56 protein-coding genes, 1 other RNA gene and 1 pseudogene (1 of these 58 running past the window's edge) are annotated in these 56,013 nt (G+C 65.7%); 30 read left to right on the top strand and 28 right to left on the bottom strand.

Annotation, left to right across the window (positions count from 1 at the left end; all coding sequences use genetic code 11):
* Positions 1–7: 7 nt before the first annotated feature.
* Positions 8–385 carry a glyoxalase superfamily protein gene (locus AC1DIO_RS07600; protein WP_441505008.1) on the bottom strand — a complete coding sequence of 126 codons (378 nt, stop codon included), beginning with the start codon at positions 383–385 and terminating at the stop codon, positions 8–10.
* 199 nt (positions 386–584) lie between these two features.
* Here AC1DIO_RS07600 and AC1DIO_RS07595 point away from each other — a divergent pair, with 199 nt between their 5' ends.
* Complete coding sequence (locus AC1DIO_RS07595) at positions 585–1,844, top strand: allantoate amidohydrolase (protein WP_476853288.1); 1,260 nt, start codon at positions 585–587, stop codon at positions 1,842–1,844.
* A 68-nt stretch (positions 1,845–1,912) separates the two neighbouring features.
* On the opposite strand, the gene AC1DIO_RS07590 is transcribed toward AC1DIO_RS07595, so the two are convergent.
* A complete protein-coding gene (locus AC1DIO_RS07590; protein WP_441505006.1) occupies positions 1,913–3,544 on the bottom strand; it encodes an HAL/PAL/TAL family ammonia-lyase in 1,632 nt (543 codons plus the stop codon).
* Between the two features lie 307 nt (positions 3,545–3,851).
* On the opposite strand from AC1DIO_RS07590, the gene AC1DIO_RS07585 reads away from it, so the two are divergent.
* From AC1DIO_RS07585 to hemA, 3 genes and pseudogenes are all read left to right on the top strand, one after another.
* Positions 3,852–4,475, top strand: coding sequence for a 2-hydroxychromene-2-carboxylate isomerase (locus AC1DIO_RS07585; RefSeq protein ID WP_441505005.1), 624 nt, complete (start codon positions 3,852–3,854; stop codon positions 4,473–4,475).
* Positions 4,476–4,620: 145 nt separating this feature from the next.
* Positions 4,621–5,420 (top strand): annotated as a pseudogene (locus AC1DIO_RS07580) (SDR family NAD(P)-dependent oxidoreductase).
* A gap of 90 nt (positions 5,421–5,510) precedes the next feature.
* Positions 5,511–6,722, top strand: a complete 1,212-nt coding sequence (hemA, locus tag AC1DIO_RS07575) for a 5-aminolevulinate synthase (protein WP_441505004.1) — start codon at positions 5,511–5,513, stop codon at positions 6,720–6,722.
* 86 nt (positions 6,723–6,808) lie between these two features.
* Here hemA and AC1DIO_RS07570 read toward each other — a convergent pair whose 3' ends face one another.
* The 10 genes from AC1DIO_RS07570 to rpmH form a co-directional block, all read right to left on the bottom strand.
* Positions 6,809–8,005: an O-succinylhomoserine sulfhydrylase gene (locus AC1DIO_RS07570; RefSeq protein WP_441505003.1), complete on the bottom strand. Its 1,197-nt coding sequence runs from the start codon at positions 8,003–8,005 to the stop codon at positions 6,809–6,811.
* A 209-nt stretch (positions 8,006–8,214) separates the two neighbouring features.
* Positions 8,215–8,958 (bottom strand): pyrimidine 5'-nucleotidase, encoded by a 744-nt coding sequence (locus tag AC1DIO_RS07565; RefSeq protein ID WP_441505002.1) that lies wholly within the window; start codon positions 8,956–8,958, stop codon positions 8,215–8,217.
* A gap of 187 nt (positions 8,959–9,145) precedes the next feature.
* A complete protein-coding gene (locus AC1DIO_RS07560) occupies positions 9,146–9,292 on the bottom strand; it encodes a hypothetical protein (protein ID WP_441505001.1) in 147 nt (48 codons plus the stop codon).
* Between the two features lie 76 nt (positions 9,293–9,368).
* A complete protein-coding gene (gene argB / locus AC1DIO_RS07555; protein WP_043234901.1) occupies positions 9,369–10,268 on the bottom strand; it encodes an acetylglutamate kinase in 900 nt (299 codons plus the stop codon).
* Positions 10,269–10,350: 82 nt separating this feature from the next.
* The gene (locus AC1DIO_RS07550) at positions 10,351–10,719 is read right to left on the bottom strand and encodes a DUF423 domain-containing protein (protein ID WP_441490527.1); all 369 of its coding nucleotides are present in this window, start codon (positions 10,717–10,719) and stop codon (positions 10,351–10,353) included.
* Between the two features lie 108 nt (positions 10,720–10,827).
* Positions 10,828–11,493 carry a ribosome biogenesis GTP-binding protein YihA/YsxC gene (yihA, locus tag AC1DIO_RS07545; protein ID WP_441505000.1) on the bottom strand — a complete coding sequence of 222 codons (666 nt, stop codon included), beginning with the start codon at positions 11,491–11,493 and terminating at the stop codon, positions 10,828–10,830.
* 9 nt (positions 11,494–11,502) lie between these two features.
* Complete coding sequence (locus tag AC1DIO_RS07540; RefSeq protein WP_476853287.1) at positions 11,503–12,135, bottom strand: CatB-related O-acetyltransferase; 633 nt, start codon at positions 12,133–12,135, stop codon at positions 11,503–11,505.
* 95 nt (positions 12,136–12,230) lie between these two features.
* Positions 12,231–14,123 carry a membrane protein insertase YidC gene (gene yidC, locus AC1DIO_RS07535; protein ID WP_441505118.1) on the bottom strand — a complete coding sequence of 631 codons (1,893 nt, stop codon included), beginning with the start codon at positions 14,121–14,123 and terminating at the stop codon, positions 12,231–12,233.
* Positions 14,124–14,169: 46 nt separating this feature from the next.
* Positions 14,170–14,613, bottom strand: coding sequence for a ribonuclease P protein component (gene rnpA, locus AC1DIO_RS07530; protein WP_441490530.1), 444 nt, complete (start codon positions 14,611–14,613; stop codon positions 14,170–14,172).
* Between the two features lie 11 nt (positions 14,614–14,624).
* The gene (gene rpmH / locus AC1DIO_RS07525; protein WP_038364779.1) at positions 14,625–14,759 is read right to left on the bottom strand and encodes a 50S ribosomal protein L34; all 135 of its coding nucleotides are present in this window, start codon (positions 14,757–14,759) and stop codon (positions 14,625–14,627) included.
* Positions 14,760–14,975: 216 nt separating this feature from the next.
* Here rpmH and AC1DIO_RS07520 point away from each other — a divergent pair, with 216 nt between their 5' ends.
* The 5 genes from AC1DIO_RS07520 (at position 14,976) to recR (ending at position 18,386) form a co-directional block, all read left to right on the top strand.
* Entirely contained in the window at positions 14,976–15,251 is a 276-nt protein-coding gene (locus AC1DIO_RS07520; RefSeq protein ID WP_441504998.1) for a hypothetical protein, read from the top strand.
* A gap of 81 nt (positions 15,252–15,332) precedes the next feature.
* Positions 15,333–15,429, top strand: an RNA gene (ffs, locus tag AC1DIO_RS07515) — signal recognition particle sRNA small type.
* Positions 15,430–15,568: 139 nt separating this feature from the next.
* Positions 15,569–17,422 carry a DNA polymerase III subunit gamma/tau gene (locus AC1DIO_RS07510; protein WP_476853286.1) on the top strand — a complete coding sequence of 618 codons (1,854 nt, stop codon included), beginning with the start codon at positions 15,569–15,571 and terminating at the stop codon, positions 17,420–17,422.
* A gap of 24 nt (positions 17,423–17,446) precedes the next feature.
* Complete coding sequence (locus AC1DIO_RS07505; RefSeq protein ID WP_113516833.1) at positions 17,447–17,767, top strand: YbaB/EbfC family nucleoid-associated protein; 321 nt, start codon at positions 17,447–17,449, stop codon at positions 17,765–17,767.
* Between the two features lie 13 nt (positions 17,768–17,780).
* Complete coding sequence (gene recR, locus AC1DIO_RS07500) at positions 17,781–18,386, top strand: recombination mediator RecR (protein WP_441490534.1); 606 nt, start codon at positions 17,781–17,783, stop codon at positions 18,384–18,386.
* Positions 18,387–18,402: 16 nt separating this feature from the next.
* Here the strand turns inward: recR and AC1DIO_RS07495 are convergent, their stop codons facing one another.
* Positions 18,403–19,107 (bottom strand): outer membrane protein, encoded by a 705-nt coding sequence (locus tag AC1DIO_RS07495; RefSeq protein WP_441490535.1) that lies wholly within the window; start codon positions 19,105–19,107, stop codon positions 18,403–18,405.
* A gap of 259 nt (positions 19,108–19,366) precedes the next feature.
* On the opposite strand from AC1DIO_RS07495, the gene AC1DIO_RS07490 reads away from it, so the two are divergent.
* The 3 genes from AC1DIO_RS07490 to AC1DIO_RS07480 all read left to right on the top strand — a co-directional run bounded on the left by AC1DIO_RS07490 (position 19,367) and on the right by AC1DIO_RS07480 (position 22,654).
* Positions 19,367–20,422, top strand: a complete 1,056-nt coding sequence (locus tag AC1DIO_RS07490) for a YihY/virulence factor BrkB family protein (protein WP_441504997.1) — start codon at positions 19,367–19,369, stop codon at positions 20,420–20,422.
* Between the two features lie 3 nt (positions 20,423–20,425).
* A complete protein-coding gene (locus tag AC1DIO_RS07485) occupies positions 20,426–21,661 on the top strand; it encodes an NAD(P)/FAD-dependent oxidoreductase (RefSeq protein ID WP_441504996.1) in 1,236 nt (411 codons plus the stop codon).
* Between the two features lie 123 nt (positions 21,662–21,784).
* Positions 21,785–22,654, top strand: a complete 870-nt coding sequence (locus AC1DIO_RS07480) for a VOC family protein (protein WP_441504995.1) — start codon at positions 21,785–21,787, stop codon at positions 22,652–22,654.
* Between the two features lie 111 nt (positions 22,655–22,765).
* Here AC1DIO_RS07480 and AC1DIO_RS07475 read toward each other — a convergent pair whose 3' ends face one another.
* The 6 genes from AC1DIO_RS07475 to AC1DIO_RS07450 form a co-directional block, all read right to left on the bottom strand.
* Positions 22,766–23,218, bottom strand: a complete 453-nt coding sequence (locus AC1DIO_RS07475) for a GNAT family N-acetyltransferase (protein ID WP_441504994.1) — start codon at positions 23,216–23,218, stop codon at positions 22,766–22,768.
* A complete protein-coding gene (cysK, locus tag AC1DIO_RS07470) occupies positions 23,215–24,201 on the bottom strand; it encodes a cysteine synthase A (RefSeq protein ID WP_441504993.1) in 987 nt (328 codons plus the stop codon). Before cysK ends, AC1DIO_RS07475 begins: the two co-directional genes overlap by 4 nt.
* 85 nt (positions 24,202–24,286) lie before the next feature.
* The gene (locus AC1DIO_RS07465) at positions 24,287–24,736 is read right to left on the bottom strand and encodes an RrF2 family transcriptional regulator (protein ID WP_113516840.1); all 450 of its coding nucleotides are present in this window, start codon (positions 24,734–24,736) and stop codon (positions 24,287–24,289) included.
* A complete protein-coding gene (dut, locus tag AC1DIO_RS07460; RefSeq protein ID WP_441504992.1) occupies positions 24,733–25,218 on the bottom strand; it encodes a dUTP diphosphatase in 486 nt (161 codons plus the stop codon). Before dut ends, AC1DIO_RS07465 begins: the two co-directional genes overlap by 4 nt.
* Positions 25,219–25,223: 5 nt before the next feature.
* On the bottom strand, positions 25,224–26,510 hold the full coding sequence (locus tag AC1DIO_RS07455; RefSeq protein ID WP_441504991.1) for a phosphopantothenoylcysteine decarboxylase domain-containing protein: 1,287 nt from the start codon (positions 26,508–26,510) through the stop codon (positions 25,224–25,226).
* Positions 26,511–26,589: 79 nt separating this feature from the next.
* Entirely contained in the window at positions 26,590–28,044 is a 1,455-nt protein-coding gene (locus AC1DIO_RS07450) for an AMP nucleosidase (RefSeq protein WP_441504990.1), read from the bottom strand.
* A 160-nt stretch (positions 28,045–28,204) separates the two neighbouring features.
* On the opposite strand from AC1DIO_RS07450, the gene AC1DIO_RS07445 reads away from it, so the two are divergent.
* The 6 genes from AC1DIO_RS07445 (at position 28,205) to AC1DIO_RS07420 (ending at position 31,884) form a co-directional block, all read left to right on the top strand.
* Positions 28,205–28,585 carry an ArsR/SmtB family transcription factor gene (locus AC1DIO_RS07445; RefSeq protein WP_441504989.1) on the top strand — a complete coding sequence of 127 codons (381 nt, stop codon included), beginning with the start codon at positions 28,205–28,207 and terminating at the stop codon, positions 28,583–28,585.
* A 110-nt stretch (positions 28,586–28,695) separates the two neighbouring features.
* Positions 28,696–29,118 (top strand): DoxX family protein, encoded by a 423-nt coding sequence (locus AC1DIO_RS07440; protein WP_113517055.1) that lies wholly within the window; start codon positions 28,696–28,698, stop codon positions 29,116–29,118.
* Positions 29,119–29,160: 42 nt separating this feature from the next.
* Complete coding sequence (locus AC1DIO_RS07435; RefSeq protein ID WP_441504988.1) at positions 29,161–29,700, top strand: SRPBCC family protein; 540 nt, start codon at positions 29,161–29,163, stop codon at positions 29,698–29,700.
* Positions 29,701–29,745: 45 nt separating this feature from the next.
* On the top strand, positions 29,746–30,222 hold the full coding sequence (locus AC1DIO_RS07430) for a DUF1579 domain-containing protein (protein WP_476767502.1): 477 nt from the start codon (positions 29,746–29,748) through the stop codon (positions 30,220–30,222).
* A gap of 55 nt (positions 30,223–30,277) precedes the next feature.
* Entirely contained in the window at positions 30,278–30,694 is a 417-nt protein-coding gene (locus AC1DIO_RS07425) for a VOC family protein (RefSeq protein WP_441504986.1), read from the top strand.
* Positions 30,691–31,884, top strand: coding sequence for a serine hydrolase domain-containing protein (locus AC1DIO_RS07420; RefSeq protein ID WP_441504985.1), 1,194 nt, complete (start codon positions 30,691–30,693; stop codon positions 31,882–31,884). Before AC1DIO_RS07425 ends, AC1DIO_RS07420 begins: the two co-directional genes overlap by 4 nt.
* Positions 31,885–31,890: 6 nt before the next feature.
* On the opposite strand, the gene ubiB is transcribed toward AC1DIO_RS07420, so the two are convergent.
* Together ubiB and ubiE are read right to left on the bottom strand one after the other, a co-directional pair.
* Positions 31,891–33,447, bottom strand: coding sequence for a 2-polyprenylphenol 6-hydroxylase (gene ubiB, locus AC1DIO_RS07415; protein ID WP_441490550.1), 1,557 nt, complete (start codon positions 33,445–33,447; stop codon positions 31,891–31,893).
* Positions 33,448–33,463: 16 nt separating this feature from the next.
* On the bottom strand, positions 33,464–34,225 hold the full coding sequence (ubiE, locus tag AC1DIO_RS07410) for a bifunctional demethylmenaquinone methyltransferase/2-methoxy-6-polyprenyl-1,4-benzoquinol methylase UbiE (RefSeq protein ID WP_441504984.1): 762 nt from the start codon (positions 34,223–34,225) through the stop codon (positions 33,464–33,466).
* Between the two features lie 112 nt (positions 34,226–34,337).
* On the opposite strand from ubiE, the gene mutM reads away from it, so the two are divergent.
* The 11 genes from mutM to gyrB all read left to right on the top strand — a co-directional run bounded on the left by mutM (position 34,338) and on the right by gyrB (position 47,989).
* Positions 34,338–35,228: a bifunctional DNA-formamidopyrimidine glycosylase/DNA-(apurinic or apyrimidinic site) lyase gene (mutM, locus tag AC1DIO_RS07405; protein ID WP_441504983.1), complete on the top strand. Its 891-nt coding sequence runs from the start codon at positions 34,338–34,340 to the stop codon at positions 35,226–35,228.
* Positions 35,229–35,366: 138 nt separating this feature from the next.
* Entirely contained in the window at positions 35,367–36,140 is a 774-nt protein-coding gene (locus tag AC1DIO_RS07400) for an enoyl-CoA hydratase (protein ID WP_069878406.1), read from the top strand.
* A 106-nt stretch (positions 36,141–36,246) separates the two neighbouring features.
* Positions 36,247–37,245, top strand: a complete 999-nt coding sequence (locus AC1DIO_RS07395) for a threo-3-hydroxy-L-aspartate ammonia-lyase (RefSeq protein ID WP_441504982.1) — start codon at positions 36,247–36,249, stop codon at positions 37,243–37,245.
* Positions 37,242–37,631 (top strand): RidA family protein, encoded by a 390-nt coding sequence (locus AC1DIO_RS07390; RefSeq protein ID WP_441504981.1) that lies wholly within the window; start codon positions 37,242–37,244, stop codon positions 37,629–37,631. The genes AC1DIO_RS07395 and AC1DIO_RS07390 overlap by 4 nt, the downstream gene beginning before the upstream one ends.
* 188 nt (positions 37,632–37,819) lie before the next feature.
* The gene (gene rpsT / locus AC1DIO_RS07385; RefSeq protein WP_069878404.1) at positions 37,820–38,086 is read left to right on the top strand and encodes a 30S ribosomal protein S20; all 267 of its coding nucleotides are present in this window, start codon (positions 37,820–37,822) and stop codon (positions 38,084–38,086) included.
* Positions 38,087–38,886: 800 nt separating this feature from the next.
* Positions 38,887–40,389, top strand: coding sequence for a chromosomal replication initiator protein DnaA (gene dnaA / locus AC1DIO_RS07380; protein ID WP_441504980.1), 1,503 nt, complete (start codon positions 38,887–38,889; stop codon positions 40,387–40,389).
* Between the two features lie 157 nt (positions 40,390–40,546).
* Positions 40,547–41,662, top strand: a complete 1,116-nt coding sequence (gene dnaN, locus AC1DIO_RS07375) for a DNA polymerase III subunit beta (RefSeq protein ID WP_069878403.1) — start codon at positions 40,547–40,549, stop codon at positions 41,660–41,662.
* Between the two features lie 14 nt (positions 41,663–41,676).
* Positions 41,677–42,801: a DNA replication/repair protein RecF gene (gene recF, locus AC1DIO_RS07370; protein ID WP_441504979.1), complete on the top strand. Its 1,125-nt coding sequence runs from the start codon at positions 41,677–41,679 to the stop codon at positions 42,799–42,801.
* 98 nt (positions 42,802–42,899) lie between these two features.
* On the top strand, positions 42,900–43,514 hold the full coding sequence (locus tag AC1DIO_RS07365) for a LysE family translocator (RefSeq protein WP_441504978.1): 615 nt from the start codon (positions 42,900–42,902) through the stop codon (positions 43,512–43,514).
* A 77-nt stretch (positions 43,515–43,591) separates the two neighbouring features.
* Entirely contained in the window at positions 43,592–45,424 is a 1,833-nt protein-coding gene (gene recQ, locus AC1DIO_RS07360) for a DNA helicase RecQ (RefSeq protein WP_441504977.1), read from the top strand.
* Between the two features lie 144 nt (positions 45,425–45,568).
* On the top strand, positions 45,569–47,989 hold the full coding sequence (gyrB, locus tag AC1DIO_RS07355) for a DNA topoisomerase (ATP-hydrolyzing) subunit B (RefSeq protein WP_441504976.1): 2,421 nt from the start codon (positions 45,569–45,571) through the stop codon (positions 47,987–47,989).
* A gap of 273 nt (positions 47,990–48,262) precedes the next feature.
* Here the strand turns inward: gyrB and AC1DIO_RS07350 are convergent, their stop codons facing one another.
* Positions 48,263–48,544 carry a hypothetical protein gene (locus tag AC1DIO_RS07350; protein ID WP_441504975.1) on the bottom strand — a complete coding sequence of 94 codons (282 nt, stop codon included), beginning with the start codon at positions 48,542–48,544 and terminating at the stop codon, positions 48,263–48,265.
* A gap of 193 nt (positions 48,545–48,737) precedes the next feature.
* Positions 48,738–49,325, bottom strand: a complete 588-nt coding sequence (locus AC1DIO_RS07345; RefSeq protein ID WP_441504974.1) for a phosphatase PAP2 family protein — start codon at positions 49,323–49,325, stop codon at positions 48,738–48,740.
* 555 nt (positions 49,326–49,880) lie between these two features.
* On the opposite strand from AC1DIO_RS07345, the gene AC1DIO_RS07340 reads away from it, so the two are divergent.
* Positions 49,881–50,882 (top strand): LacI family DNA-binding transcriptional regulator, encoded by a 1,002-nt coding sequence (locus tag AC1DIO_RS07340; protein ID WP_441504973.1) that lies wholly within the window; start codon positions 49,881–49,883, stop codon positions 50,880–50,882.
* On the opposite strand, the gene AC1DIO_RS07335 is transcribed toward AC1DIO_RS07340, so the two are convergent.
* From AC1DIO_RS07335 to AC1DIO_RS07315, 5 genes are all read right to left on the bottom strand, one after another.
* The gene (locus tag AC1DIO_RS07335) at positions 50,849–52,510 is read right to left on the bottom strand and encodes a metallophosphoesterase family protein (RefSeq protein WP_441504972.1); all 1,662 of its coding nucleotides are present in this window, start codon (positions 52,508–52,510) and stop codon (positions 50,849–50,851) included. The genes AC1DIO_RS07340 and AC1DIO_RS07335 overlap by 34 nt on opposite strands.
* Positions 52,507–53,148: a dual specificity protein phosphatase family protein gene (locus AC1DIO_RS07330; RefSeq protein ID WP_441504971.1), complete on the bottom strand. Its 642-nt coding sequence runs from the start codon at positions 53,146–53,148 to the stop codon at positions 52,507–52,509. Before AC1DIO_RS07330 ends, AC1DIO_RS07335 begins: the two co-directional genes overlap by 4 nt.
* A 166-nt stretch (positions 53,149–53,314) precedes the next feature.
* Positions 53,315–54,145, bottom strand: coding sequence for an inositol monophosphatase family protein (locus AC1DIO_RS07325; protein ID WP_441504970.1), 831 nt, complete (start codon positions 54,143–54,145; stop codon positions 53,315–53,317).
* A gap of 33 nt (positions 54,146–54,178) precedes the next feature.
* Entirely contained in the window at positions 54,179–55,294 is a 1,116-nt protein-coding gene (locus tag AC1DIO_RS07320) for an ABC transporter substrate-binding protein (RefSeq protein WP_441504969.1), read from the bottom strand.
* 77 nt (positions 55,295–55,371) lie between these two features.
* Positions 55,372–56,013, bottom strand: partial view of an ABC transporter substrate-binding protein gene (locus AC1DIO_RS07315; protein ID WP_441504968.1) — the 3' portion only. 468 nt of this gene lie beyond the right edge of the window; only the last 642 of its 1,110 coding nucleotides appear in the window; the start codon falls outside the window, past its right edge; its stop codon occupies positions 55,372–55,374.

Genomic DNA, 56,013 nt, shown 5'->3' with positions numbered 1-56,013 from the left:
TTTTCGGTCAGAGGCGCTGGCCGACATCGATCCGGTTGCCGTCCGGATCGGCGAAGACGAAGGACCGCAGCCCGTATTCCTGGTCCCGCAGCCCCTTGATGATACGCAGCCCTTCGCGCTGGCAAATCGCGTGCAGGGCCTCGGCATCGCCGACCATCAGATGGGCGACGTTGAATGGCGCGGCGAGATGCGTCTTCTGCAGGGTGAGATGCAGTTCGGCTTCATCGCGCTTCAGGATCATGAAGCCGACGGGGACACCGTTCTCGAAGGTTTTTCGGAAGCCGAGCACCCGTGTGTAGAAGTCGTGGGCCTTGTCCATGTCGCGTACTGGCAACATGGCGGCAATCCGTCCGAAGCGGATTCCGTGGTCGATTGGGTCGGTCATGGCAACGTCTCGCGATGGGGAGCCGCTTCACCCGGTACCGGCGGTGCGGCGCGGACGAGTGCTTTCCAGGGGGTGAAGAGAGACGGTGCTCCGGCTGGATGATTAGCAGGCGGATGGGCTGTCGCGCCAGTCATGGAAATTCGACCTGGGGACGCCTCTGGCTGCTTCCCCCGCAGGGCCGATGCGCTATGGTTTCGCCATGACCGCCTCACTTCCCTCCGCCGCCGTCCTTGGTGCCCGTGCCTTTGCCGCACTCGATGGACTGAACCGCTTCACCGACGAGCCGGGCAAGATCACCCGTCTCTACCTCTCCCCTTCGCATCGGCAGGCTGCCGAGTGGACGAAGGGCGCGATGGAAGTGGCGGGGCTCGACGCCTTCATCGATGCCGCCGGATCGGTCCAGGGCCGTCGCGAGGGCGCAAAGCCTGGTCTTCCCGCCGTGCTGATCGGCTCGCATATCGATACGGTGAAGGATGGCGGCCGGTTTGACGGCAATCTCGGCGTCGTCGCCGGTATCCTTGCAGCGCAGGCGCTTCGCGATGCCGGCATCGTCCTGCCCTTCGCACTGGAGGTGGTCGGTTTCGGGGACGAGGAGACGGTGCGTTTTCCGACCTCCCTTTCGACCTCGTCGGCTTTGATCGGGCACTATGATACGGCTTGGCTCGACTCCCGGGATGCGGATGGCGTGGTGCTGCGTGATGCGCTCGTCGCCTTCGGCGGGGACCCATCGGGAATTGCTGCGCTGAAGCGCAAGCCCGGCTCCGTAAAGGCTTATCTCGAAGTCCATATCGAGCAGGGTCCGGTGCTGGAGAGCGAGAACGAAGCCGTCGGCATCGTCACGGCCATCAACGCCCAGAAGCGGGCCCGGGTCCGCGTCACCGGCGAGGCCGGCCATGCCGGGACGGTTCCGATGAAGCTGCGCAAGGATGCACTTGCGGCTGCCGCGGAGATGGCGCTGGCGCTCGAGGATATTGCGGCTGCGCATGAGCAGGCGGTCGGCACGGTAGGGGTGTTCAGGCCTGATCCGGGCGCCACCAATGTCGTGCCCGGCGCGGTCGACTTCACCGTCGATTTCCGCTCGCCGCGCAACGAGACGCTGGCGAGCATGGACAAGGCCATTGCCGAGCGCTTCGCCGCGATCGCGGCTCGGCGCGGTGTCGGGTTGGAGATCACGCCCTATTCGCAGGAAGATGCGACGCCGATGGCGGAGCGGCTGCAGGAGGCCTTTGCGACGGGCATCGCCCGTACGGGCTCGAACCTCAGTGCTCGCCGTCTCCCGTCCGGCGCCGGCCATGACGCCATGGCGATGGCACGGCTCTGTCCCTCAGCCATGCTCTTCGTCCGCTGCGAGAGGGGCATCAGCCATTCCCCGCTGGAGAACATKACCGAACTCGACGCCGGCATCGCGATCCGGGTGCTGCTCGAGACCGTCCTGGAGCTGGCGCGGCAGGAGGGGTAACCCCTCGTCCTGCTCGGCTGTACGCGCCGAGCAGCTATTTTCGTGCAAAAACCGCGTGACGGCTGGCCTTACTCGAGCGTCCCGACCACCGCCTCGACCGCCTCGACGATCGCGCCCGAGCGCACCAGCGCCGTCGCCTGATTCATCTCGGCAGCGTACCAGCGGTCGCCGTCGAGCGCGGGCGGGATCGTCTCGCGCAACGCGTCGAGCGCCGCCTGCGTGCCCCGGCCGAGCGGATGGCCCTTGGCGGTCTCCGCGATCAGGGTCAGCGCCTGGCAGGCCATCAGGATTTCCATGGCAATGATCATCTCGACATTTTCGACCACGGTGCGGGCCTTTCGGCCGCACCAGGTCGAATTCGAGACATGGTCCTCGGCATTCGACTTGCCGGGGATCGAATCGACGGATCCCGGCGACGACAGCGTCCGGTTCTCCATCACCAGCGCCGACATCGAGCACTGCACCGTGGCGAAGCCGGTATTCAGGCCGCGCTTGCCGGCGAGCAGGTTGCGCGGCAGGCCGTAGCTGAGCGTCGGGTCGATCAGCCGGGCGAGGCGACGCTCGCAGATCGAGCCGAGATCGGTCATGGCCATGGCGAGTAGGTCCATCGCCTGCGCGACGTATTGGCCGTGGAAATGACCGCCGGAGATCACGGTGTAGCTGCCGCTTTCCTCGAAGATCAGCGGGTTGTCCGTGGCCGAGTTGGTCTCGGTGCCGATGACGCGCAGCACGTAGTCGAGCGCCTCGCGTGCCGGGCCATGCACCTGCGGGCCGCAGCGCAGCGAATAGACATCCTGCACGCGTGGTGACGGCGGCTTGCCGGGCGTGCGGCCGATCTCGTCGGGGTAGATCGTCTCGCGGGCCGAAGCCGAGCAGCGCTTCGAGCCCTGCGTCAGTTTCAGGATATTGCGGGCCACCAGCCCCTGGCCCGGATGGGGACGCGCGGCGTGGACGCGCGGATCGAAGGCTGCAAGCTCGCCCCGCATCGCCTCCAGCGAAAGCGCGAGCCCGATATCGGCCGCCTTGACCAGACGTTTGGCATCCTCGCTCGCCAGCACGCCGAGCGCGAGCGAAACCGTCGAGCCGTTGATCAGGGCAGAGGCATCCTTGGCGCCGAGCGGGAAATCCGGCGTGAGGCCAGCCTTCGCCAGCGCAGCGCGCGCCGGCATGCGCTTGCCCTTGTAGATCGCTTCGGCTTCGGCGAAGCCGCAGACAGCCGCCGACATATGGGCGAGCGGGGCGAGATCGCCGGAGGCGCCGACCGAGCCCTTCTGCGGGATCACCGGGTGCACGCCGGCATTGAGGCAGGCGAGCAGGCGCTCGACGAGCTCGACCTGGGGGCCGGAATAATTCGAGGCGAAGGCATTGGCGCGCAGCAGCATGGTGGCGCGCGTCACGTCTTCAGGGAAAGGCTCTCCGATGCCGGTCGCGTGCGCGTAGACGCTCTTGCGCTGATATTCGGTCATCTCCGACATCAGCACGCGCTGGTCCTTGAACAGGCCGACACCCGTGTTGAAGGAATACATGAACGGCGCATCGTCGGTCATGAAATGCGCATCGATATGGGCGCGTGTCGCCGCAATGCGCTCGCGTGCCGCCTTGGCGAGGCCGGCCTTCTCGTAGCGACCGGAAGGGCCCGGCCTTGCGACCTTGAGAACCTGCTTGCCCTTGAGCGTGCGCCCGTCGATCGAAACCGCCATGCTCGTCCCTTCCGCGTGGTCCGTTCTGTTTCCTCTGGTCTAGAGCATGGCATCCGAAAGGGGAAACCGGCTTTCCGGCGGTTTTTGCGCCCTAACTCCTTGATCCAAGACGGATTCAGGTTTCAAACCAAGCAGCTTTGCCGTTTCGTGAATAATCGGCCGGTCCTTGTGGCGTGGCTGCAGCAATGAAAAAGGCCGTGCACTGATGGGCGAGGTCAAGATTTGGAATTGGTGGCTCAGCCCCCGGCAGCGCATTGTGCACCGAACGCCTCATCTTGAGCGCTCCTGACAACGGATTCGCCTGCCAATGCCTCGCATGATCGACTATTTCCTCACGCTGTCCTCGCCCTGGGCCTATCTCGGCCATGCGGCTTTCCTTGAGACCGCCAAGCGCCATGGCGCGACGGTGACCTACCGGCCGATGCCGGTGCGGGCGGTTTTCGACGAGACGGGCGGACTGCCGCTGCCGAAGCGCCACCCCTCGCGCCAGCGCTATCGTCTCGTTGAGCTGCAGCGCTGGCGCGAACGGCGTGGCCTGCCGCTGGTGTTGCAGCCGAAGCATGTGCCGTTCGATCCTTCCCTGGCGGATCGCTTCGTCACCGCCGTGGTGGCGGCTGGCCATGATCCCGATGCGTTCCTGCGCCGCGCCTTCCACACCATCTGGTCGGACGAGCGGGACATGGGCGATCGCTCGGTGATCGCCGGGCTGGCCACCGCGGAGGGGCTTCCGGCCGAGGCCCTGCTGACGGCCGCCGAGAGCGCGGCGAGTTCTGAGCGCTATGAAGCCAATCGCGTTGACGCGATCGCCGCCGGTGTCTTCGGGGCGCCCTCCTATGTGCTCGATGGCGAGGTCTTCTGGGGCCAGGACCGTATCGAACTCCTCGACTCCGCTCTGGCGAGCGGGCGGGCTGCCTATCTCCCGCAAGCCTGATCAGGCTCTCGCAGGCCTGATCTGACGCGACGCCTCGGGTGCCCTGCGACCGAGGCGCTGGCATGCCGTGCCCCAGGCGATATGGTTCAGGAACGCCTCCTAGGCGTGCTCAAGAATTCAATCGATTAAGGGAGAGCCGAGCGCGATGACACAGGATCATTCGACACCGAACTGGCCGCAATTGGCTGATCTCAGGGGCAAGAGAGTACTGATCACCGGTGCCAGCACCGGCATTGGCGCGGCGGCTGCGCGGGCCTTCGGTGCCAATGGCGCTCGCGTCGGCGTTCACTACAATGCCAGCCGTGACAAGGCGGAAGCGGTGGCCCGCGAGATCGAGGCGGCCGGTGGCAAGGCTGTGCTGATTGGCGGCGACGTCACGGAGAGCGGCGAGATTCCGCGCATCATGGCCGAGGCGCTTTCGGGCCTCGGCGGACTCGATGTGCTGATCAACAATGCCGGCGGGTTGGTGAAGCGCGTGCCGGTCACCGATTATGACGATGGCATCATCGACGACATCATCGATCTCAACATCCGCCAGGTCGCGCATTTCATGCGCGAGGCGGCCAGGACCCTGATCGCGCAGGCACGGGCGGCAGCATCGTTAATGTCAGCTCGGTCGCGGCGCGCATTGGTGGCGGCCCAGGCTCCGTGCTCTACGCCGCCTCAAAGGGGTTCATCTCGACGGCGACCCGCGGCTGGGCTCCCGAACTGGTCAAACACAGGATCCGGGTCAACGCCGTTTCGCCCGGGGTGATCATGACACCGTTCCACGAGCGCTACTCGACCCCCGAGCAACTCGCCGCGATGCAGGCCGGCATCCCGATGGACCGGCTCGGCAAGGCGGATGAATGCGTCGGCGCGTTCCTCTATCTCGCCTCCGAGACACTCGGCAGCTTCGTCACCGGCCAGATTCTCGAGGTCAATGGCGGCCAGTACATGCCGTAACCGTCGTTCCGTAACGGCCCCCGCGACACCGCGCACCATTTCGCGTTAGGCTCCTCTCTCGTAGGAGAGGCCCGTCGCAGGAGGCCACCCATGGACTACGAACACTTCTTCCGCACGGAGCTCGACGCGCTTCGCAAGGAGGGACGCTACCGGGTCTTCGCCGATCTGGAGCGCATCGTCGGGCGCTTTCCGCGTGCGCGCTACCATGGCGCGGACGGGCCCCGCGAGATCACGGTCTGGTGTTCCAACGACTATCTCGGCATGGGCCAGCATCCCGACGTGCTGGCCGCGATGCAGGAGGCCCTTGCCGGTTGCGGCGCTGGTGCCGGCGGCACCCGCAATATCAGCGGCACCAACCACTACCATGTGCTGCTTGAGCGGGAACTGGCCGACCTGCACGGCAAGGAGGCAGCGCTTCTCTTCAACTCCGGTTACATGTCGAACTGGGCCTCGCTCTCGACACTGGCCTCCCGGCTCCCGGGCTGCGTCGTCCTGACCGATGCGCTGAACCATGCCTCGATGATCGAGGGCATCCGGCATTCGCGCGCGGAGAAGCTGATCTTCGCCCATAATGATCCCGACGATCTGCGCCGCAAGCTGCAGAGCATCGATCCGGCCCGGCCCAAGCTGATCGCCTTCGAGTCGGTTTATTCGATGGACGGCGATATAGCCCCGGTCGCCGCCTTCTGCGACATTGCCGACGAGTTCGGTGCCATGACCTATATCGACGAGGTCCACGCTGTTGGCCTCTACGGGCCGCGTGGCGGCGGCATCAGCGAGCGCGACGGCCTCAGCGATCGCCTGACCCTGATCGAGGGCACGCTGGCCAAATCCTTCGGCGTGATGGGCGGCTATATCGCTGGCTCGGCCGCGCTCTGCGACTATGTCCGCAGCTTTGCCTCGGGCTTCATCTTCTCGAGCTCCCTGCCGCCGAACCTTGCGGCGGGGGCGCTCGCCGCGATCCGTCATCTCAAGACGAGCTCAGTCGAGCGCGAGCGCCAGAACGACAGGGTCATGGCGTTGAGGAGCCGGCTCGACGCGGTCGGCATCGCGCATCTCGCCAATCCCAGTCATATCGTCCCGGTGATGGTCGGCGACGCGGGGCTGTGCAAGGCGATCAGCGACGAGCTGCTGGCGCGCTTCGACATCTATGTCCAGCCCATCAACTATCCGACGGTGCCGCGCGGCACCGAGCGGCTGCGCATCACGCCGTCGCCGCTGCACAGCGATGCGGATATCGATCAGCTCGTGGTGGCGCTGACCGAGATCTGGAGCAGGGTGGGACTGAAGCGCGCGGCATAGCCGCGCCGACCTCTCCCGAACGGGAGCTCCGGAACCCATTCCGGAATGCTCTGGGTCCCGGCTCTGCACTTGGCTGAGGGCGGCCCTCAGACCGCCGCCAACGCACGCTCGAAATCGGCGATCAGGTCGTCGGGATGTTCGAGCCCGACCGAGAAGCGCACCAGCCCGTCGGTGACGCCCATGCTGGCGCGAATCTCCGGCGTGAAGCGCTGATGGGTCGTCGTGGCGGGGTGCACGATCAGGCTCTTGGCGTCGCCGAGATTGTTGGAGATGCGGATCAGCTTGAGCGCATTGAGCAGGCGGTAGACGGCCTCCTTGCCGCCACTGACCTCGAAGGCGATCAGGGTCGAGGGACCGCTCATCTGGCGCGCAATGATCTCGGCTTGCGGATGATTGGGGTCGCCCGGAAAGATCACTTTCGGCAGCTTGGGCTGCTTGGCCAGCCAGGCGGCAAGGATCGCGGCGCTCTGCGCCTGCCGGTTGACGCGCAGCGGCAGCGTCTCCAGGGCCTTCAGCATCACCCAGGCGTTGAAGGGCGACATCGCCGGCCCGGTCTGGCGCAGAAAGATCTGGATCTCGCTCTGGATCAAGTCCTCCGAGGCGAGGACCAGTCCGCCGAGGCAGCGGCCTTGCCCGTCGATATGTTTCGTTGCCGAATAGACGACGCAGTCGGCACCGAGTTCGAGCGGACGTTGGAAGAGCGGGGTCGCGAAGACATTGTCGACCACGAGCTTGGCGCCGACCTCCTTCGCCAGCGCGGCGACGGCCGCGATGTCGATGACCTCGAGTGTCGGGTTCGCGGGGCTTTCCAGGAAGAAGACCTTGGTGTTGGGCCGCACGGCCTTCCGCCAGGCCTCGAGATCCGGGCCGTTCACCAGCGTCGATTCCACGCCGTAGCGCGGCAGATGATCCTCGACGACATAGCGACAGGAGCCGAACAGGGCCTGCGCCGCGACGACGTGGTCGCCAGCACGCACCAGGCTCATCACTGCTGCCGTCACGGCGGCCATGCCGGTCGCCGTAGCGCGGCAGGCTTCGGCCCCCTCGAAGGCGGCCATGCGCTGTTCCAGCATGGTCACGGTCGGGTTCGAGAAGCGGGCATATTGGAAGCCCGGATCCTTGTTCAGGAAGCGCGCCTCGCATTGCTCGGCGCTGTCATAGACATGGCCCTGCGTCAGGAAGAGCGCTTCCGACGTCTCGCCGAACTGCGAGCGCAGGGTGCCGGCATGAACCAGCCGCGTTTCGGGATGCAGCGCCTTTGCGCCAGCGTCTGGACCTGACATGAACTGAACTCCGGCCGTTCGTTATAACGGACAAAGGGAATAACAGCTCAGCCATCGTTCGTAAAGACGGACAAAAATTCTCCGGAAGGAACGCCCGAGATCTGCGCCTTAGATCATCGGGCCGGATATAGTAACCGGTCCGATGATCTAACTATCTGTGATTGCATCGGCTTCCCCGAAAACCGCAATCCACTTTTCGGGCCGATGTCTTAGCGTGACGGTTTCGGCGGGCGCCCGAGCGGGGTGAGGAAGCCGGTGAGGTCGGTCGTGACGTGGTGGACATGGCCGGCTTCAATCGCGGCCTGCTCCCAGGCTTCGCGGAACGGGTCCGGCGTCTGCGGCAGGATCAGCACGGTCTTCATGCCGAGCGCGTTGGGGACAAGCAGGTTCCTCTCGATGTCCTCGAACATGGCCGCGCGGCTGGGATCGACCGCATGTTTCGTCAGGAAATGCTCATAGGTCGCGCGCTCGGGTTTGGGCAGGAAGCCAGCCTCGACGATGTCGAAGATGTCCTCGAAATGGTGGAGGATACCGAGCTTGCCCGCGACATTCTCGGCATGTCCGCGCGAGCCGTTGGTGAGGATGAGCTTGCGCCCCGGCAGGGCGGCGATGGCGTCGCCAAGCGCGGGGTTGGGATCGAGCAGGGAGAGGTCGATCTGGTGCGCGAAATCGAGGAAATCGTCGGGATCGACGCCGTGTTCCTCCATCAATCCCTTCAGGGTCGTGCCGTAGCGCTGGTAATAGTATTTCTGCAGCGCCCGCGACGACAGCCCGTCGAGCCCGAACAGCTCGCCGAGGAACAGCGTGATGCGCTCATCGACCTGCGGCCAGACTTTTGCCTCGTGCGAATAGAGCGTGTTGTCGAGATCGAAAACCCAGTGCTCGACATGCGCAAAGGCTTCCGCATTCGGCAGGAGCGGCGTAACGGCGGATATGATCGGTTTCTGATTCATGGGCTATGTCATGTGGCGACGTCAGCGTCGCATGCAAGTCTTCCGCAAAGGTTTACCGACGTGCGACGACACTGGCCGATCGGCGGTCAGGCTGCTGACCCGCGATCAGAGCAATGATCAGGCCGTTCTCTCAAGCGCCGCATGTGGCGTGAACGGGTCGCGCATGAGACACATGCGGCCCGTCTCCCTACCTTTCGTCCCGAAACGACCTGGCGCTTCGCGCCGGGACACGCGCGATATCCTCTCGCCGTCGCGACATGGTGCGGACGAGTGCAAGACCGACCATGGCCAGCGAGAGGCCGAGGCCGAGCGCGATGGTGATCGAGTAATCCATGATCGCTCCTCCCGAGACGCCCCCCGGGAGGATGATGAACCTGTCGCTGCCGGCACGCATCACCGGCAAAGGTGGATCACCTTCTGATGATGGTGCCCGAGCCGGTATCGGTGAAAAGCTCGATCAGCGCCGCGTGCGGGATCTTTCCGTCAAGGATGACKACCGCCTCGACGCCCTTTTCGAGCGCGTAGATGCAGGTCTCGATCTTCGGGATCATGCCGCCGGAGATGGTGCCGTCCGCGATCAGGCGGCGGCATTGCTCCACCGTGAGCTCCGGAATCAGGTTCTTGTCCTTGTCGAGCACGCCGGGCACATCGGTCAGCAGCAGCAGGCGCTTGGCGTTGAGTGCACCGGCTATCGCGCCCGCAAAGGTATCGGCATTGACGTTGTAGGTCTGGCCGTCGGCGGCGGCACAGACTGGTGCCAGCACGGGGATCAGCTCCGCCTTCAGCACGGCCTCCAGCACGCTGATGTTCACCGCTTCAGGCTCGCCTACAAAGCCAAGATCGAGCACCTGCTCGATCTTGGAATCGGGATCGACGACGGTGCGGGTCACCTTGCGGGCGGTCACCATATTGCCGTCCTTGCCGCAGAGCCCGATCGCCTTGCCACCCTCGCGCGAGATGTAGCCGACGATCTCCTTGTTGACCGAGCCGGCCAGAACCATCTCGACGACATCGACGGTTGCGCGGTCGGTGACCCGCAGGCCCTGCTTGAACTCTGACTTGATGCCGAGCTTGTCGAGCATGCGGGCGATCTGCGGGCCGCCGCCATGGCAGACGACCGGCTTCAGGCCGGACTGCTCGAGCAGGACGATATCCTCGGCAAAATCCTCGGCGGTCGCGGCATCGCCCATGGCGTTGCCGCCATATTTGATCACGATGATTTCCTGATCGTAGCGCTGCATATGCGGCAGCGCCTGAACCAGCAGTTCTGCCGATTGCGACGGCGTCAGGTGGACGGCGGGATTGATCATCGGCAGGCTCCGCGGGACGCGAGGATCGCGCGCCGGGCCTTCTAGCCGAAGAATGGCCGGGGCGGAAGCCGGCGGGCGCGGTTCAGCTACGCCGCGCGAACAGGGCGGAGAAGGCCAGAGCGAGCCAGCCGGCCAGCATCAGGAAGCCGCCAGCAGGTGCGGCGCCCGCAAAGAGCCGCTCGTCATAGAAGCCACGCCGGGTGAGATCGGCGGCAAAGAGCGCGACGCCGAGGATGATGACGGAGAGCGCGACACGCGCCAGCAGATCGGAGAGCAACCCGGCCTTGCGTGCGGCCGTTGCGCCCAGGATCACGGGAGCGTGGGTCAGCAGCATCTGGCCGGCGGTCTGGAGGCCGCTCGTGCCTGGCCCATGCGCTGCCGCAGCCAGGAGCGTCACGCCCGCAAGGCCCATCAGCGCGGCCAGCGTGAGATGAATCTTTGCGGCGCTCATGGCAGGATCACTTTCTCTGGACCGGACCGAAATGCTGGCGTGCGGGGCCTCGCGAGGAGGACTGGCCGGATTGCCTCGCCTCCCTCGCCATCACGGCAGCCGCGAGGCTTATGCCCGCTCTGCCAATACGCGCGCGATCGCTGCGCGCAGCTCCGGAATGCCGAGGCCCTTTTCGCTCGAGGTGAGCAGCACCTCGGGGAAGGCGGCCGGCCGGCGCTTGATCTCGTCGAAGGTCGCTTCCTGCATGAACTGCTGGTCGGCCTTCTTGATCGCGTCGCCCTTGGTCAGCACGACCTGATAGGAGACGGCGGCCTTGTCGAGCGTCTCCAGCACCGCGCCGTCGACATCCTTGATGCCATGGCGGGCGTCGATCAGCACATAGACCCGCATCAGGTTGGAGCGGCCGCGCAGGTATTCGTGGATCAGATTGGTCCAGGCCGCGACCTTGTCGCGCCCGACGGCGGCGTAGCCGTAGCCGGGCATGTCGACGATGGTCAGGCGCTCATCATGCCCGACCTGGCGGAAGAAATTGAGCTGCTGGGTACGGCCCGGCGTATGCGAGGTCCGCGCCAGCGCATTGCGCCGCGTCAGGGCATTGATCAGGCTCGACTTGCCGACATTGGAGCGCCCGGCAAAGGCGATCTCCTGGCCGACCATGGGGGGCAGGTCGTCGATCTTGGTCGAGGCCCAGACGAAATCCCAGGGACCTTCGAAGAGCTTGCGAGCGCTCTCGATCTCGTCCGGAGTGAAGGGGGTTGTCGTGCTTGTTGTCATGGGTCCTGCCTACACGGCGGCGCGCAAGGCGTCGATGTTGGCGCCGGCGATTGCACCGAGATTGCGGGAGATTGTCTCTGCATCCCAATCCCACCAACGAATGGCGAGGAGTTCCGCGATCGTCTCGGCCGGGAAGCGCATCTTTACGATCTGGCCGGGATTGCCGACAACCACCGCATAGGGTGGCACATCGCGCGAGACCTGGGCCCGCGTCCCGATGATGGCGCCGTCGCCAATCGTCACGCCGGGCATGATCACCGCCTCGCGACCGATCCAGACATCATTGCCGATCACCGTGTCGCCACGCAGGCCAAGCCTGTCCGGCGTCATCTCGGGAGCGCCCTCGAATCCGAACATCTGGAATGGATAGGTCGAGAAGCCGCCCATCGGGTGGTTCGCGCCATTCATGATGAACTGTGCCGCCTGGGCGATGGCGACGAATTTTCCGATGATCAGCCGGTCGCCGATGAAGTCGAAGTGATAGCGCACGCAGCGGCCGACGAAATGCTCCGGCCCGCGCGAGTCGTMATAATAGCTGTAGTCGCCGACCTCGATCAGCGGGTGGTCGACGACGGCCTTCAGGAAGGCCGTGCCCTTCCAGCCCGGGATCGGGTGAAGGGTCCGCGGATCGGGAAGCGGCATGGAAGGCTCCCTTTCGAAAGCAGCGGGAACAAGGTCCGAAAAAAGCAAAAGCCCCCCTCCCGAGGGAGAGGGGCGCCGCGTCGCAGCCCGGAGGCTTACTTCGCCTTGTTGCTGTTCGCCGGCTTTCCGGGCGCCGGCGTGGCCGTTGCTGCCGCCGCAGCCGGCTTCTTGCCGAACATGCTCTTCAGATTGTCGAACAGTTCGATCTTCACACCGTGCTTGCGCATGATGAAGCCCTGCTGGACGATCGAGAGCAGGTTGTTCCAGCTCCAGTAGATCACCAGACCGGCGGGGAACGAGCCGAGCAGGAAGGTGAAGAACACCGGCATCCAGGTGAACATCATCTTCTGCACCGGATCGGGCGGCTCCGGGTTCATCTTCATCTGGATGAACATGGTGATGCCCATGAAGATCGGCCAAGCGCCAATCATCAGCATCGCGGGGACCGCGAAGGGCAGCAGCCCGAACAGGTTGAAGACCGAGGTCGGATCGGGCGCGGCAAGATCCTTGATCCAGCCGAAGAACGGCGCGTGCCGCATCTCGATGGTGATGAACAGGATCTTGTAGAGCGCAAAGAAGACCGGGATCTGCACCAGTACCGGCCAGCAGCCGGCGAGCGGGTTGATCTTCTGGGTCTTGTACAGCTCCATCAGAGCCTGCTGCTGCTTCATCTTGTCGTCGGCGTAGCGCTCGCGAATGGCGAGCATCTCCGGCTGCACCGCCTTCATCTTCGCCATCGAGGCGTAGGACTTGTTKGCGAGCGGGAAGAACAGGGCCTTGAGCAGCACGGTGACGATCAGGATCGAGACGCCGAAATTGCCGACGTGCTTGTAGACCCAGTCCATCACGAAGAAGAGCGGCTTGGTGATGAAATAGAACCAGCCCCAGTCGATCATCAGCTCGAAGCGCTTGATGCCGAGATTCTTCTCGTAGCCGTCGATGGCCGCGACTTCCTTGGCGCCGGCGAAGAGCCGGGCATTGGCGGTCGCGCTGGCGCCCGGCGCGACCGTGACGGCCTCGCCCAGGAAATCGGCCTGGTAGGTGTGCGAATTGCCGGTCTGGACCGAGGAATAGCGCCCGTCATACTTGCGCTGCTGATCGGGGATGACCGCGGCCGCCCAGTACTTGTCGGTGATGCCGAGGAAGCCGCCGACGGCGTCCTTCCAGACCTTGCCGGTGGTGCCGGGCGAGAGCGTCGGCTCCTTGTCGATCTTGTCGTAGGTGTATTCCTGCAGGCCCTGCTCGCCGAGATTGCCGACGAGGCCTTCGTGCAGCACGTAGTAGCCAAGCGTATGCGGCTTGCCGTGGCGAACCACCTGGCCGAACGGATACAGCGTGACCGGCGCACCGCCCTTGTTCTCGACCTCGTCGCGGATCGAGAACATGGCGTTGTCATCGACCGAGATCATCCGCTTGAACAACAGGCCCTGGCCATTGTCCCAGGTCAGCGTCAGCGGCGTACCGGGGCGCAGCACTTGGGCGTCCGCGGTCCAGACGGTCGTCGCATTCGGCAGCACCACATTGGCGCCGGGTGCGGCGACCCAGCCGAAATCGGAATAATAGGCGTTGGGTCCGCCGAGCGGCGAGAGCAGCACGATGTTCGGGCTGCTGCGGTCTACGGTCTCGTGATAGGCCCTGAGCGAGACGTCATCGATGCGCGCGCCGGTGAGCGAGATCGAGCCGGCGATCTTGGGCGTGTCGATCTTGACGCGCGGACCGCGTGCGAGCGCCTGCTCGCGGGTCTCGACAGCAGCGACGGCCTGGGCCGTGCCGGGAGCGGCGGTCGCTGCCGGCTGGCCTGGAACGGTCGCCGGAGCCGGAGTAGCCGACGAGCCCGGCTGGGCCGTCTGGGTCTGCGCCTGCTGGCTCTGCTGCGCGGCCTGCTTCTGCTTTTCCATCTGCGGCACGCCGTAGAAGAACTGCCAGCCGAGCAGCACGACCACCGACAGGGTGATCGCCAGAAGCAGGTTGCGATTGTCTTCTTTCATCATGACCGGAAACGGATCTCGCTGAATGCCCCGAAGGGCTTTTGGCCTAAGGCTGGGGACGGGTGCCACCACTGGTGGGGCGCTTGTCGGTCGGCCTGCGGCCGGGTTTTGCGGGTCTGGCGCGATCGAGTGCGACGGAAAGATCGGCGATCAGCGCGGAAAACGGAGCTGTCAGCACCTCGCGCCGCGCGACGATCACGAGATCGCAGGGCCGGTCGGCCTGGGCGGCAAGGGCTTGTTTCGCGGCGGCGCGCAGACGGCGCCGGATGCGGTTGCGCTCAACGGCATCGCCGACCTTGCGGGAAGCGGTCAGGCCGAGGCGCAGGCCGTGACGGCCTTCTTCACCCGCGGCATCGCGCACCTGCGCCGTGAAGGCAGGCGAACGAAAACGGCGGCCATGCTCGGCCGCCGCCAGAAACTGTTTGCGTTCGGTCAGACGGGCGTGGCGCATGGCGATGGGCCTGTCTTCCGGAAACGGCGCGCAGGTCACGCGCCGGTCGCTCAGGCCGACAGGCGCTTGCGGCCATGCGCCCGGCGGGCGGCGATGACCTTGCGGCCACCCTTTGTCGCCATACGGGCGCGGTAACCGTGGCGGCGCTTGCGAACCAGCTTGCTGGGTTGATAGGTTCTCTTCACGGTCCGTCTCCGGGGCCTTGTTCCGGCATGGCGACCGGGTTCCCGCTGGGGAAAATCGGCCGGCCAAGCCTGTCATGCAAAAGGGGCGGCGCCGCCCGAAAGGCTGCGCAGGTCGCGGGCTTATGGCGGAAGGGCGGGGGCGAGTCAATGCCGAAGGCGCATCCTGCGACGATGCCGCGCGGATCGACAGGCCCGGCTCCTCGGCCCGCCCGTGCCTTGAAGACGTTGATCATCAGGAGCCGCGACGCAGTCGGCGTGCAGAGGGCCTTCGATCGTGAAAAGAGGCAGGGCGTCGCCAGGGGCCGCCCGTGCGGCAAGGCTGACGACGCCGAGGTTCATCGGGCCGGCTCTGTCATAGAGCGGCTCGCGCCGGCGCTGGGGAGGCGGCCGAGCGGCTGGTTTCGGTCAGATGCGATCCTTGATGCCCATGCGCAACATCTCTTCGCGCGGCAAAATCATCTCTTCGCGCGGCAAAATCTCTTCGCGCGGTAGGAGGGGAAGCGCCCGGGCGAACTGCGCGACAAGGCGTAGCTCGCGCTTGCGCTCTCGATCGACATGCACGATATAGCGCCCGGGAGGTTGGCGAGGGACGTCTCACTCGCCAACCGGGTCAGGTCCGGAAGGAAGCAGCCCTAACGAGACCGAACGGGTCTTCGTCCAGCCTCCCACTTTGCGGCTGCCTTGCGCGCTGCTCCCGCTTGCCAGGTCTTCGATCCAAGCCTTGGATCGGGGCCGCTCCTGCCTCGTCCCGGCCGGAGTATTGCAAGTCCGGCGTTGACCGTCGCCTCCCGATTGGCGAAAGCATGCGGATGACCGACGAGACCGCCGCTGCCGATTCCGTTGAAGAGCTGGGTTTTCCCGGCCTCGCGCCAGCGCCCGTCGCGACCGCGGCGCCTTACCGGGTGCTTGCGCGCAAATACCGTCCGGCCCATTTCGGCGACCTGATCGGCCAGGACGCCATGGTGCGTACTCTGACCAACGCCTTCGCCGCCGGCCGCATCCCGCAGGCATGGATGCTGACGGGCGTCCGCGGTGTCGGCAAGACGACCACGGCCCGCATCCTGGCGCGTGCCCTGAATTTCCAGAGCGCGGATGGGGCGGGTGGGCCGACCACCGATCTCTCGCGTTTCGGCTTGCATTGCCGCGAAATCATCGAGGGCAGGCATATCGACGTGATGGAGATCGATGCCGCCTCGAACAATGGCGTCGACAATATCCGCCAGATCAACGACAGCGTGCGCTATGCGCCGGTCTCCGCACGCTACAAGGTCTACATCATCGACGAAGTGCACATGATGACCGGGGCGGCGTTCAATGCCTTCCTCAAGACCCTGGAAGAGCCGCCGCCGCACGCAAAGTTCATCTTCGCCACCACCGAGATCCGCAAGGTGCCGGTGACGGTGCTGTCGCGCTGCCAGCGTTTCGATCTGCGCCGGGTCGATGGCAGCCTGCTCGTCGGCCATCTCTCGAACATCTGCAAGGCCGAAGGGGTCGACGCCGAAGAGGAGGCGCTCGGTGCCGTCGCCCGCGCCGCCGAAGGCTCGGTTCGCGATTCTCTCTCGATCCTCGACCAGGCCATCGCCCATGCGGCCGGCCGAATCACGCTCGAGGATGTGCGCTCCATGCTCGGCCTCGCCGACCGGGCCCGCGTCATCGACCTGTTCGAGTCGGTGATGAAGGGCGATATCGCGGCGGCGCTCGGTGAACTCAGGGCGCAATATGATGCCGGTGCCGATCCGGTCGTGGTGCTGACCGATCTCGCCGAGTTCACCCATCTGGTGACGCGTCTGAAGCTCGTGCCCGAAGCCGCCCGGGATAACGGCCTGAGCCAGGCCGAGCGCGTGCGCGGCAGTGATTTCGCGGCCCGACTGTCGGTGCGCGTGCTGGCCCGCGCCTGGCAGATGCTGTTGCGCGGCATGGCTGAGGTGAAACAGGCCGACAGGCCGGTGATGGCGGCCGAGATGGTGCTGGTCCGTCTCACCCATGCGGCCGACCTGCCGACGCCCGACGAGGCCATGCGGATGCTGCGCGACGGCAATGGCTCTCCCGCCGGATCGGGCAATGGCGGGGGGGGCGCARCGCCCCGCCCTCCCTCCGGTGGCGGCAACACGGCGCTCGCGGCACGGCCTGTGCTCGCCAGCGCGAACCCCGCGCCCGCTGCCGCCCCTCGTGCGGTTGCGGCCCCGGCCGTGCTCGTCGCTTCGATCGAAGATATCGTCGCGCTCGCCTCGCAGAATCGCGACATCACCTTGAAGATTGCGCTCGAGCGCGATGTGCGGCCCGTTCGCTTCGAACAGGGGCGGATCGAGTTCGCCCTGGTCGAAGGTGGTTCACGCACGCTCGCCAATGATCTGTCGCGCCGCCTCAAGGAATGGACGGGACAGACCTGGATGGTCGTCATCGTCAATACGGAGGGGGGCGCGACGCTGCGCGAGCAGGCCGTTGCCGCCAAAGACCAGCGCGAGAGCGACGCTGCCGCTCATCCAGCGGTGAAGGCTGTCCTGGAGCGCTTTCCCGGCGCCCGCATTGTCAACGTGCGCGATCCGCGCGCGGCTGAAGCTGCCGAGGCGCAATCCTCGGGCTCGGCCGACGATGATTACATGTCTGATGCCGAGCCGCTGTTCGACGACAGCGAGCCGGATTTCGACGGCGTCGATTTCTGACACTTTCGCATACGGAGAGACACCATGCGCGACATGATGGGCCTGATGAAGCAGGCGCAGCAGATGCAGCAGAAGATGGCCGATGTTCAGGCCGAGCTCGACACGATCGAGGTCGAGGGCGCCTCCGGCGGCGGCATGGTCACCGTGACGATGACCGCCAAGGGCGCGCTCAAGTCGGTCCGGATCGACCCGAGCCTGATGATGGCCGACGAGCGCGAGATACTCGAGGATCTGATCGTCGCGGCCAGCACCGACGCCCGCGCCCGCGCCGAGCGGGTGATGCAGGAGCGCATGGCTGAGATCACCAAGGGCCTGCCGATCCCGCCCGGCATGAAACTGTTCTGAGCTGCAGGCCCGCATGTCACGCGCCATTGCCGGCCCCGAGATCGAGCGGCTGATTCAGCTTCTCGCCAAGCTGCCGGGCCTCGGGCCGCGTTCGGCCCGGCGCGCTGCCCTGCATCTCGTCAAGAAGCGCGAGCAGCTTCTGGGCCCGCTCGCCGAGGCCATGGCGACCGCGCGCGAACGCATCGTCGTCTGCACGACCTGCGGCAATATCGATACCAGCAATCCCTGCTCGGTCTGTCGCGACGCCCGCCGCGACGATGGGGTGATCGTCGTCGTCGCGGACGTCTCCGACCTATGGGCGCTCGAGCGCTCGGGCGCTGTTTCAGGGCGCTATCATGTTCTGGGCGGCGTGCTCTCGGCGCTCGACGGCATCCGGCCCGAGCACCTGACGCTCGATGCGCTGGTGGCCCGTGCCTCCGACCCGGCCGTGAAGGAGGTCATCCTGGCGCTCAACGCCACGGTCGACGGGCAGACCACGGCGCATTTCATCACCGATCTGCTTGCCCATTTGCCGGTCAAGGTGACGAAGCTCGCCCATGGCGTGCCGGTCGGCGGCGAGCTCGACTATCTCGACGACGGCACGCTCGCTGCCGCCATTCGCCAGCGCACGGGCTTCTGATCCGGGCTTCGTCCCGTCAGAACTTGTAGCTCAGGCTCGTGCGGACGCTATGCAGCGTCGAATCCTGATCGGTCGTCACGCCAAGGAAGGCGCCGCGCGCCAGGCGGTTGAACCGGCCGAAATCGGTGTAGCGGTATTCGACGCCGGCGATCAGGTGGTCGGTCAGCGCAAAGGAAAGACCGCCGCCCACGCTCCAGCCCGAGCGCGATGTCTGGGCGCTGTCACGTGCTCCCGAAGCCGGATCGAAGAGCTGCTGGTCGAACTCGGTGAAAGTCGCGCCACCCGTGGCATAGATCATGAAGCGGTCCATCGCAAAGCCCAGGCGACCGCGCACCGAAGCCTGCCAGTCGCGTTTCACCTCACCGATGCCGAGGGCATGACGGAAGCGCCCATCGCTATTCAGGGCCTCGATATCGCCTTCGATGCCGAGGACATAGGAGCCGAACTGGTAATTGAAGCCGGCATGTCCGCCGCCGAGCACCGAATCGGTATCGGAGGTGAAAGCCGCGCCGATGCCGTTGGCGGCGATGAAGCGGGTGCGCTCCGAGCCCCAGGAATAACCGATCTGGCCGCCGGCGTAGAACCCGGTCCAGGAAAAGAATTCCGGCAGTGCAGGAGCCGGCGGCAGCGTGCCCTTGCGATAGGGCATGTCCGCCGCGGAGGCCGCGCCGCCAGCCAGAAGTGCGAGGCTCGCAAGGCCGGCTTTCAGGAACATCTTCATCGCAGGTCTCTGTATGTCGTTCGCCGATCGGGTGGCCAGATGCGGTGCCTCCCGTCATCCGGGACGAGGAGGTCGCAAGCCTTTGCTGACGCATGTGAAGCGCGCGTTTTCTGGCTCTGATTAGGAACTGTTAAGGTTAACAAACGGATAAGCGGCCTGGGGTGGCCCGCCGCGCAGGGAACAAACTCGTCGTCCGCCCGGTTTGCCCTAGGCTGGTGCCAGGCCGCGTGTCGACCCACCGCGGCGGCGGAGACTTTTCATGGCCTTCTTGAAACGCATCACGGGCGCAGCGGGCGCGGGGGTGGCGCTGGGCTACGTGGCCGAGGCGATCTCGCGCTGGCGTGCGCGGCCTTCGCGAGAGGAGGTTGCACGCGGCCGCGACGCGGCTTCGCCGCTCGAGATGACCTGGCTTGGCTGGAAGGATGTCCTGCTGCGCTTTGCCGGCAATGTTGCCGATAACCGTCTCAGTTCTCTGGCTGGTGCGGTCGCCTTCTTCACCTTGCTTTCGCTTGTCCCGGCGCTCTCGCTCCTTGTCGCGCTGTACCGCTATTTCACCGACCCGCTGACCATCGCCGGCCAGCTCGACAGCCTCACCACGGTCTTTCCAACTGCCGCACGCGAGTTGATCCGCGAGCAAGCGATGCGGCTTGCGACACAATCCAGCACCGGCCTGTCCCTTGCTGTCCTTGTCAGCCTGCTCGTGGCGGCCTGGAGTGCGAACGCCGCGGTGAAGGCGGTCTTCGATGCGCTCAACATCATCTATCGCGAACGGGAGAAGCGCAGCTTCTTCAAGCTGAACCTGATCTCGCTGCTGACCACGCTGAGCGGGGTCGTGCTGCTGATGGCGGCGCTGATCGCGATCGCCATCCTGCCGGTCATCTCCGCGTTCTTCCCGTTCCACTACGAACTCGAGCAACTGGTCCGGCTGGTGCGCTGGCCGACCTTCGTCGTGATGGCGACGCTGGCGATCGCCTGCCTCTACTGGATCGGACCGAGCAGGCGGCGGCCGCGCTTCGCCTGGGTCATGCCAGGCGCGATCGCCGCCTCGCTGCTCTGGGCGGCCGCGTCATGGGCCTTCTCCTGGTATGTCGGCACGCTCGGCAATTACACGGCGACCTATGGCTCGCTCTCGACGGTGGTGGTCTTCATGACCTGGCTCTGGCTGTCGGCGATGATCGTGCTCGCCGGTGCCGAACTCAATGCCGAACTCGAGCATCAGACCGAGCGCGACACCACGATCGGGCGACCCAAGCCTCTCGGCCGCAGGGGCGCGACCATGGCGGACAGGGTCGGTGCTGCCATGGCGGACGAGTAGGCGATGCTGGATCCCGACGACACGCGCCAGAGCGACCTGCGCAGCGGTTCGAGCCCCTGGCGCACAGATGCCGGACATCCGCGAGGCGAGACGCTCGAAGCGGATATTCGCTGCGACGTGGCGATCATCGGCGGCGGCATCACGGGGGCGATGCTGGTGGAACATCTGACCGCGCGTGGGCGGCAGGTCGTGCTCGTCGATCGTGAAAGACCAGGCTTCGGCAGCACGGTGGCCAGCACTGCGATGCTGCAATGGGAGATCGACCAGCCCTTGCGGCGGCTTTCGGCGCTCTACGACTTCGAACGGGCGGCGGATATCTATCGGCGCAGCCTTCGGGCCGTGGCGGGGCTTCGTGAGCTGGTCCTGGGCCAACAACTGCGCTGCGCCTTCCATCCCCGTGACACGGTCTATCTCGCAGCTGGCGAGACCGGGGCGCGTGAATTGCTGGACGAGCATCTCCTGCGGGAGCGCGCTGGCCTGCCCGGCTCCCTGCTCGGCCATGACCTGCTGCTGCGCGAGTTCGGGTTCGACCGGGCGGCAGCCATCGTCTCGCCCGGATCGGCGGAAGCAGACCCCCTCAGCCTGTGCCATGCCCTGCTCGGCGTGGCGGCAGCGCGGGGCGCGCGTCTTATCCGCGACGAGGCGGTGGCATTCGATGGCCAGGGTCGCTCCGCCATGGTCCAGCTCGGCGCTGGCCACACGATCGAAGCCGGTCATGTCGTCCTGGCAACCGGCTATGTCATGCCAGATTGCGTCCGGAGCGATCTGCATCGCATCGCCTCGAGTTGGGCATTGGCGACGCAGCCGCAGCCCGCACAGGCGCTCTGGCCTCGGCGTGCGCTCGTCTGGGAGGCTTCGACGGACTATGTCTACTGCCGGACCACGGCCGATGGAGGCATCGTCATCGGAGGCGAGGACGAGGGGAGCGATGACGCCGATCTGCGCGAGCGTCTCGGGCCGGAGAAGACAGAGGCGCTGCTCGGCAAGCTCGCGGCCCTTGTGCCGGCTGCGCGGCTCTCGCTTGCTCACACCTGGTCCGGGGCCTTCGGCCAGACCGGGGACGGGTTGCCGCTGATCGGGCGGGTCCCTGGCCAGCCACGCCTGCTGGCGGCCTATGGCTATGGCGGCAACGGCATCACCTTCAGCTTCCTCGCGTCTCGTCTCCTCGGCGCCCTGCTAGAGGGCAGGGAGGAGGCCTGGTTCTCTGATTTTGCGATCGACCGGCCGAGCCCGGTCTGACGGCCCCGCGATATTGCGCGGCTGCAATCTTGGTCTTGCCATGCCAAGGGGCGACAATGGCTCGGTTTCTTGCCATTTGAAGACTGCGGCGGACGTCGGGCCGCATCATTTTCGGAGGCGGCGATGCTCACGGTTAAGGACAAGGTTTCGTCACCGGTACGGCTTGAGGCCTATGACGCGCCCCTTCACATTGGCGCGGTCTCCTTGCGGGTGCGCGATCTGCCGCGCCTGACGGCCTTCTATCGCGACGCGATCGGGCTGACGCTGATCTCGGAAGAGCCCGGCCTCTCCGTGCTCGGTGTCGACGGCGTGCCGCTGGTGCGGCTCGAAGGGGGGGCGAGCGCACCGGTATCGGCCGCCGGCCTCTTCCATCTCGCGATCCTGCTGCCATCGCGCCGTGACCTCGCCAACTGGCTGGCGCATGCGGCCAGGACCCGAGTGCCGCTGGAAGGCGCCTCGAACCATCTCGTCAGCGAGGCGCTCTACCTCTCCGATCCGGAAGGCAACGGCATCGAAATCTATCGTGATCGCAGCCGGCCGGAATGGCCGCGACTTGATGGCGGCGCCATCAAGATGTCGACCGATCGGCTCGATCTCGACCTGCTCCTGCGTGAGTCGGACGGAGCCGCCTATCCCGGCATGCCGACTGGCACGGGCATGGGGCATGTTCATTTGCGCGTCGGCGACACCGCGCAGGCCGAGGGCTTCTACCGCGATGGGCTCGGTTTTGACGTGATGGTGCATTATCCCGGCGCCAGCTTCCTCGCGACCGGTGGCTACCATCACCATATCGCCGTCAATGTCTGGGGCAGCCGGGGGGCAGGCCTGCGGGCTGACAGCGATGCGGGGCTCGCGAGCTTCGAGCTCGTCGCCGCCGACGACCCGGCCTTCGCGGCGATGCGGACGCGGATGATCGCTGCCGGCGGTCGTGATCAGGGAGGCACCGTCACCGTTGCCGACCCCTGGAATAACCGTCTGATCCTGCGTCGCTAACGGATCGGCCCGAAAAGTGGGGCGCGGTTTTCGGGAAAGCCGATGCAAACACGAAAGCCTCGGCCCGAAAGGTGGGGTGCGGTTTTCGGGACGCCGATCCAGGCTTCGATCCTAGCGCGTKAGCAGATGGCTGCGGCGTGTACCGCCGCCATCGGGCTTGAAGCCCATGGCTTCCCAGAAAGCGGCCGCGCCGGAATCCGCAGCGTTGAGCGAGAGCCTCGGCGCCAGCGACAGCCCTTGTTGCACGAGTGCGCTCGCCAGCAGGCGGCCGACGCCTCCGCGCCGGCCGGTCGGCCGGACATAGACATGGCGAATGCGCAGGAGGTCGGGCGCTGGGTCATAAGGGTCCGGCGTCACCGCGCCGATCGCGGCGAGCACCCCATCGCGAAACACCGCAAACAGGGCATTCCGCTCGTCGGCGTCACGATAACGGCCGGATTGCCACTCGTCCCGCAAACCGTCGACGAAGCGGTAGCCTTCGGCCGCCGCTTCGTCCTGCAGGGCAGAAAAATCGTCCGGCAGCGTTTCGCTGAGCCGGACGACCTGAAGCGCGCTGGAGATCACAGGCCTTCGAAGAGAGCGCTCGAAATATAGCGCTCGGCGAAGGAGGGGATGATCACGACGATGGTCTTGCCTTCGTTGCCGGGACGCGCGCCGATTTCCAGCGCGGCAGCGACTGCCGCGCCCGAGGAGATGCCGGCCGGAATGCCTTCGAGGCGGGCCAGCGCGCGAGCCGTGTCGAAGGAGGTCTGGTTGCCGACAGTCACCACCTCATCGATCACCGAGCGATCGAGCACGCCGGGAACGAAACCGGCGCCGATGCCCTGGATCTTGTGCGGACCGGGTTGGCCGCCGGAGAGAACCGGGGAGTCTTCAGGCTCGACCGCGATGACCTTCAGCCCGGGCCGGCGGGGCTTCAGCACCTGGCCGACACCGGTGATCGTGCCGCCGGTGCCGACACCGGAGACGAAGATGTCGATTTCGCCGTTGGTGTCGTTCCAGATCTCTTCGGCGGTCGTCCTGCGGTGAATCTCGGGGTTGGCCGGATTCTCGAACTGCTGCGGAATGATCGCACCCGGGATCTCGGCCTTGAGCTCTTCGGCCTTGGCCACGGCACCGCGCATGCCGCCCGGGCCGGGCGTCAGCACGAGTTCGGCGCCGAGCAGGGCCAGCATCTTGCGACGCTCCAGCGACATCGTCTCCGGCATGACCAAGATCAGGCGGTAGCCGCGCGCGGCAGCGACGAAGGCGAGCGCGATGCCGGTATTGCCCGAGGTCGGCTCGATCAGCGTGCCGCCCGGCTTCAGAACGCCTGAGGCTTCGAGCGCATCGACCATGTTTACGCCGATACGATCCTTGACGCTGGAGATCGGGTTGAAGAATTCGAGCTTGGCAAGGATCGTCGCCTTGACGCCGCGTTCTGCCGGGAGACGGTTCAGCCGCACCAGCGGAGTGTCACCGATCGTATCGGTGATCGACTCATAGACCCGGCCTCGACCGGGCGCCTTGTCCTGTGCGGGATTGAGCTTCTGTGCTGCTTCGGCCATAGCGGCCTCCCTTGCGTCATATGGTCAGGATGGAAGGGCTAACGTATTTCACATCTTATGTCGAATAATTAGTTTAATAACATAATTATATTGTGAAATCGGCTCTCTGGGCGATCTCTCCGAAGACCGACTTCTGCTCGGACTGGCGACAGAGATCTTCGACGGTGACGCTGTCGAGCTCGGCCAGGAAGGCATCGGTCGCCCGCCTCAGCGCCGGGCCGACCACCTCGTCGATAAGGCGGGACTGCGGCAGGGGCGTGGTTTCATCGCTCGTTTCCTGCATGGCCGCACGCGCGATATCGCCGGCGGTGATGCGGCGGCGTTCGCGAGCGAGCTCATAGCCGCCGCGCGGACCGCGCACGCCCTTCAGGATGCCGGCGCGCACGAGCGCCTGCAGCATGGTTTCGAGATGGCGCGGCGGCAGGTCGTGGCGTGCAGCCAGGAATTTGGCGGCGACGGGCGACGGGCGAGCATGCAGCGCGATATCGACGACTGCGGCGACGGCGAGGAGGCTGCGGTGCGAGAGCGGCATCATTGGCCGCCACCTTGCGCCGTCGCCTTGCTCCCAGCGATGCCGGTCGAGCCGAAGCCGCCGTCCCCGCGCGCGGTCTCGTCGAGTGTGGCAGCCTCGACCAAGGCCGCCTGTGAGACCGGGGCGACCACGAGTTGGGCGATGCGGTCGCCGTGCCGGATCACGAAGTCTTCTGCGCCGAGATTGATCAGGATCACCTTGATCTCCCCACGATAGTCGCTGTCGACGGTGCCGGGCGAATTCAGCACCGTGACGCCATGCTTGAAGGCGAGGCCCGAGCGCGGCCGGACCTGCGCCTCGAAACCCTGCGGCAATTGCAGCACGATCCCCGTCGGGATGAGACCGCGTCCGCCCGGCGCCAGAACGCAGGGCTCATCGGCGGCCAGGGCGGCACGGAGGTCCATGCCGGCGGCGCCGCTGCTCTCATAGGCCGGCAGCGGCAGGTCGGCGCCATGGGGCAGGCGCTTGATGGGAAGCGTGACCATGGCGCTCAGCGGTCCGTCTTGCTGGCCTGCGGCATGCGCGCCAGATGCGCAATCAACCGGCTCGCGACCTCGCCCTTGGGCAGGGTCGGCCAGGTTTCGACATTGTCGGAGGTGACGAGATGCACGGTGTTGGCGTCGCCGCCCATCACTCCGGTGCCGCCGACATCGTTTGCGACGATCAGGTCGCAGCCCTTCTTTGCCAGCTTGGCGCGGGCATAGTCGATCACGTGGTCGGTCTCGGCGGCGAAGCCGACGACGAGGGCGGGGCGATCGATCTCGCGTGCGGCGATCGTCGCCAGGATGTCCGGGTTCTCGACGAGGGCGAGGGCAGGCGCGCTCGCGCCGGCCTGCTTCTTGAGCTTGCCGGGCGCCTCTTCCGCAACGCGCCAGTCGGCGACCGCGGCGGCGAAGATCGCGATATCCGCCGGCAGCGCGCCTTCGACTGCGGCCAACATATCGCGGGCGGATTCGACATGGATCGTGGTCACCCCCTCCGGATCGGCGATCGCGACCGGGCCGGACACCAATGTCACGCTGGCGCCCGCGGCCGCGGCGGCGGCTGCGATCGCGTGACCCTGCTTTCCGGAGGAGCGGTTGGCGATGTAGCGCACGGGGTCGATCGGTTCATGCGTCGGCCCGGAGGTGATGAGCACGCGCTTGCCGGCGAGCAGCTTGGGGGCACCGGACGCGCCGCCCGGACTGCGACCGAGGAAGCCGATCGTTCCACCCGGGGAGAGCCGGGTTTCGCCGGCCAGCGCCTGTTCGATCGCCGCCAGCAGCTCATGAGGCTCGGCCATGCGGCCGGGTCCGTTCTCGCCTCGCTCGGCCATGGCACCGGAGTTCGGCCCGACGACGAGCACCCCGTCCTTCTCGAGCTGCGCCATGTTGCGCCGTGTCGCCGGATGCTCCCACATGCGCGGGTTCATCGCGGGCGCGATCAGGATGCGCTTGTCGGTGGCGAGCAGGGCCGTCGAGGCAAGGTCATTGGCAAGGCCCGTCGCCATCTTGGCGATCAGGTCGGCGGTCGCGGGAGCGACGACGACCAGATCGGTCGAGCGCGACAGCGCGATATGGCCGATATCGGCTTCGTCGGTCAGCGAGAACAAATCGGTGAAGCAGCGTTCGCCCGCCAGCGACGATACGGCGAGCGGCGTCACGAACTCTTCGCCGGCTTTGGTCAGGATGCAGCGCGAGGTGATGCCGTGGTCCTTCAGGCGCCGGATCAGCTCCAGCACCTTGTAGGCGGCGATACCCCCGCCGATGATCAGCAGGACGGAGCGAGATGCGGACAAGGGCGGGCTCCCGAGGCAAGAAGCCCTTCACCTAGCATCGCGGAGGCGCGGCTGTCATGGGGCGGACGTGCAGGGGCCTCTAGCGGAAGGGCGGCTCGTCGAAGGAACGCAGCTTGCGTGAATGGATCGTGCTGCCGGCTTCCTTGAGCTTCTCCAGCGCTGCAAGTCCAATTTTCAGGTGCTCGCCGACAGCGCGCTCATAGAAGGCGTTGGCGGCGCCCGGCAGCTTGATCTCGCCATGCAGCGGCTTGTCGGAGACGCAGAGCAAGGTGCCGTAGGGCACGCGTAGCCGGTAGCCCTGTGCTGCGATGGTCCCGGATTCCATGTCGACCGCGATGGCGCGCGACAGGTTGATACGGCGGCGCTCCTTGGTCCAGCGCAGCTCCCAGTTGCGATCGTCCTGCGTCACGACGGTACCGGTGCGCAGCCTCTGCTTCAGCCGGTCGCCCTTCTCGCCAGTGACCTCGGCCGCAGCCTGCTGCAAGGCGACCTGGACCTCGGCGAGCGCCGGAATCGGAATGTCCGGCGGCACATGGTCATCCAGGATGCCGTCCTGGCGGAGATAGGCGTGGGCCAGCACGTAGTCGCCGATGATCTGCGTCTGCCGGAGGCCACCGCAATGGCCGACCATCAACCAGCAATTCGGCCTGAGCACCGCGAGATGGTCGGTGATGTTCTTCGCATTGGACGGGCCGACGCCGATATTGACCAGCGTGACGCCTTCGCCTCCAGCGCGGATGAGGTGATAAGCCGGCATCTGGAAGCGATGCCAGGGCGCGGACATCACGCGCTCGGCGGCGCTGACATCGATGCCTTCGCGGTCGATCCGGATCCCGCCCGGCGCGACGAGCGCCTCGGCGGTGCCGGCCTCGATCTCGGCCAATGCCAGCCGCACGAACTGGTCGACATAGCGATGGTAGTTGGTCAGCAGCACCCAGGGCTGCACCATCCGCCAGTCGGTGCCGGTATAGTGGACCAGCCGCCGCAGCGAATAATCGACGCGCACCGCATCGAAGAGCGAGAGCGGGCGTGGCTCGCCCTCGATGATCTCGAAGGTGCCGTCGGCGATCTCGTCGCCGACCAGCGAGAGCAGCGGCGTCGGGAAATGCCGCGCAAGCTCCGCGGGCGAGATCCGGCCGCCGCCCAGTTCGTCGCCGCCCTCGATTGCATAGGGGTAGGGAATTTCCTGGGTGCTGATGCCCGTCTCGATGGTGGCGCCGTATTCCGTCACCAGGGGGTCGAGCTGGTCGAGCAGATAGGTCCGGAACTCGGCCGGCTGGGTCACCGTGGTCGAGTAGATGCCGGGCGCCGCAAATTTGGCGAAGCCGCGGCGTGTCGCTGCGGGCAGCTTCGACGGCTCATAGGTGACGCGCAGCATCGGGTAGCGATAGCGGGCGCGCTCCTCCGGCGTCGGCGGCTGTCTCGTATCGAAGAAGCGTTGGAGATCGGCGCGGAGCGCGTCCTTCGCTTCGGCATAAAGCGCCTCCAACCGGTTGATGGCGTCATGCGGCGTGGCGGCGATCTCGAAGCTCATGGCTGACTCTAGCCGGCTGCGGGCGCTCCTGACAACAACCGGCATCGCACCGGCCGATGGTCGGCAGGCCGGGCGTTCAGCGGTCTCGCAACGGGCGCTTGACGTTACGGCTTTGGTGCATTAGTAAACCGGTCAGTTAATTAACCGATCGGTTTAGTTGATGTCGCCGGACCACCTCAGCGCCACGCTCTCTGCCCTCGCCGATCCCACCCGGCGGGCCATCCTGGCGCGCCTCGCGCTGGGGGAAACCTCGGTCAAGGAGTTGGCGGAACCTTTCGCGATGAGCCTCCCGGCCGTCTCGAAACATCTGAAGGTGCTCGAGAAGGCCGGCCTGATCTCCCGTGGCCGCGAGGCGCAGTGGCGGCCCTGCCGGCTCGATCCCGGCCCGCTGCGCGATGTGGCTGCCTGGCTCGAGCACTACCGGGTCTTCTGGGACCGGAGCCTGGACAGGCTGGAGAGCATGATTCTGGAGCTGAGGACTGAGGACCAGAATGCGGCGCTGTCGTTGAGCCCGCCTTCGAAGGGGACGGACGGACAATGATCGCGGCCCGTCATCGCCCCGGAATCCAGGCGGTTTTGCCTGCTCGCCAGGCGGTCTTGTCTGCTCGCAATGAGATCTTAGATCCCAATCAAACAACTTTGGAGAGCATCATGTCTCTATCGATTACCGAGCCCGCCTTCGCAGAGCCAAGAGCCAAGCTCTGGACGGGACGGGTGCTGAGCGGTGTCGTCGTCGCGTTCCTGCTGTTCGACGGCGGTATCAAGCTGGCGCCCCTGCAGGTGGTCAACGATACCCTGCAGCAGCTGGGATATTCGGGAAGCAATGAGCTGGCCCGGGGGCTCGGCGCCATGACGCTGATCATTGCGCTGCTCTATGCCTATCCCCGCACATCCATTCTTGGCGCCGTGCTGCTTACGGGGCTGCTTGGCGGCGCCATGGCGACGCATCTGCGCGTCGGCAGCCCGCTCTTCAGCCACCTCTTCTTTGGGCTCTATCTCGGCCTCATGGCCTGGGGCGGACTCTACCTGCGCGATCCGAGGCTGCGCGCACTCATCCCGCTGCGAAGCGCCTAGCAGCTTTCGCCACTCCCTCTCGATCCGTCACAGGAGCGTTCCGTGCTCAGCACCCTTCTTTGGGCCATTGTCGCCATTCTCGCCCTCGCCATCGTCGTCGTGCTCGTCCTGGCCGCGATGAAGCCCGACAGCTTTCGCGTCCAGCGTTCGCTCGCCATCAACGCACCGCCGGAGCACGTCTTTCCGCTGATCAACGGGGTCCGGAGCTGGGGTGACTGGTCGCCCTGGGAGAAGAAGGACCCGGCGATGAAGCGCAGCTTCAGCGGCGCGGAAAGCGGCCTCGGTGCGGTCTATGCCTGGGACGGCGACAAGAATGTCGGGCAGGGCCGCATGGAGATCGTCGAGGCCTCGGCTCCCCGCAAGGTTGGATTGAGGCTCGATTTCATCAAGCCCTTCGAGGCTCATAACGACGTCACATTCGCGCTCGAGCCTCGCGGCGGCGCCACCGAGGTGATCTGGACCATGACCGGCCCAGCGCCGTTCCTCACCCGGATCATGCATGTCTTCTTCAACGTCGATCGCATGGTCGGGCGCGATTTCGAGACCGGACTCGCCAATCTGCAAGTGGCGGCCGAGCGCTAGACCCATCTCAGTTCCCGAAGAACCAGCAAGGAGGAGGCTATACCCATGCAGACTGTCGAACCGCAGGACGAACATCGCTGGCTTCAGCAGCTCGTCGGCAACTGGGCTTATGAATCGAACTGCTCGCCCGACAAGCCGGAGGAGATCTTCAAGGGCTCGGAGACCGTTCGCTCCATCGGCGATCTCTGGATCGTCGGGGAGAGCAAGAGCGAGCTGCCCGACGGAAATCCCGCGACCATGCAGATCACGCTCGGCTTTGACCCCCAAAAGGGCCGTTTCGTCGGAACCTGGCTGGGCTCGATGATGGCGATGATCTGGACCTATGAAGGTTCTCTCGACGACAGCGGCAAGATCCTGACGCTCGAATCCGAAGGGCCCAGCTTCTCCGGCGATGGCACGACGTCGAAATATCGGGACATCATCGAGATCGGCAGCCCGACCGAGCGGTTGTTCTATTCGAAGGTTCTCGGTGCCGATGGCAACTGGAGCGAGTTCATGAGAGCTCGCTACCAGAGAATCTGATCCACCAAGCCATCCAAGGCCGGCGCGACCGGCCATTTCTCAAGGGAACAGCCCAATGAAGCTCTCGACTTATCTGATGTTCAACGGCAATTGCGAAGAAGCGTTCACGACCTACCAGAAGGTGCTTGGCGGCAAGATCACCGCGATGATGAGCCATGAAGGCACGCCGGCGGAGAACGACGTCTCGCCGGAATGGCGCAAGAAGATCATCCATGCCTGCCTGGAGCTCGACGGCCAGATGCTGATGGCGTCCGATGCGCCGCCGGACCGCAGCAGCGGCCCGATGCGCAGCGTCTATGTCAACGTCATGGTTAAGGAGGTCGCCGAGGCCGAGCGCATCTTCAAGGGGCTCTCGGAGGGCGGCCAGATCCAGATGCCGATCGGGGAGACCTTCTGGTCCAAGAGCTTCGGCATGCTGACCGACCGCTTCGGCACGCATTGGATGGTCAATGCCGAGTTCAAGAACGGATGAGCGCTGGCTTCTCCGAAAAGGCCCTCGCCGACACGGCCGCCGCGATGCGCGGCCATGTCACGCGCGGTGCCGTCGCCGGGATCGTCACGCTGATCGCCCGGGCGGATGACGTGCATGTCGAGACCTTCGGCCTGGCCGATTTCGACAGTGCTGCGCCGATGCGTCGCGATGCGATCGTCCGCATCGCCTCGATGACCAAGCCGATGCTGGCGGTGGTGGCTCTGTCGCTCGTCGAGGATGGAGCGATCGGGCTCGATGACGCCGTCGAGCCTTGGTTGCCGGAGCTGGCGGACCGCCGGGTCCTGCGCAGCATCGCTGGCCCGCTCGACGACACCGTGCCGGCCCGCCGATCAATCACGTTGCGCGATCTGCTGACGCTCAGGCTCGGCATCGGCGCGATCATGGCGCCGCCGGGCCGTTACCCGATCCAGCAGGCAATGGCCGATGCCGGCGTCGCGCCCGGTCCAATGAGCCCCGAGATGTCGCCCGACGCCTGGATGAAACGGCTCGGCTCCCTGCCGTTGATCCACCAACCCGGGGACGTCTGGATGTATCATACCGGCTTCGACGTGCTCTCGGTGCTCTTGGCCAGGGTTTCCGGCAAGCCGCTTGATGATCTCATGCAGGAACGTCTGTTTCGACCGCTGGGCATGGTCGATACCGGCTTCAGCGTGCCGGCGGGCCAGGCCGGACGACTGGCCAGCGCCTATCGTCTCGATTCGGACGCGGGCCGGCTCGTCCTGTTCGATCGCGGCGCCGGAAGCGCGTTTGCCCGCGCGCCCGCCTTTCCCTGCGAGCTTGTCTCGACGGCCGACGATGTCCTGAGATTTGCGCGCGTGCTCCTGGCGCGCGGGCAATACGGCGGGCAGGGCATCCTCTCGCCAGGGATGGTCGAGCAGATGACGCAAGATCAGATCACGCCGGAGCAGAAGGCGGTTTCACCGTTCTTCCCGGGCTTCTGGGAGAGCACGGGCTGGGGCTTCGGTCTTGGGATCGCGACGCAGCCCGATCCGATCTCGGCGGTTCCCGGGCGCTATGGCTGGGAAGGCGGGTTCGGCACCAGTCTCAATATCGACCCGCATCGGAACCTCGTCACGGTCTTCCTGAGCCAGAGACTGATGCAGGGTCCGGAAGACGCCGCCCTCGGCCAGGAATTCCAGGTCCTGGCCTATCGGGCGGTCGCCGGCTGAGGGGCGTCAGCTGAAGATGCTGTAGGCCAGCAGGCCCGCGATCAGCCACAATGCCCAGTTGCCCCAGCGGTTGCGCCGGGCTTCGGCCCGGCCAATCTCCTGGATGCTGCGTTCGTCCAGGACAAAGCCCTGGCGCGAGGCGTCCTCGAGTTGGCCCAGCACACGCTCGGCCCGAGCGGCCGTTTCAGGAAGGCTGGCGAGCGTCGAGAGCATGGACTGGGCGCCTCGGCTGACTTCCTCGATCTTGCCGAGAGGGCCGAGATTGCGGGTGATCCACTCGCGCACCACCGGCTCGGCCGTCTTCCACATATCGAGCTGCGGATCGAGCGAGCGCGCTACACCTTCGACCACGACCATGGTCTTCTGCAGCATGACGAGTTCGGTCCGGGTCGCCATATCGAACAGCCCGGTGATCTCGAAGAGAAGGGTCAGAACCTTCGCCATCGAGATCTCGTCGGCACGCCGGTCATGGATCGGCTCGCCGACGGCCCGGATCGCCTGGGCGAAGTCAGCGACATCGTGATGGGCCGGAACATAGCCGGCCTCGAAATGGACCCGGGCCACGCGGGCGTAGTCGCGCGTGATGAAGCCGAGCAGGATTTCGGCGAGGAACCGCCGTTCCTTGAGGCCGAGCCGGCCCATGATGCCGCCATCGACTGCAACCAGCCGGCCCTGCGCATCGACGAACAGGTTCCCCGGATGCATATCGGCATGGAAGAAGCCGTCGCGGATCGCGTGCTTCAGGAAGGACTGGATGACGGTGCGGCCGAGCGCCACGAGGTCATGGCCGGCAGTACGCAGCGCTTCGACATCGGAGAGGCGAATGCCGTCGATCCATTCGTCGACGAGCACCTCGCGCGCCGTCAGCTGCCAGTCCGGCTTCGGGACGCGGAAATCGGCATCGTCCCTGGTGTTCTCGGCGAATTCCGAGAGCGCTGCAGCCTCGAGGCGAAGGTCCATTTCCATGGTGACGGAGCGCGCCAGCGTCTCGACCACGCCGGAGAAGCGCAGGCGGCGCGCCTCGTGCGAGCGGCTCTCGGCGAGTTCGGCGCCGAAGCGCATCGCCGCCAGGTCGCGGTTGAAACGGTCACGGATGCCGGGCCGAAGCACCTTGACCGCGACCTCCGAGCCATCCTTCAGCCGTGCGCGATGGACCTGGGCGATCGAGGCGGCCGCGACGGGCTCGCCGAATTCGGAGAACAGCGCCTCGACCGGCTCGCCATGCGCGGCTTCGATCGCGGCGCGGGCCTGCTCCATCGGGAACGGCGCCATCCTGTCCTGAAGCGCCGACAGGTCTTCGGCGATCTTCATCCCGACCACATCTGGCCGCGTCGCCAGAAACTGGCCGAACTTGACATAGGACGGACCAAGCCGGGTCATCGCAGCGGCAAGGCGCGTGGCCGAGGAGCCGGCGCCCCGGCGTTCGATCAGCCGGCCGACCCTGATCAGCGCACGTGCCGCGGGCGGCAGAACCGACGGATCCACCAGCGCGAGCGCGCCTTCGCGAGCCAGAACGAAACCAACCCGCGCCATGCGGGTGAAATGGGCGATTGAGGAGATCATGCTGGAAGGCGGGCCGTCACAGCTTCCAGCCGGAATGCAGTGCCACGACCCCACCGGTCATGGGCGTGAAGCGCGCCCGCCGGAAGCCGGCTGCTGCGATCATGTCGGCGAAAACCTGTGGTTTCGGGAATTTGCGGATCGATTCGACCAGATAGCGATAGGGCTCCGCATCTCCCGTCACGAGCCTGCCCATCGGTGGGATCAGGTTGAAGGAATAGGTCTCGTAGATCTTGTCGAGCACCGGCACGTCGACATGGCTGAATTCGAGGCAAAGGAAGCGCCCGCCGCGCTTCAGGACGCGATGCGCCTCCGTCAGCGCCTTGTCGATGCGTGGCACGTTGCGAATGCCGAAGGCGATCGTATAGGCGTCGAAACTGTTGTCCGGCAGGCTGAGCTCCTCGGCATTGCCCTGGACGAAGCGGATGCGGCCATCGCCTGGAAAGCGCTTCTGCGCGCGTTCGCGCCCGACGCTCAGCATCTCGCCATTGATGTCGAGCACCGTCACATCGGTTGCCGGGCCGCCGGCTTCCAGGACCTGGAAGGCGACATCGCCTGTGCCGCCGGCCACGTCGAGATGGTGGAAAGCCCGGTCGCGCGGCGGCTTCAGCGTCGAGATAAGGGCATCCTTCCAGAGCCGGTGCAGGCCCGCCGACATCAGGTCGTTCATCAGGTCGTAGCGGCCGGCGACCTTGTGGAAGACGTCGTCGACCTTGGCCTGTTTCTCGGCGAGCGGCACGGTCTCGAAGCCGAAATGGGTGGTATCGGAGGCTGCTGTCACGGCTTGGCCCGGAGCTTGTGTTCTGGTGAGGCGGTAACTAGAGCCGGATGAATAGCGAAACGAGCGAGCCTTGTCGCGGCCCGTCTCGACGCATGCTGAAGAGCGAAGTGCAATGCCCGAGCTTCCCGAGGTCGAAACCGTCCGCCGTGGGCTGGAGCCCGCCATGCTCGGCCAGGTGCTGGCCCGGGTCGAGCAGCGCCGGCCTGATCTGCGCTTTCCATTGCCTGAGCATTTCGTCGAGCGCCTGACCGGGCGGCGGGTCGAGGGCCTGTCGCGCCGCGCCAAGTACCTGATCGCCGATCTCGATGATGGCGAGGCGCTGATCATGCATCTCGGCATGAGCGGCCGCTTCGTGGTCGAGGCGCCGGGCACGCCACCCACCGAACCTGGCGCCTATTACAACGAGATCGGCCGGCACCTGCAGCACGATCATGTCGTCTTCCATCTCGGATCGGGAGCGCGCGTCACCTATAACGATGTCCGTCGCTTCGGCTTCATGGATCTCCTGCCGCGGGCCGAGCTGGAGAGCTCGAAGCATTTCGCGGGAATGGGAATCGAACCTCTCGGCAACGAGCTCTCCGGCGAAGTCCTGGCAAAGCTCTTTGCCGGCAAGCTCGCGCCGCTGAAGGCGGCGCTGCTCGACCAGCGGCTCGTGGCAGGCCTTGGGAATATCTATGTCTGCGAGGCGCTGTTCCGGGCGGGGCTTCATCCGGAAGCGGCGGCCGGTACGATCACGACGCCAACCGGTCGGCCCCGCGAGGCAGCCCATGCGCTCGCACAGATTATTCGCGAGGTTCTCGAGGAGGCGGTGGCCGCTGGCGGCTCGACCTTGCGCGATTTCGCCCATGCCGACGGCTCGCTCGGTTATTTCCAGCACCGCTTCAAGGTCTATGACCGCGAGGGCGACCAATGTGTCACGCCCGGCTGCGGCGGCCTGGTGAAGCGGCTCGTCCAGTCCGGCCGCTCGACTTTCTATTGCGAGCGCTGCCAACCGAAGCGCTGAGCCAACGTCATATCGCGCGGAGCGGTGTCGGCGGCACGGCTTCCGCAGGGTTCGAAAGCCGCCTTTGCGCGGCCGCGCATGGACCGCGCCCGCGGGCCCCGTTAATGCTGCACGCGAAGCATCATCCGGGAGGCCGCCATGGCTTATGAGACCATTCTCGTCGAGGTGAAGGGCAAGGTGGGCGTCATCACGCTGAACCGCCCGCAGGCGCTGAATGCGCTCAACGGCCAGCTGATTGGCGAGGTCAACACGGCGATCGATGGTTTCGAGAAGGATGCCGGCATCGGCTGCATCGTCATCACCGGCTCGGAGAAGGCCTTTGCCGCCGGCGCGGACATCAAGGAAATGCAGTCCCGCACCTTCCCCGAGACCTATCTCGACGACAAGTTCGAGCCGTGGGACCGCATTGGCCAGCGCCGCAAGCCGATCATCGCGGCGGTCGCGGGCTTTGCGCTCGGCGGCGGCTGCGAACTCGCCATGATGTGCGATTTCATCATCGCCGCGGACAATGCCCGCTTCGGCCAGCCGGAGATCAATCTCGGGGTCATTCCCGGCGCCGGCGGCACGCAGCGCCTGACCAAGGCGATCGGCAAGGCCAAGGCCATGGATCTCTGCCTCACCGGCCGCATGATGGACGTGAACGAGGCGGAGCGCTCCGGCCTCGTCGCCCGTATCGTTCCGCTGGCCGACCTGATGACGGAAGCGCTGAAGGCGGCCGAGGCGATCGCGGCGAAGTCGCTGCCCTCGGTGATGATGGTCAAGGAATCCGTCAACCGGGCCTTCGAGGTCACCCTGAACGAGGGGCTGCGCTTCGAGCGGCGCGTGTTCTCCTCGCTCTTCGCCACGCAGGATCAGAAGGAAGGGATGGCCGCCTTCTCCGAGAAGCGGCCGCCGGATTTCAAGAACCGCTGAACCCAGTCATGAGCGGGGCGAATGCCGGGGCCGACGATCTTTGATTTGCGGCTCAGCCCCGCTTGCTGACACGATGGGGGTTCTCTTCGAAGCTTAGGGATACCAGATGAACGCTGCCGCTCCTTCCGCCACGGGCGGGCTCGTCCTGCCGACCTATGAGGATGTCGTGACGGCGGCGGGTCGCCTCCAAGGCATCGCACACCGGACGCCGGCACTGACCTCGCGCACGGCCAATGCCCGCACCGAGGCCTCGCTGGTCTTCAAGGCCGAGAACCTGCAGCGCATGGGCGCCTTCAAGTTCCGTGGCGCCTTCAACGCGATCTCGGCGCTGAGCGCCGAACAGAAGCGTGCTGGTGTCGTCACCTTCTCCTCGGGCAATCACGCTCAGGCGATCGCCCTGTCGGGCAAATTGCTCGGCGTGCCGACCGTCATCCTGATGCCGCAGGATGCGCCTGCCGCGAAGGTTGCGGCGACCCGTGGCTATGGCGCCGAGGTCGTGCTCTTCGACCGTTACAGCCAGGACCGCGATGCGCTCGGCCGCGAGCTGGCCGAGACCCGCGGCCTCTCCCTGATTCCGCCCTATGACCATCCCGATGTCATTGCCGGCCAGGGCACCGCCGCCAAGGAGCTGATCGAGGAGGCTGGCCCGCTCGATATCCTGCTGGTCCCCCTCGGCGGCGGCGGTTTGATTTCCGGCGCGGCTCTCGCGGCCAAGGCGCTCAACCCCGGCATCCGCGTCTTCGGCGTCGAACCGGAGGCCGGCAATGACGGCCAGCAATCCCTGCGCAGCGGCAAGATCGTCAAGATCGACGTGCCCAAGACCATTGCCGACGGCGCCCAGACCGCCTTCCTCGGTCAATACACCTTCCCGATCATCCAGAACCTCGTCGAGGATATCGTCACGGTGCCGGATGCGGCGCTGATCGAGACGATGCGCTTCTTCGCCGAGCGCATGAAGCTCGTGGTCGAGCCCACCGGTTGCCTTGCGGCTGCAGCGGCCTTCACCGGGGCGGTTCCGGTCACGGGCAAGCGTGTCGGCGTCATCATCAGCGGCGGCAATGTCGATCTTGCTGCCTTCGCACGCTTCGTAGGGCCTTCGGCATGAGCAGGATCGAGACCATCGCCTCGCCCGAGGTGCCGGCCCCGGCGGGGCATTATGCGCATGCCGTGGCCTATAAGGACCTCGTCTTCGTCTCCGGCCAGCTCGCTCCCCGCCCTGACGGCAGCCATAGCTCGGCCGAGCCCTTCGCCGTCCAGGCGCATCAGGCGCTGGCCAACATGCTCGCGATCCTCACGGCGGCTGGCTGTGCGCCGTCCGATGTCGTCAAGGTTACGGCCTATCTGGTCGGGGTGGGCAACTGGCCCGAGTTCAACCGGATCTACGCTGAGGCCTTCGGCGATCACCGCCCTGCGCGCTCGGTCGTGCCGGTGCCCGAGCTGCATCATGGCTACCTGATCGAGATCGAGGCTGTGGCGGTCCGAAGGGGCTGATCTGGCGCTCCTGGCGTGATACGGCCATTCCGGCGTTGACGCGGCCCGCACAAGATACTATAGGCCAGCGTCTCGCGACGGCTAGCGCAAGCAACCGCCGCCGCACATGCATTTCAATCAAGGTAGCGGCCCGAACCCGCCAGGCAAATCCGCCGGGTGTTCGGTCGCAATGAAGACGAGGACGATCGATGGCCAATACGACGTCGGCCAAGAAGGCCACGCGCAAGATCGCGCGGCGCACCGAGGTGAACAAGGCGCGCCGCAGCCGTATGCGCACCTTCCTGCGCAAGGTCGAGGAGGCAATTGCCTCGGGCGACAAGGGTGCCGCTGCGGAGGCGCTCAAGGCCGCTCAGCCGGAGATCATGCGCGCCGCTCAGAAGGGCGTCGTTCACAAGAACACCGCTTCGCGCAGGGTCTCGCGCCTGGCGCATCGGATCAGCGCTCTCGCTTCCTGAGCGGCGTTCTGCAGAGCAGTTTCGGACTAAGAAAAGCCCGGCCGTCAGGTCGGGCTTTTTGTTTGCTGTGTTAACCGACCGTTAGGCAAGCCTGACTGCCGCAGACGAGAAAAATCTCATCTGCGGGGCCGATTCAGTAATCTTTCCGCTGCGTTATGGGGTTGACTTCGGTTGTGGTTTCAGGGCGCCAAAAGGTGCTTTTTTCGCCTTTTGGCCGCGCAAATAAATCCCATATTTTTCATGACGTTAGCGGGCAAAGGAATCTGTTGTCGGGAATCGCCGGAGCTTCTACCTGCGTCTCCGTCGCTTCCCGAAAAAAAGATTCGCGCTCCGCGCGCAGCCTCCGCCGTAAAAAAAACGTTAAGTTCCCCAACCTATTGGGCCTGCCTTGCCCATAGGTCATGGGGGCTCTGAAAGGGCTTGAGTCTCCGAAGCCGGCTGACTGGGATATTGCCCCCGTTCKAGGCGCCCCTGTAAGGTCCCTTCATCGCCGGGCGGACAGCAATGACCTCCGGTGGTTTCCAAAGATTAACGGCGTTTTTGGCTCACGCCCCAGAGGGGAGAGGATGCGGCTCTTTGTCTGTTTGAGTTGAGATGAAGTAGCGGCTCCGTCCTTCGGCGAGCCTTCTAAGCGTAATCAGAAATGGATCGAGAGCCTGTCACCCGCCGGCGCATGCCGTCGAGTGGGCGTCATTCTCTTTGTCCAAACAACAGCTCCGGCAGGCGGTCCACCAAGAGCCGCCGCCGATAGCGCATCTCTTGATATTGAAATGGGGCACGAAATGTTCGAGCGGCAAGCCATGGACGAGATTACCGATGCGAAGGCTGTGCCGGCGTCTGTGATCGCGACCACGACTGCGAGCATCCAGGGGGAGGGAGCAGCGCTTTCCCTGACTGAAGCCTGGGACCGCGTGCGCCGCCGCCTGCGTGCCGAACTCGGCGAGGATGTTTTCTCCAGCTGGTTTGCGCGTGTCGAGATCGGCGGCCTCGTCGATGGCGTGGCCTATCTCACCGTGCCGACCCGTTTCCTGAAGAGCTGGCTGGAGGCGCATTATGCCGAGCGCCTGCGGGCGCATTGCCTGGCCGAGTTGCCTGCTGCCAATGGCATCCTGCTTTCGGTGCGCCAGGCTGCCCGGGATGCCATTCCGGCCGCGGTCCGCGAGGCTGCCATGGCTGCCCCGCGTGCGGCGGCACCCGAGCCCGTCATGGCCCTTCGCTCGGCGGAGGCCGGATCCCTGCCCTGTGAGCAGGAGCTTGTCGACGCCTGCGGCACCATGCTCGACCGGCGCCTCAACTTCCAGAGCTTCATCGTCGGCAAGTCGAACCAGCTGGCCTTTGCAGCGGCCGAGCGAATTGCCGCGGCCCCGGCCGGATCGACCCCCTATAATCCGCTCTACCTTCATGCTGGGGTCGGGCTCGGCAAGACGCATCTCCTGCAGGCGATTGCTCAGGATGCGCGCAATCATGGCAAACGCGTGGCCTATTTCACGGCCGATCGCTTCATGTACGGTTTCGTCGCGGCCCTGAAGTCGCAGACGGCGCTCGCCTTCAAGGAAAAGCTGCGCGGCATCGACCTGCTGATCGTCGACGACGTACAGTTCATCCAGGGGCGCTCGATCCAGCAGGAGTTCGGCCACACGATCAACGCCTTGATCGATGCCGGCAAGCAGATCGTGGTCGCGGCCGATCGGCTTGCCAATGATCTCGAAGCGCTCGACGAGCGCATCCGTTCGCGGCTGGCCGGCGGGCTTGTCGTCGAGGTCGGCGAGCTTGACGAGGCGCTGCGCGTGAAGATTCTCGGAAGCCGGCTCGAGTCGCTGCAGGCGGCGCATTCGAGCTTCCACGTCAATTCCGACGTGATCGCCTATGTTGCCCGCGTCATCACCGCCAATGGCCGCGATCTCGACGGCGCCGCCAATCGGCTGCTGGCCCATGCCACCTTGTCCGGCAATGCGGTGACGCTGGAAACGGCCGAGGCGGCGATCCGTGACCTGGTCCGGACCCGCGAGCCGCGCCGCGTCAAGATCGAGGACATCCAGAAGCTGGTCGCCACCCGCTACAATGTCAGCCGGGCCGACATCCTCTCCGAGCGCCGCACCGCGGCAGTCGTGAAGCCGCGCCAGATCGCCATGTATCTGTCCAAGGCGCTGACTCCGCGCTCGCTGCCGGAGATCGGCCGCCGCTTCGGTGGCCGCGATCACACCACCGTGCTGCACGCCGTGCGCAAGATCGAAAAGGCGATCGCCGAAGATCGCCTGCTGCATGACGAGGTCGATCTCCTGAAGCGGATGCTGCAGGAGTGAGCTGCCTGCCGCGCTATGCCCTGAAGGCGAGCGCGGCTTTGGCTGTGGCCGGTTGTGAGAGCGCCCTTGCGCCACCGGCGCGCGTCCTGCAATGTCGCGGGCCATTMCGTCGCCCGCGCAGCCGCTGCTCGGGCGCTAGCACGCCAGAAGACAGACGATGAAGGTCACGGTCGAACGTTCTACGCTGTTGAAGTCGCTGGGTCATGTCCACCGCGTGGTGGAACGCCGCAACACGATCCCGATCCTGTCGAACCTTTTGCTGAGCGCGGACGGTGCCGGCCTCAAACTGAAGGCGACCGATCTCGATATCGAGGTCGTCGAGACGGTGCCTGCCGATGTCCCGGAGCCGGGCGCGACGACCGTGCCGGCACATACGCTCTACGATATCGTGCGCAAGCTGCCCGACGGCGCCCAGGTCTCGCTCGAGACGACGGGTGAAGCGGGGCTGACGCTCCGCTCCGGCCGCTCGCGTTTCATGCTGCAAACCCTGCCCGAGGGCGATTTCCCCGACATCACCGCGGGCGAGATGGCGCATCGCTTCACGCTCGCCGCGGGTGAGCTCAAGCGCCTGATCGACAAGACCCAGTTCGCGATCTCCACCGAGGAGACGCGCTACTATTTGAACGGCATCTATCTCCACACCATCGAAGTCGAAGGCCGCAGCCTGCTGCGCGCCGTTGCGACGGACGGGCACAGGCTTGCCCGCGTGGATACCGCGGCTCCGAGCGGGGCTGCCGGCATGCCGGGCGTGATCGTGCCGCGCAAGGCCGTGGCGGAGATCCAGAAGCTGCTGGAGGATGGCGACACCGAGGTCTCGGTCGAGCTCTCCGCCACCAAGATCCGTATCGCGACGCAGGCGGTGGTGCTGACCTCGAAGCTGATCGACGGCACCTTCCCGGATTACCAGCGGGTGATCCCAAGCGGAAACGACAAGCGCCTGACCGTCGACAAGGGCGATTTCGCTGCCTCGGTCGATCGTGTCTCGACGATCTCCTCCGAGCGCGGTCGCGCGGTGAAGCTGTCCATCGCCGATGGCCGCCTGACCCTGTCGGTCACCAATCCCGATTCCGGATCGGCGACCGAGGAGGTCGAGGTCGATTATGATGCGAGCCCGCTCGATATCGGCTTCAACGCCCGCTACCTGATGGATATCGCCGCCCAGCTCGATGGCGACACGGCCCTCCTCAAGCTTGCCGATCCCGGTTCGCCGACCGTGATCCAGGATCGCGAAGGTGCGTCTGCGCTCTATGTGCTGATGCCGATGCGGGTTTAGGCCGCGCTCGCATCTTGACCACGGTCGCGCGCCTGATCCTTCAGGATTTCCGCTCCTATGAGGCCCTCGATCTCGCGATCGGGGGCCAAATCGTTGCGCTTGTCGGTGAGAATGGCGCCGGCAAGACCAATCTGCTCGAAGCCGTGTCTCTGTTCGCGCCGGGCCGGGGGCTGCGCCGCGCCGATCTCTCCGACATGGCGCGCCAGGCGGGCCCGGGCTCCTTCGCCGTATCGATTGCGCTCGCGGAGGATGGGCCGCGCCTCGGCATCGGGCTTGGCAGCGAAAGCGACGGGCGGCGTGCAAGGCTTGCCCGCATCGACGGGGTCCAGGTCGGCTCGGCGCTGGCTTTCAGCGACTATCTCCGCGTGGTCTGGCTGACCCCGGATCTCGACGGCTTGTTCCGTGGCTCGGCCGGCGACCGCCGCCGCTTCCTCGACCGGCTCGTGCTTGCGGTCGATCCAGGCCATGCGACACGCTCGAACGCGCTAGAACGGGCTTTGCGCTCGCGCAACCGGATCCTCGAGGACACTCCGCAAGAGTCGTCCTGGCTTGAAGCGATCGAGCGGGAGATCGCCGAACTCGGCGTGGCCGTGGCTGCCGCGAGGGCCGAGACGGTTGGCCGACTGGCGATGATCATCGCGGCCAATGGCGACGACGCATCTCCCTTCCCCCGTGCCGCGCTCGGCCTTGAAGGCGAGATCGACCGGCTTGTGGCGGGGCTGCCGGCACTCGATGCCGAGGATCGCTATCGCGACATCCTGAGGCAGGGGCGCCAGCGCGACCGCGCGGCCGGGCGCACCCTTGTCGGCCCGCAGGCGTCGGACCTCCTCGTTCGCCATGCCGCCAAGGATATCCCGGCCGAGCAGGGCTCGACCGGCGAGCAGAAGGCCCTGCTGATCGGGCTCGTGCTTGCGCATGCGAGGCTGGTCCGGAGCATGAGCGGGCTTCCGCCACTGGTCTTGCTCGACGAAGTCGCCGCCCATCTCGATCCGCGTCGGCGCGCGGCGCTCTACGCCGAACTCGGCGAGCTGGGCTCGCAGGTCTGGATGACGGGTGCCGATCCGGCGTTGTTCACCGATCTGCCGGCAGGGGCGCAGTGTTTCACCGTGACATCCGGGCAGGTCGAGGCCATCGGCTGACGTGCTTGAGCTGGGCTGATCGGTCAGATCACGCGTCGCAATGAGACGCCTCGGGTGCATTCTGCTAGGGTTGCCGCTGCTCTGAAGAGGCTGCTCCCATGGAACTTACAGGCCTTCTGGTATTTGCCGGCGTCTATTTTCTGGCGGTCGCTTCGCCTGGTCCTGCGGTCGCTGCCCTGGTTGCGCGCTCGCTCGGCACCGGCTTTCGCCGCTCGCTTCCCTTTGCGGCGGGAATCGTCGCAGGCGATCTGATCTGGTTCTCCTGCACGGCGCTTGGCCTTGCGGTGCTGATGCAGGGCTTCCATGGACTCTTCGTCGCGATCAAATATGTCGGCTGTGCCTATTTGCTCTATCTCGCCTGGAAACTCTGGACCGCCCCGGCCGAGGCGCCGCGTCAGCCGCCGAGTGCCCGCGGGGAGGGCTTGCGGCTGTTCTTCGGCGGCATCGCGCTGACGCTCGGCAATCCCAAGGTCATGGTGTTCTTCCTGTCGATCCTGCCTCTTGTCGTCGATCTCGGCCGGATGACGATGCTCGCCTTCGTCGAGGTTGCGTTGCTGCTGACCCTGATCATAGGCTCGACGATGCTCGCCTATGCCTATGCCGCGGATCGGGCTCGGCGGCTGGTGGCGAGCCCGACGGCGATGCGTCGGATCAATCGCCTGACTGGCGGCGTCATGGCCGGTGCGGCGGCTGCTATCGCCGCTAGGGGCTGAAAACCAGTTCCAGCGCCCCCAGGATGGTCGCGGCTTGGGGCTGGCCATTGCCGCCAGCCTCGGGCAAACCCTTCGGCATGCCGCAATCTCGCGAATCACAGGCGCGCGCGACGCTGAAATCCGTCTTCGGCTATGACGATTTCCGCCCGGGACAATGGGAGGTCATCGCGGCCGCGCTGGCGGGAAACGACGTCTTCGCGGTGATGCCGACCGGCTCCGGCAAGTCGATGTGCTATCAGCTGCCCGCACTGGTCACGGGCGGGCTGACGCTCGTGGTCTCGCCGCTGATTGCGCTGATGCGGGATCAGGTCGGGCAGTTGACGCGGGCCGGTGTCGCGGCGGCTTCGCTCAACTCGATGAACAGCGAGAGCGAGGCGGCGGACGCCTGGGCGAAGCTCAACGCCGGCGACCTGCGTCTGCTCTTCGTCTCGCCGGAGCGATTGGCGGGGGAGGGACTGGTCGCTCGGCTGCGCAGGCTCGGCGTTGCCCGGCTTGCCATCGACGAGGCGCATTGCGTCTCGCAATGGGGGCATGATTTCCGCCCGGAGTACCGCCTGCTTGCCAAGGTTCGCGAGGCGCTCGGCGGCGTCCCGGTCACGGCACTGACGGCCACTGCGGATCGGCAGACGCGCGATGACATCGCCCAGCAGCTGTTCCCGAAGCCGCCTGTCACCGTCATTCATTCCTTCGATCGGCCGAATCTGAAGCTCGCCTTCGCCCCGAAGGACCAGCCGCGGCGCCAGATCGCCGATTTCCTGAAGCGACATCGCGGCGGCAGCGGCATCGTCTATTGTTCGTCGCGAGGCCGGACCGAGCGCCTCGCCGAAGGCCTGCGCGAGCAGGGCTACAAGGCCTTTGCCTATCATGCCGGCATGGAGCAGCAGGAGCGCAACCGCAACCAGGACCTCTTCCTGCAGGAGGATGGTGTGGTGATCTGCGCCACCATCGCCTTCGGCATGGGCATCAACAAGCCCGATGTCCGCTTCGTCGTCCATGCCGACATGCCGGGCTCGATCGAGGGCTATTATCAGGAGATCGGCCGCGCCGGCCGCGACGGACTGCCGGCCGATACGCTCACCCTCTACGGCGTCGAGGACATGGCGCTGCGCCGCCGCCAGATCGACGAGAAAGCGATCGACGACGAGCGCCGGCGCATCGAGCATAGGCGTCTCAGCGCGATGACCGACCTGTGCGAGTCGGCGCTCTGCCGGCGCTCTTCCCTGCTTGCCTATTTCGGCGAGGAGACGCCGCCTTGCCGGCATCGGGAAGCACAATTCCGCTGCGATCTCTGTGCTGGAGAGGCGACGCTCCAGGATGCCACGCTGGATGCCCGAAAGCTGCTCTCGGCAGTGGCGCGCTCGGGACAGCGCTTTGGCGCCGGGCATCTCGCCGATATCCTGACCGGCACGATGAGCGAAGCGGTCCGCCGCCAGAACCATGACGGGCTGAAGACCTTCGGCGTCGGCAACGACAAGCCCAAGGCCGCCTGGGCAGCCCTGACCCGCAAGCTCTTCGCCGCCGGCGCGCTCGCGGAAGCCAGCACCGAACATGGCGGTTTCCGCCTGACGGAGAAGGGCGAAGACATCTTGTTCGGACGCGAGCCGATCGCGCTCAGGGCCGATGCCCTCCCCGTACGGCGCGGTCGCCCTGCCGAGCGTGGCGCGCGGGCCGATGGGCTCGATGAAGGCACCGCTGCCCTGTTCGAGCATTTGCGCCAGCTCCGGCTGACGATTGCCCGCGAGGAAGGCGTGGCGGCCTATATCATCTTCACCGACCGCACGCTGATTGCCATGGCGCGCGAGCGGCCGCTCGGGCTCGATCAGATGCGCGGGATCGAGGGCGTCGGCGAGCGCAAGCTCGCCCAGTATGGCGAGGTCTTCGCCGATGCGATCGCTGGCTTTCGGGGATAGCGGGGCAGTCTCGTCACGATGCGCCGGGGCTGCCCCTGCGCGCACGTACGCGTACGCGCGTGAAAAAGCCACCGTTCCCGCCTATATTCATGATACGAATCAAGACGATCGCGGGCATAGCCTCGCCCGCTGAAGGACCCCGACATGAGTGATGCTGCCCGCGACCTTGAAGACGCTGCCTATGGCGCCGATTCCATCAAGGTTCTCAAAGGCCTGGATGCGGTGCGCAAGCGCCCCGGCATGTATATCGGCGACACCGATGACGGCTCGGGCCTGCACCACATGGTCTACGAGGTGGTCGACAACGCCATCGACGAGGCGCTGGCAGGGCACGCCGATCTCGTCACTGTCACGCTGAACGCCGATGGCTCGGTCACGGTCACCGATAACGGGCGCGGCATCCCGACCGATATCCACAGCGAGGAGGGCATTTCCGCCGCCGAGGTCATCATGACCCAGCTCCATGCCGGCGGAAAGTTCGACCAGAATTCCTACAAGGTTTCGGGTGGCCTGCACGGCGTCGGTGTCTCCGTCGTCAACGCGCTCTCGGTCTCGCTCAAGCTGCGCATCTGGCGTGGCGGTAAAGAGCATTTCATGGAGTTCCATCATGGCGACGCCGTCGCGCCGCTCGCCATTGTCGGCCCGGCCGGCGACAAGCGCGGCACCGAAGTCACCTTCCTGCCCTCGACCCAGACCTTCACGATGGTCGAGTTCGACTACAAGACGCTCGAGCATCGCCTGCGCGAACTCGCCTTCCTGAATTCGGGCGTTCGCATCGTCCTCACCGACGCACGCCATGCCGAGGTCGTCCGGGAGGAGCTGAGATATGAGGGCGGCGTGGAGGCCTTCGTGCGCTATCTCGACCGCGCCAAGACCCCCGTCGTCGACAAGCCGGTGGTGCTCGGCGCCGAAAAGGATGGCATCACCGTCGATGTCGCCCTGTGGTGGAACGACAGCTACCACGAGAACGTGCTCTGCTTCACCAACAACATCCCGCAGCGGGATGGCGGCACGCATTTAGCCGGCTTTCGTGCTGCGCTGACTCGCCAGATCACCGGCTATGCCGAGACCTCCGGCATGATGAAGAAGGAAAAGGTCTCGCTCACCGGTGACGATTGCCGCGAAGGACTGACGGCCATCGTTTCGGTGAAGGTGCCGGACCCGAAATTCTCCTCGCAGACCAAGGACAAGCTGGTTTCCTCCGAGGTGCGTCCCGTCGTCGAGAACATCGTCAATCAGGCGCTTTCGACCTGGCTCGAGGAGCACCCGAATGAAGCCAAGACCATCGTCGGCAAGGTGGCGGAAGCTGCCGCGGCGCGCGAAGCGGCCCGCAAGGCACGCGATCTGACCCGGCGCAAGGGCGCGCTCGATATCGCCTCGCTGCCCGGCAAGCTCGCGGATTGCCAGGAGCGCGACCCCGCCAAATCAGAACTCTTCATCGTCGAGGGTGACTCGGCCGGTGGCTCCGCCAAGCAGGGCCGTGCCCGTGAATACCAGGCAGTGCTGCCGCTGCGCGGCAAGATCCTCAATGTCGAACGCGCGCGCGTCGACAAGATGCTCTCCTCCGAGCAGGTCGGTACGCTGATCATCGCGCTCGGAGCCGGCATCCGCGAGGAATTCAACATCGAGAAGCTGCGCTACCACAAGATCATCATCATGACCGACGCGGACGTGGACGGCGCCCATATCCGCACCCTGCTGCTGACCTTCTTCTTCCGGCAGATGCCGGAGGTGATCGAGCGCGGGCATCTCTTCATCGCCCAGCCGCCGCTCTACAAGGCGGCGCGCGGCAAGTCGCAGACCTATCTCAAGGATGAGCGCGCGCTTGAGGAATACCTCGTCGACTCGACCTTGGACGGTGCTGTTTTCCGGACAGGAGACGGCATCGAGCGCGCCGGTCCCGACCTGCGCAGTCTGATCGACGAGGCGCGCGGCGTACGCAACACGCTGTCGCAGCTTCATTCGCGTTATGACCGGCGCATCGTCGAGCAGATGGCGATCGCGGGCGCGCTACATCCGCTGACCAACGAGAGCGAGGCGCAGGCCAGCGAAGCCGCGGCCTATGTCGCGCGGCGGTTGGACGCGATCTCCGATGATCTCGAGCGCGGCTGGGAAGGCCGGGTGGAGGACGGCAGCTTCACCTTCTCGCGCCTCGTGCGCGGCGTGAAGCAGGTCGCGGTACTTGATGCCGGCCTGCTTGCGAGCGCCGAAGCGCGCAAGCTCGCTGCGGCAGCCGTCTCGCTGCAGGAAGCCTATGCCACGCCGGGCGTGCTCAGCCGCAAGGGCGATGATCACATCGTCAATGGCCCGAGCGATCTCTTCGACGCGGTCAGCGCCATCGGCAAGAAGGGCGTCTCGCTCCAGCGCTACAAAGGCCTCGGCGAAATGAACCCCGAGCAGCTCTGGGAGACGACACTCGATCGCGACGTGCGCTCGCTGCTCAGGGTCAAGAACGACCAGAATGACGAGGCTGACGATCTCTTCGTCAAGCTGATGGGCGACGTCGTCGAACCCCGTCGCGACTTCATCCAAAGCAACGCACTGAACGCGACCGTCGATACGTGACGGCGCGGCCCTGGCGGTCCGTGACCCGGACCGATCGTGCCGCCCTGCTCCACGGACGCCTCCCTCGAGTGGTGTGCCAACACCACCACTCAAGCACGCGGGTGCCGTCGGATGGGGGCGTCCTGGGATGCCCATCAGATCGGCTGATATCAAATCTGTGCGACAGCGAGGTTAGGGAAAGAAAACAGAGGCGTAGCGAGATGCGCGCGGACGGAATCGCGCTGCGGGCTCCCGCGGCTACGCGGGCAGTCGCTGAGGCCTGAGGCGAGGGCATCAGGGTTTCTTTTCGTTGGGTGCCTGCGTTGCCGCGGTGATTGCCGCGATCAATCGCTGGCGATTGTCGAGCACGAAGGCCGTGAAGGTGTCCTGACCGACGATCGACCTCAGCATGGTCGGCAACATGCCGTAGAGCTTGAGGGCGAAACCGGTCATTGCAGCGTCGTCGTTGATGAGACCGGAGGCCTTCTGCCCCACGAAGTCCGTGATGAGATGCTGGTTCTGGCTCACCAGCGCGACGATCTCCGCTTCGATTTTATCTTTCACGGCTTCGAGCATGAATCACCTCGGTCGGCACGATCGGGAAACCAAGAGTATCGGCCCGCAAACGGGAATGTGGCTCTCAGGCTCATGCTAGACGCTATCCCGATCAGGCGGGCGTGTCGCCGAAAGGAGGCAATTGGCTTCAGAGCGCGTCACCTGAACCGAGATGCCGACACGGTTTCCGATGATGTCCGCGGATGTTGCCCTTTCAGCGTCGACTGGTTCGCGTCAGGCGGGTCTGCAATCTGCGCTGCAGGCCCTCGACCGCTGCGATGATTGACCCACCGTGTCTCGCTGTCACCGCGAGCGAGATCAAGGCCGCTGGAATGGCCACGATAATCGCGCCGAAGAGGTCGGATGGGTAGTGGACGCCGACGTAGACGCGCGACCAGCCTACGAGCGCACCAATCGCGGCAGCAAGGCAGGCCACCCCATATTGCCGCACCAAGGCAAGCACAGCGACAGCCACCGCGAAGGCGAGGGCGTGATTGCTCGGGAAGGAGGCGCTGGAGCGGTGATCGACCAAGCTGTGCCCGAGGCTGACCATGAAAGGACGAGGCCGAAAGGCGATGAGCCCGATCACAAAACTCATGGTCATTGCGATGACCAGAGCGAGAGTGAGGGCAAAGGCGAGAAGGCGCCGCCTTCGAGAGCCGCGGATCCACAGGACGACGATGTAGCAGGGAATCAGGAGAATCACGAAGCGAGTGACCGCTATCGCGAAAAGAGCGACATAAGAGCTTGGGCTCGGCCCGGCATTGAGAGCAAGGAACAGTTCGGTATCGAGTGCGAGCATCGGCGAGAGAATCGGTCACGATCTTGGGGGACGGCTGTCGCACACGATGCGGTGGCGGGCGAATGAAATTTACCGGCCTTTCCTCGACCGTATGGAGGCCGTGCGCCTGCGGCTCCTTGGAGGGTGAGAGCCTGTCTCGGCCCGATTTTCATCGCAGCCTTCGTTCTCGACGCTTCCGGGATCGTCTTCGTCCTGATGCCGAGCCTGTTGCCGCTCTGCTGGAGATCGAGCCCGTCTCAGAGGGATGACACCGGTCGGGACCGCCGGCTTTCTGCTTTGCAACGGCGACATCAAGGCCTCCGCATCGATCGAAAGCATGGCGCGATGAGCGCGCGGCGAGCACGGCTGGACCGCTCGTAACGGATGTCCGATTCCGGGCCGTGACGCCTCGGCAAGTGGCGCTTGAAACGCGGAGATATTTAGCCGTCTGCACATGCTTGCGTTCAGCAGAAATTATTACGATCTAACAATAATTTCTGCTGGTGGAGACCTCGTTCGGTTCCATTTTTGGGAGCCCTGTGCAAATTTGCACAGGAGCGCGCCAAAGGGTTCCCTATGAACAAGCCGATTCGTCCGCCGATCAACGCCCAGCAAGTCGCCGATCGCGCCGGCGTGTCGCGTTCGGCGGTGTCGCGCACCTTCACCGAGGGCGCCAGCGTGTCGGAGTCTACGCGCGCCAAGGTGCTCCGGGCAGCCGCAGACCTCGGCTATCACGTCAACCATCTGGCTCGCGGCCTGACCAGCCAGCAATCCGGCATCGTCTGCCTTTTGATCGGCGAAATCGCCACGCCTTACCAGTCGGCCTTGCTCGATGTGGTGACGCGGCGGCTGCAAGCCATGGGCAAGGTCGTGATGGTCTTGAACACGGCGGGGCAGGCGGAAGCGACAGAGGCCGCGTTACGCCAGACGCTCAATTACCGCGCGGACGCCACCGTGGTCGTGTCGGGCAGTCCTTCATCCTCGCTCGTGGAGACCTGCGTCGCCAACGGCCAGCGCGTCATCCTGATCAATCGCGACGATCTGCTCGAAGGAACCCAGCAGATCCTCGTCGACAGTTCCGGCGCCGCTGCCGAGGCGCTGATGATGCTGCGGCGCGCTGGCTGCGAGCGCATCGCTGTCGTCAGTTCGACCGCCGGCACGCCCAGCATCGTGGCGCGCGAAGTCAGTCTTTCGGTTGCTGCCGCCAAGGCCGGGGTCGACGTGCAGCTGTGCCGTTTCGGCCCGACGGGTTACGCCACGGGCGCTGAGACGGCGCGTCAGCTTTTCGCCTCGGCGGCGCGGCCGGATGGCGTCTTCTGCGTCACCGACCTGCTGGCATTGGGCTTCATGGATGCGGCGCGGAAGGAATTTGGCCGGCGCGTCCCCGAGGATCTCTGTGTCATCGGCTTCGACGATATACCGCAGGCCGGCTGGGCTGCCTACGAGCTGACGACCTTCCGCCAGCCACTCGACAGCATGGCCGACCATATCGCAACAATCCTGGAGGGCGGCTGCCTGGTCGAAGGCCCCATCAACCTGCCGGCTCAGACGGTCTGGCGGCGCAGTGTCCGCCCCTGAGACGGCGTGACGACGAGCGCCTTGAGATCCAGCGCGACATCAAGGGTCGGCATGCGGTCGAGATAGCGCCCGAGCAGGCTGATGAAGGCGATGAGCCGCCCGGCCAGCCCCATGGCTTCGGCATGATGCAGTTCGTCGATCCAGCGGCGATAGACGGCAAGGCGCGCTTCAGGCACCAGATCGAGCGCGAGGTCTGCTGCCTTGCGCAAGCGGTACCAGTCCTCGGCGAGGGCGGTCAGGGCTATGTCACCCGTGCTGGCAGCCGGCGTTGCCTGTGGCCAGAGCAGTCTCTCCAGATCGGCGAAGCGGTGGGTGCGTGCGAACTCCGCCATATCGCGCGGCCATTCGCGTGCCATGTAACGGGCGCCGACGAGGGCGCACAGATGACGGTCGAGAAAGCCAAGATGGCCGCCGGCGCTGACAGCCTTCGGTGACGGATCGCCGGCGGCGCCCGCCTCGCGGCTATAGTCATCGAACGCGGCATCGTGACCGGGCACGTCGTCGAGACGGATGGTGCGTAACCGCACGTGGTCCGTGGTGACATCGAGCAGCTTCATCGCCGGAGCGAAGCCGACCGGCGATGGCACGGCGATGTTGAAGAAGCCCCCATATTCGTCCCGGAACACGGCGGTATCGTTCACGTGCAGATGGCCGGAGAGGTGAAGACGCACGCCGGTCTCGGTGAAGCACCGCGCCACCTCCATGGTCGGCGCGCGCCGGGCGAGGCCGGAACTTGGGAAAAGTGTGCACTCCAATGCCGAGGCGCCGGCGAGTGCGTCCAGCACCGGATAATGCGAGAATGCGACGAGAGCCTTGCCGCCGCGCCGCGCTCGCTCGGCGACGTCGCGCATCCAGGGGAGCAGATGCGGACGCGTGCGCAACACTGCAGACCACCCGCCATCCGAGGGATCGAGCATCTGCGCGGGATCATCGAGATCAGTTGCCCCGTCGCGCGGCGCGACGATGTTGGCGTCGATGGAGAGCAGCCACAACCCCGCAACGGGCTCGATCAGATATGATGCGTCGATCATATCAAAGCTCTTGGCTCCGTCAGGGCTGGCGGCACGGACCGTTCGCGAGCTCCAACGGGCATCGCTGCCAAACGGCGTTTCAAAATGCAGGTCGTCGGTGCGAGGTTGGAAGCCGAGATCGGCCATGAGCGTCAGCGCCTCGGGCGCGCCGAGCATGGCAGTCTCCGGCGACGAGATCGCGGCGCCACCCGGTGCGGCGTGGCTCCCGACGATGACCCGGCTGCCGTCGCGCCCGACGAACTCCTTGCGCTGCGGCCGGCCCTTCAGCGCCCAGAAATCGTGATTGCCGGGTGTCATGAATACGCGCAGGCCATGGCGACGCTCGTACTCGGCGATGAGCGCGACGGCGACTTCGATATTGTGCCGCTGACCATCGTCGGTGAGATCGCCGGGAACGATGACAAGCCTCGCGCCTTCCGCAACAGCGCAATCGAGCGCGGCGCGGAAGGCAGGAAGGCTCTCGTTGAATACGCGGGTGGACGCAGCTGTATCGGCCCAGCTGCGCACTGCGCCCGTAAGCCCCGCCCCCGCTGGTCGCCAGGCGACGTCATGCACATGCGGGTCGGCGATGACGGCGATGCGGTATGTTGGGTTCAATCAGCCAACTCCGGCAGAGGGCCATGCTCTTCCGGGTGCGCGGCGATGTCGTCCTCGATCATGCGCGCCCAGCGAGCAGTCCGCGCGGCGGCGGCGATCAGCATGGGCTTGGGCGTCTCATGCCACTCGTCGGGACGGAGTTCGCGCTTGCCGCGAACGTAATTGATGGCGTCCTCCAGGGTGGGAAACTCCGCTGGGAGACGCAGATGCAGAAAGAGCGCCACCAGGATGACGGAACGCGAGCGCCCGGCCCGGCAGCTGACCAGCACATTGCCGCGCTCGCGCACGGAATAGGATGGCTTCTCCGGCAGAATCTGGTCGAGTGCGCCCTTCAGCTGAAAATAGCCGGCCAGCATCATGGTTTGCGGGTTGCCCGGTCCGTCAACGATACCAAGCTTGTAGTAGCGGATCGGGGCATGCCCGAAATCGACGTCGTTCAGCGCGTCCGGCGCCGGCTCGGCCACGTAGTTGAAGTCGAGATTGACGGCGCAGTTGAGCACCGTGGTGATTCCGTGCCGCTTCAGCAGCGGGATATCGGATGCGCCTTCACGCCCGCCGACATAGAGATCGATGCCATAGCCGGGCAGGTTCTCGTAGACGCGCGAGATGTGCGGCCGGTCATAGCGGGGCGTGGGCATTTCAGGGGCAGCAACGTCTCTTGTCGGAGCCATAAGGGGTACTCGCCAATTCCGGATCGAATGAGTTTGCACAGCTGTTCATTATCGCTCGCTCGCAGCCGCTCGTGCAGATGCGATGACGCAGTCCACTCCTGCGGTGACCGCGCCGCCGCAACGGCACGGCCATCTAGGCGACGCGTCGCCTTCGCCCTTCGGAGATCTCGCGCGCGACGCGATCGAGCGTCGGATAATTCGCCCCTGCGCCTACAGCGACATAGCCCGGGTGGAGGAACGCCGGCGCGGTCGGCGCGACCTTGCCGAGGTCGTGCGGGGTGTAGCGGCCGCCCGCCTTCTCTAGGATCAGGATGGCGGCGGTGACGTCCCAGGCGTTGACGCCGAAACCGGCGGCGGCGTCGACCCAGCCGGCCGCGACATGGGCGATGCTGAGTGCGGCGCTACCCGGTCGTCGCAGGGTCGCGAAGGTGCGTGTCAGTTCGCCGAAACGGCCGAGCGCGACCGCTTCGCCGTCGTTGCGGAAGTCGCGCGGCACCGGATAGCCGGTGATCAGTACGGCGTTGGCCTCGTCGGGGGCGGCACGGCTGGCGAGCGGTTGCCCGTTGAGCCAGGCCCCGTTCCGATCGGCGAGGAACAGGTTGCCACCGATCGGATCGAGGATGGCCCCGGCGACGGTCTCGCCGTCGACCACCGCTGCCACCGACGTGCACCAGAACGCCATCCCGCTGGCGAAATTGGCCGTACCGTCGATCGGATCGACATACCAGTGCACCGCGCCGCTCCCGACCGAGCCGCCTTCCTCGCCGACAAAGGTCGAGTCGGGAACCTCCCGGAACACGAGATCGCGGATCACCGCCTCGGCGCGGCGGTCATGCTCGGTGACGGGGTCGTGCCGGTCGCGCTTGAAATCGACCACCATGCCGGCGCGAAACGCGGCCGTGAGCGGCTCCTGAACGGCGAGAACGGCTTTGCGGGCAATATCGGCGATCGTCGTATGCAGCATTGTCTGGACTTCCGGCTCAAGGGGCGCGGTGTGTTAGCGCTTGTAGTGGATCTGCCAAAAATCCTGCCAATCCTGCCGCTTGTCCCAGTCGTCGAGGCCTGTCTTGGCGTCGTAGGGAAACAGGCGGTCCAGCACGACGGCAACACCCGATGGCTCGTCCTTGGGGACCGGGATCGCCTTGCTGGTCGGCAGCTTGCCATCTTGCATCTGCGGCATCAGCCCCTCTTCCGTCAGAATGTAGCGGACGAAGAGTTTGGCGGCGTTTGGGCTTTTGGTGCCTTTGGCGATGAGCGCAAGCTTGGTGTAGCTCCAGCCGACCCAAGGCTGAAGCGTCTTGCAAAGGCCAAGCTTGTAGCCCTTGTCGGCGTTGTCGCGGAACTTGGCGGAGCTCAGCAGCCCCATGAACGGCGCCTTCTGCCCGGGCGCCCCGACTGCGTCGGAAATGCGGTCGTCATTCTCGGACACGAGCGGCGCATTCTTCGCCAAAGCCGCGAGCCATTCGGCGGCAGCGGTCTTTTGCTGCGGGACCAGCGGCTTGCCGTAGTGCGCCTTGTAGGCGGCAGCGAGCGCCTCGTTGCCGTGCTGGGCCAATTGGTTGAACCAGTCAGTATAGGTTCCCTTGGTCAGCGGATCGATGAAGGCGACGCGACCCTTCCATTCCGGCTCGGTCAGCTGCCAGACATTGGAGATCGGGCAGGTCGCGCCGTGGATTTCGGTGTTGTAGGCCCAGACATTGGCGTTGACGGAAATGGCGAGCGGGTCGCGATAGCCGGCCGGGATTTCGCCGGCGAGGTCGGCAGGCAGGTAGCTTTCCAGCACCTTGGCCGGCAGCATCTGGCCGATGACGGCCGGCGTGTCGGTCAACAGCGCCACGTCTCCCTTGACGTTGCGGCTCTGGCTCTCACGCAGCAGCATTTCGAGCTGGCTGTTGGCCGACACCTTCTGCCCCGTGGCACTGAGGCCGTACTTGGCCGAGAACGCCTTGGCCATGTCGACGATCTTGCCGGTGCTGTCGTAGATGGTGATCGGCGGCTCTTTCCTGGCCGCGGCGATCAGGCTGTTGAGGTCGAGCGGCTCGGCGGCGATGGTCGGAGTGGCGGCGGCTGCCAACGCAACGGCCAGCAGCGGTGCTCTCCAGTAGGCGCTCATGGTCGTTCCTCCCTTGTGCGGCTTGCGAGCTGTTGCACCCGCGCCGCTTGCTTGTTGGGTTCGCGTGCAGGGCGCCGTCAGCGCCTGAGGTTGACGCGCCACAGGTCCTGCCAATCCTGGCGGCGCTCCAGGTCGCTCACGGACGACGCCAGATCCCACGCCATCATCCGGTCGAGGGAACGGCCGATGCCCGAGGGCTCATCAGCGGGCAAGGCGATCTTGGGGTGCGTCGGCACCTTCCCGTCGACGAGTTGCGGCGCGAGTCCCGGTTCGGTCAGCAGGTAGTTGATGAACAGCTTCGCCGTGTTGGGGCTCTTCGTGCCGGCCGCAACGACAGCCATGCTGGGATAGAGCATGCCGGCGAAGGGTTGCATGTCGCGGCAGATCGTCAGGCTGAACTTCTTGTCGATATTGTCGCGGAACTTGGCGACCGGCACCATGCCAAAAAACGGCTGCTTTTGTCCGGGCGCGCCGACGGCGGCGGCGACGGCGGTCGAATCGGCGATGAGTGGCCCGTTGGCGGCCAGCGCCTTCACCCAGGCGGCGGTCGCCGAGCCCTGCCGCTTGTCGAACGGCTTGCCGAAATGCGTCGCATATGCGGCCGCCATCGCGGCGTCGTGGTGCGTCTCCAACTGGTTGAACCAGTCGGCATAGGCCGGCCTCTCCAGGGGGTCCATCAGGGTCACCAGACGCGACCATGCCGGTTCGGTCAGTTCCCA

The organism is Allobosea sp. 05T439 (assembly GCF_056396005.1).
This window is presented reverse-complemented; position numbering and strand designations above follow the sequence as displayed.

Coding starts and splice junctions, on each gene's coding strand:
- AC1DIO_RS07350 (WP_441504975.1), bottom strand. CDS start 48,544: ATGCTCGAAGCCGTGAAAGATAAAATCGAAGCGGAGATCGTCGCGCTG.
- AC1DIO_RS07465 (WP_113516840.1), bottom strand. CDS start 24,736: ATGATGCCGCTCTCGCACCGCAGCCTCCTCGCCGTCGCCGCAGTCGTC.
- recQ (WP_441504977.1), top strand. CDS start 43,592: ATGCCGCAATCTCGCGAATCACAGGCGCGCGCGACGCTGAAATCCGTC.
- AC1DIO_RS07565 (WP_441505002.1), bottom strand. CDS start 8,958: ATGAATCAGAAACCGATCATATCCGCCGTTACGCCGCTCCTGCCGAAT.
- AC1DIO_RS07430 (WP_476767502.1), top strand. CDS start 29,746: ATGCAGACTGTCGAACCGCAGGACGAACATCGCTGGCTTCAGCAGCTC.
- gyrB (WP_441504976.1), top strand. CDS start 45,569: ATGAGTGATGCTGCCCGCGACCTTGAAGACGCTGCCTATGGCGCCGAT.
- rpsT (WP_069878404.1), top strand. CDS start 37,820: ATGGCCAATACGACGTCGGCCAAGAAGGCCACGCGCAAGATCGCGCGG.
- yihA (WP_441505000.1), bottom strand. CDS start 11,493: ATGACAACAAGCACGACAACCCCCTTCACTCCGGACGAGATCGAGAGC.
- AC1DIO_RS07345 (WP_441504974.1), bottom strand. CDS start 49,325: ATGCTCGCACTCGATACCGAACTGTTCCTTGCTCTCAATGCCGGGCCG.
- AC1DIO_RS07425 (WP_441504986.1), top strand. CDS start 30,278: ATGAAGCTCTCGACTTATCTGATGTTCAACGGCAATTGCGAAGAAGCG.
- AC1DIO_RS07445 (WP_441504989.1), top strand. CDS start 28,205: ATGTCGCCGGACCACCTCAGCGCCACGCTCTCTGCCCTCGCCGATCCC.
- AC1DIO_RS07400 (WP_069878406.1), top strand. CDS start 35,367: ATGGCTTATGAGACCATTCTCGTCGAGGTGAAGGGCAAGGTGGGCGTC.
- cysK (WP_441504993.1), bottom strand. CDS start 24,201: ATGGCCGAAGCAGCACAGAAGCTCAATCCCGCACAGGACAAGGCGCCC.
- AC1DIO_RS07395 (WP_441504982.1), top strand. CDS start 36,247: ATGAACGCTGCCGCTCCTTCCGCCACGGGCGGGCTCGTCCTGCCGACC.
- mutM (WP_441504983.1), top strand. CDS start 34,338: ATGCCCGAGCTTCCCGAGGTCGAAACCGTCCGCCGTGGGCTGGAGCCC.
- AC1DIO_RS07560 (WP_441505001.1), bottom strand. CDS start 9,292: ATGGATTACTCGATCACCATCGCGCTCGGCCTCGGCCTCTCGCTGGCC.
- AC1DIO_RS07490 (WP_441504997.1), top strand. CDS start 19,367: ATGGCCTTCTTGAAACGCATCACGGGCGCAGCGGGCGCGGGGGTGGCG.
- AC1DIO_RS07450 (WP_441504990.1), bottom strand. CDS start 28,044: ATGAGCTTCGAGATCGCCGCCACGCCGCATGACGCCATCAACCGGTTG.
- AC1DIO_RS07330 (WP_441504971.1), bottom strand. CDS start 53,148: ATGCCCACGCCCCGCTATGACCGGCCGCACATCTCGCGCGTCTACGAG.
- AC1DIO_RS07505 (WP_113516833.1), top strand. CDS start 17,447: ATGCGCGACATGATGGGCCTGATGAAGCAGGCGCAGCAGATGCAGCAG.
- hemA (WP_441505004.1), top strand. CDS start 5,511: ATGGACTACGAACACTTCTTCCGCACGGAGCTCGACGCGCTTCGCAAG.
- AC1DIO_RS07365 (WP_441504978.1), top strand. CDS start 42,900: ATGGAACTTACAGGCCTTCTGGTATTTGCCGGCGTCTATTTTCTGGCG.
- AC1DIO_RS07480 (WP_441504995.1), top strand. CDS start 21,785: ATGCTCACGGTTAAGGACAAGGTTTCGTCACCGGTACGGCTTGAGGCC.
- AC1DIO_RS07600 (WP_441505008.1), bottom strand. CDS start 385: ATGACCGACCCAATCGACCACGGAATCCGCTTCGGACGGATTGCCGCC.
- AC1DIO_RS07420 (WP_441504985.1), top strand. CDS start 30,691: ATGAGCGCTGGCTTCTCCGAAAAGGCCCTCGCCGACACGGCCGCCGCG.
- AC1DIO_RS07440 (WP_113517055.1), top strand. CDS start 28,696: ATGTCTCTATCGATTACCGAGCCCGCCTTCGCAGAGCCAAGAGCCAAG.
- AC1DIO_RS07485 (WP_441504996.1), top strand. CDS start 20,426: ATGCTGGATCCCGACGACACGCGCCAGAGCGACCTGCGCAGCGGTTCG.
- dnaA (WP_441504980.1), top strand. CDS start 38,887: ATGGACGAGATTACCGATGCGAAGGCTGTGCCGGCGTCTGTGATCGCG.
- AC1DIO_RS07390 (WP_441504981.1), top strand. CDS start 37,242: ATGAGCAGGATCGAGACCATCGCCTCGCCCGAGGTGCCGGCCCCGGCG.
- ubiB (WP_441490550.1), bottom strand. CDS start 33,447: ATGATCTCCTCAATCGCCCATTTCACCCGCATGGCGCGGGTTGGTTTC.
- AC1DIO_RS07340 (WP_441504973.1), top strand. CDS start 49,881: ATGAACAAGCCGATTCGTCCGCCGATCAACGCCCAGCAAGTCGCCGAT.
- AC1DIO_RS07585 (WP_441505005.1), top strand. CDS start 3,852: ATGCCTCGCATGATCGACTATTTCCTCACGCTGTCCTCGCCCTGGGCC.
- AC1DIO_RS07550 (WP_441490527.1), bottom strand. CDS start 10,719: ATGAGCGCCGCAAAGATTCATCTCACGCTGGCCGCGCTGATGGGCCTT.
- AC1DIO_RS07325 (WP_441504970.1), bottom strand. CDS start 54,145: ATGCTGCATACGACGATCGCCGATATTGCCCGCAAAGCCGTTCTCGCC.
- recR (WP_441490534.1), top strand. CDS start 17,781: ATGTCACGCGCCATTGCCGGCCCCGAGATCGAGCGGCTGATTCAGCTT.
- AC1DIO_RS07320 (WP_441504969.1), bottom strand. CDS start 55,294: ATGAGCGCCTACTGGAGAGCACCGCTGCTGGCCGTTGCGTTGGCAGCC.
- AC1DIO_RS07495 (WP_441490535.1), bottom strand. CDS start 19,107: ATGAAGATGTTCCTGAAAGCCGGCCTTGCGAGCCTCGCACTTCTGGCT.
- AC1DIO_RS07570 (WP_441505003.1), bottom strand. CDS start 8,005: ATGTCAGGTCCAGACGCTGGCGCAAAGGCGCTGCATCCCGAAACGCGG.
- dut (WP_441504992.1), bottom strand. CDS start 25,218: ATGGTCACGCTTCCCATCAAGCGCCTGCCCCATGGCGCCGACCTGCCG.
- dnaN (WP_069878403.1), top strand. CDS start 40,547: ATGAAGGTCACGGTCGAACGTTCTACGCTGTTGAAGTCGCTGGGTCAT.
- AC1DIO_RS07590 (WP_441505006.1), bottom strand. CDS start 3,544: ATGGCGGTTTCGATCGACGGGCGCACGCTCAAGGGCAAGCAGGTTCTC.